Annotated in this window: 44 protein-coding genes; 27 read left to right on the forward strand and 17 right to left on the reverse strand. The window is 71.0% G+C overall.

Translation table 11 applies throughout. The annotated features are described in order from the left end of the window. Positions 1-73 precede the first annotated feature (73 nt). Complete coding sequence (typA, locus tag ACFUC1_RS05910) at positions 74-1,957, reverse strand: translational GTPase TypA (RefSeq protein ID WP_379117603.1); 1,884 nt, start codon at positions 1,955-1,957, stop codon at positions 74-76. Positions 1,958-2,021: 64 nt separating this feature from the next. Beyond that, entirely contained in the window at positions 2,022-2,468 is a 447-nt protein-coding gene (locus ACFUC1_RS05915) for a (deoxy)nucleoside triphosphate pyrophosphohydrolase (protein ID WP_379117605.1), read from the reverse strand. 236 nt (positions 2,469-2,704) lie between these two features. On the opposite strand from ACFUC1_RS05915, the gene ACFUC1_RS05920 reads away from it, so the two are divergent. From ACFUC1_RS05920 to ACFUC1_RS05975, 12 genes are all read left to right on the forward strand, one after another. Next, entirely contained in the window at positions 2,705-3,700 is a 996-nt protein-coding gene (locus tag ACFUC1_RS05920; protein WP_379117607.1) for an ABC transporter permease, read from the forward strand. Positions 3,701-3,747: 47 nt separating this feature from the next. Next, a complete protein-coding gene (locus ACFUC1_RS05925) occupies positions 3,748-5,514 on the forward strand; it encodes an ABC transporter substrate-binding protein (protein WP_379117609.1) in 1,767 nt (588 codons plus the stop codon). Positions 5,515-5,608: 94 nt separating this feature from the next. After that, a complete protein-coding gene (locus ACFUC1_RS05930; protein WP_379117611.1) occupies positions 5,609-6,619 on the forward strand; it encodes an ABC transporter permease in 1,011 nt (336 codons plus the stop codon). Beyond that, on the forward strand, positions 6,616-7,737 hold the full coding sequence (locus tag ACFUC1_RS05935) for an ABC transporter ATP-binding protein (protein WP_379117613.1): 1,122 nt from the start codon (positions 6,616-6,618) through the stop codon (positions 7,735-7,737). The genes ACFUC1_RS05930 and ACFUC1_RS05935 overlap by 4 nt, the downstream gene beginning before the upstream one ends. Before the next feature lie 5 nt (positions 7,738-7,742). Then, complete coding sequence (locus ACFUC1_RS05940) at positions 7,743-8,783, forward strand: ABC transporter ATP-binding protein (protein ID WP_379117615.1); 1,041 nt, start codon at positions 7,743-7,745, stop codon at positions 8,781-8,783. A 208-nt stretch (positions 8,784-8,991) separates the two neighbouring features. After that, complete coding sequence (locus ACFUC1_RS05945; protein ID WP_379117617.1) at positions 8,992-10,668, forward strand: ABC transporter substrate-binding protein; 1,677 nt, start codon at positions 8,992-8,994, stop codon at positions 10,666-10,668. A gap of 99 nt (positions 10,669-10,767) precedes the next feature. Continuing rightward, complete coding sequence (locus tag ACFUC1_RS05950) at positions 10,768-11,778, forward strand: ABC transporter permease (protein WP_379117619.1); 1,011 nt, start codon at positions 10,768-10,770, stop codon at positions 11,776-11,778. Beyond that, a complete protein-coding gene (locus ACFUC1_RS05955; protein ID WP_379117621.1) occupies positions 11,775-12,779 on the forward strand; it encodes an ABC transporter permease in 1,005 nt (334 codons plus the stop codon). The genes ACFUC1_RS05950 and ACFUC1_RS05955 overlap by 4 nt, the downstream gene beginning before the upstream one ends. A 108-nt stretch (positions 12,780-12,887) precedes the next feature. Further along, entirely contained in the window at positions 12,888-13,922 is a 1,035-nt protein-coding gene (locus tag ACFUC1_RS05960) for an ABC transporter ATP-binding protein (RefSeq protein WP_379117623.1), read from the forward strand. Next, positions 13,919-15,073, forward strand: a complete 1,155-nt coding sequence (locus ACFUC1_RS05965) for an ABC transporter ATP-binding protein (protein WP_379117625.1) — start codon at positions 13,919-13,921, stop codon at positions 15,071-15,073. The genes ACFUC1_RS05960 and ACFUC1_RS05965 overlap by 4 nt, the downstream gene beginning before the upstream one ends. 128 nt (positions 15,074-15,201) lie before the next feature. Then, positions 15,202-15,510, forward strand: a complete 309-nt coding sequence (locus tag ACFUC1_RS05970) for a 4a-hydroxytetrahydrobiopterin dehydratase (protein ID WP_379117626.1) — start codon at positions 15,202-15,204, stop codon at positions 15,508-15,510. A 10-nt stretch (positions 15,511-15,520) separates the two neighbouring features. Beyond that, entirely contained in the window at positions 15,521-16,231 is a 711-nt protein-coding gene (locus tag ACFUC1_RS05975; RefSeq protein WP_379117628.1) for a VIT family protein, read from the forward strand. Between the two features lie 4 nt (positions 16,232-16,235). On the opposite strand, the gene ACFUC1_RS05980 is transcribed toward ACFUC1_RS05975, so the two are convergent. Together ACFUC1_RS05980 and ACFUC1_RS05985 are read right to left on the reverse strand one after the other, a co-directional pair. Then, the gene (locus tag ACFUC1_RS05980) at positions 16,236-17,036 is read right to left on the reverse strand and encodes an ABC transporter permease subunit (protein WP_379117693.1); all 801 of its coding nucleotides are present in this window, start codon (positions 17,034-17,036) and stop codon (positions 16,236-16,238) included. Further along, positions 17,026-17,997: an ABC transporter ATP-binding protein gene (locus ACFUC1_RS05985; protein WP_379117630.1), complete on the reverse strand. Its 972-nt coding sequence runs from the start codon at positions 17,995-17,997 to the stop codon at positions 17,026-17,028. Before ACFUC1_RS05985 ends, ACFUC1_RS05980 begins: the two co-directional genes overlap by 11 nt. 196 nt (positions 17,998-18,193) lie before the next feature. On the opposite strand from ACFUC1_RS05985, the gene ACFUC1_RS05990 reads away from it, so the two are divergent. Further along, on the forward strand, positions 18,194-19,477 hold the full coding sequence (locus tag ACFUC1_RS05990) for a hemolysin family protein (protein WP_379117633.1): 1,284 nt from the start codon (positions 18,194-18,196) through the stop codon (positions 19,475-19,477). A 13-nt stretch (positions 19,478-19,490) separates the two neighbouring features. On the opposite strand, the gene ACFUC1_RS05995 is transcribed toward ACFUC1_RS05990, so the two are convergent. From ACFUC1_RS05995 to ACFUC1_RS06005, 3 genes are all read right to left on the reverse strand, one after another. Then, positions 19,491-19,667, reverse strand: coding sequence for a hypothetical protein (locus ACFUC1_RS05995; protein WP_379117635.1), 177 nt, complete (start codon positions 19,665-19,667; stop codon positions 19,491-19,493). 211 nt (positions 19,668-19,878) lie between these two features. Further along, positions 19,879-20,724 (reverse strand): alpha/beta hydrolase, encoded by an 846-nt coding sequence (locus tag ACFUC1_RS06000; protein ID WP_379117637.1) that lies wholly within the window; start codon positions 20,722-20,724, stop codon positions 19,879-19,881. Between the two features lie 148 nt (positions 20,725-20,872). After that, entirely contained in the window at positions 20,873-22,516 is a 1,644-nt protein-coding gene (locus ACFUC1_RS06005; protein WP_379117639.1) for a phospholipase C, read from the reverse strand. Between the two features lie 341 nt (positions 22,517-22,857). Here ACFUC1_RS06005 and ACFUC1_RS06010 point away from each other — a divergent pair, with 341 nt between their 5' ends. Further along, positions 22,858-23,637, forward strand: a complete 780-nt coding sequence (locus ACFUC1_RS06010; protein WP_379117641.1) for a hypothetical protein — start codon at positions 22,858-22,860, stop codon at positions 23,635-23,637. A gap of 237 nt (positions 23,638-23,874) precedes the next feature. Beyond that, the gene (locus ACFUC1_RS06015; protein ID WP_379117643.1) at positions 23,875-25,167 is read left to right on the forward strand and encodes a hypothetical protein; all 1,293 of its coding nucleotides are present in this window, start codon (positions 23,875-23,877) and stop codon (positions 25,165-25,167) included. A gap of 1,447 nt (positions 25,168-26,614) precedes the next feature. Here ACFUC1_RS06015 and ACFUC1_RS06020 read toward each other — a convergent pair. Beyond that, a complete protein-coding gene (locus ACFUC1_RS06020; protein WP_379117645.1) occupies positions 26,615-27,037 on the reverse strand; it encodes a transposase in 423 nt (140 codons plus the stop codon). A gap of 779 nt (positions 27,038-27,816) precedes the next feature. Here ACFUC1_RS06020 and ACFUC1_RS06025 point away from each other — a divergent pair. The 3 genes from ACFUC1_RS06025 to ACFUC1_RS06035 are packed head-to-tail and all read left to right on the forward strand — an operon-like array spanning position 27,817 to position 30,716. Continuing rightward, positions 27,817-29,373, forward strand: coding sequence for a replication initiator (locus tag ACFUC1_RS06025; protein WP_379117646.1), 1,557 nt, complete (start codon positions 27,817-27,819; stop codon positions 29,371-29,373). Between the two features lies 1 nt (position 29,374). Next, positions 29,375-29,605, forward strand: coding sequence for a helix-turn-helix transcriptional regulator (locus ACFUC1_RS06030; RefSeq protein ID WP_379117648.1), 231 nt, complete (start codon positions 29,375-29,377; stop codon positions 29,603-29,605). Next, positions 29,550-30,716 (forward strand): tyrosine-type recombinase/integrase, encoded by a 1,167-nt coding sequence (locus ACFUC1_RS06035; RefSeq protein ID WP_379117650.1) that lies wholly within the window; start codon positions 29,550-29,552, stop codon positions 30,714-30,716. Before ACFUC1_RS06030 ends, ACFUC1_RS06035 begins: the two co-directional genes overlap by 56 nt. Before the next feature lie 20 nt (positions 30,717-30,736). Here ACFUC1_RS06035 and ychF read toward each other — a convergent pair whose 3' ends face one another. The 3 genes from ychF to ACFUC1_RS06050 form a co-directional block, all read right to left on the reverse strand. Further along, on the reverse strand, positions 30,737-31,822 hold the full coding sequence (gene ychF, locus ACFUC1_RS06040; protein ID WP_379117652.1) for a redox-regulated ATPase YchF: 1,086 nt from the start codon (positions 31,820-31,822) through the stop codon (positions 30,737-30,739). A gap of 86 nt (positions 31,823-31,908) precedes the next feature. After that, complete coding sequence (locus ACFUC1_RS06045) at positions 31,909-32,760, reverse strand: thioesterase family protein (protein WP_379117654.1); 852 nt, start codon at positions 32,758-32,760, stop codon at positions 31,909-31,911. 52 nt (positions 32,761-32,812) lie between these two features. Further along, complete coding sequence (locus ACFUC1_RS06050; protein WP_379117656.1) at positions 32,813-33,736, reverse strand: GNAT family N-acetyltransferase; 924 nt, start codon at positions 33,734-33,736, stop codon at positions 32,813-32,815. A 53-nt stretch (positions 33,737-33,789) separates the two neighbouring features. Here ACFUC1_RS06050 and ACFUC1_RS06055 point away from each other — a divergent pair, with 53 nt between their 5' ends. Then, the gene (locus ACFUC1_RS06055; protein ID WP_379117658.1) at positions 33,790-34,986 is read left to right on the forward strand and encodes a DNA recombination protein RmuC; all 1,197 of its coding nucleotides are present in this window, start codon (positions 33,790-33,792) and stop codon (positions 34,984-34,986) included. Here the strand turns inward: ACFUC1_RS06055 and ACFUC1_RS06060 are convergent. The 3 genes from ACFUC1_RS06060 to ACFUC1_RS06070 form a co-directional block, all read right to left on the reverse strand. After that, complete coding sequence (locus ACFUC1_RS06060; protein WP_379117660.1) at positions 34,923-36,209, reverse strand: cytochrome P450; 1,287 nt, start codon at positions 36,207-36,209, stop codon at positions 34,923-34,925. The genes ACFUC1_RS06055 and ACFUC1_RS06060 overlap by 64 nt on opposite strands. A 122-nt stretch (positions 36,210-36,331) precedes the next feature. Beyond that, complete coding sequence (locus tag ACFUC1_RS06065; protein WP_379117663.1) at positions 36,332-37,345, reverse strand: 4-hydroxy-3-methylbut-2-enyl diphosphate reductase; 1,014 nt, start codon at positions 37,343-37,345, stop codon at positions 36,332-36,334. A gap of 86 nt (positions 37,346-37,431) precedes the next feature. Next, positions 37,432-37,803, reverse strand: a complete 372-nt coding sequence (locus tag ACFUC1_RS06070) for a DoxX family protein (protein ID WP_379117666.1) — start codon at positions 37,801-37,803, stop codon at positions 37,432-37,434. A gap of 94 nt (positions 37,804-37,897) precedes the next feature. On the opposite strand from ACFUC1_RS06070, the gene ACFUC1_RS06075 reads away from it, so the two are divergent. The 3 genes from ACFUC1_RS06075 (at position 37,898) to ACFUC1_RS06085 (ending at position 40,145) form a co-directional block, all read left to right on the forward strand. Further along, positions 37,898-38,461, forward strand: coding sequence for a TetR/AcrR family transcriptional regulator (locus ACFUC1_RS06075; RefSeq protein ID WP_379117667.1), 564 nt, complete (start codon positions 37,898-37,900; stop codon positions 38,459-38,461). 159 nt (positions 38,462-38,620) lie between these two features. Further along, the gene (gene xseA, locus ACFUC1_RS06080) at positions 38,621-39,871 is read left to right on the forward strand and encodes an exodeoxyribonuclease VII large subunit (protein WP_379117669.1); all 1,251 of its coding nucleotides are present in this window, start codon (positions 38,621-38,623) and stop codon (positions 39,869-39,871) included. Between the two features lie 10 nt (positions 39,872-39,881). Continuing rightward, positions 39,882-40,145, forward strand: a complete 264-nt coding sequence (locus ACFUC1_RS06085; protein ID WP_379117672.1) for an exodeoxyribonuclease VII small subunit — start codon at positions 39,882-39,884, stop codon at positions 40,143-40,145. Between the two features lie 20 nt (positions 40,146-40,165). On the opposite strand, the gene ACFUC1_RS06090 is transcribed toward ACFUC1_RS06085, so the two are convergent. Continuing rightward, positions 40,166-40,726 (reverse strand): DUF4245 domain-containing protein, encoded by a 561-nt coding sequence (locus ACFUC1_RS06090; protein ID WP_379117674.1) that lies wholly within the window; start codon positions 40,724-40,726, stop codon positions 40,166-40,168. Between the two features lie 98 nt (positions 40,727-40,824). On the opposite strand from ACFUC1_RS06090, the gene glpX reads away from it, so the two are divergent. The 4 genes from glpX to ACFUC1_RS06110 all read left to right on the forward strand — a co-directional run bounded on the left by glpX (position 40,825) and on the right by ACFUC1_RS06110 (position 45,176). Next, positions 40,825-41,868: a class II fructose-bisphosphatase gene (gene glpX, locus ACFUC1_RS06095; RefSeq protein WP_379117677.1), complete on the forward strand. Its 1,044-nt coding sequence runs from the start codon at positions 40,825-40,827 to the stop codon at positions 41,866-41,868. Next, complete coding sequence (locus ACFUC1_RS06100) at positions 41,865-42,782, forward strand: carbohydrate kinase (RefSeq protein ID WP_379117679.1); 918 nt, start codon at positions 41,865-41,867, stop codon at positions 42,780-42,782. Before glpX ends, ACFUC1_RS06100 begins: the two co-directional genes overlap by 4 nt. 49 nt (positions 42,783-42,831) lie before the next feature. Beyond that, positions 42,832-44,568 carry a fumarate hydratase gene (locus tag ACFUC1_RS06105; protein ID WP_379117681.1) on the forward strand — a complete coding sequence of 579 codons (1,737 nt, stop codon included), beginning with the start codon at positions 42,832-42,834 and terminating at the stop codon, positions 44,566-44,568. A 77-nt stretch (positions 44,569-44,645) separates the two neighbouring features. After that, the gene (locus tag ACFUC1_RS06110; RefSeq protein ID WP_379117684.1) at positions 44,646-45,176 is read left to right on the forward strand and encodes a beta-class carbonic anhydrase; all 531 of its coding nucleotides are present in this window, start codon (positions 44,646-44,648) and stop codon (positions 45,174-45,176) included. Between the two features lie 8 nt (positions 45,177-45,184). Here ACFUC1_RS06110 and ACFUC1_RS06115 read toward each other — a convergent pair whose 3' ends face one another. Further along, positions 45,185-45,775: an organic hydroperoxide resistance protein gene (locus ACFUC1_RS06115; RefSeq protein WP_379117687.1), complete on the reverse strand. Its 591-nt coding sequence runs from the start codon at positions 45,773-45,775 to the stop codon at positions 45,185-45,187. Here ACFUC1_RS06115 and lhgO point away from each other — a divergent pair. Next, on the forward strand, positions 45,750-46,943 hold the full coding sequence (gene lhgO / locus ACFUC1_RS06120) for an L-2-hydroxyglutarate oxidase (RefSeq protein ID WP_379117689.1): 1,194 nt from the start codon (positions 45,750-45,752) through the stop codon (positions 46,941-46,943). The two genes, ACFUC1_RS06115 and lhgO, sit on opposite strands and share 26 nt — an antisense overlap. A gap of 75 nt (positions 46,944-47,018) precedes the next feature. Here the strand turns inward: lhgO and glmM are convergent, their stop codons facing one another. Next, positions 47,019-48,365 carry a phosphoglucosamine mutase gene (gene glmM, locus ACFUC1_RS06125; protein ID WP_379117691.1) on the reverse strand — a complete coding sequence of 449 codons (1,347 nt, stop codon included), beginning with the start codon at positions 48,363-48,365 and terminating at the stop codon, positions 47,019-47,021. Between the last annotated feature and the right edge of the window lie 127 nt (positions 48,366-48,492).

Here is a 48,492-nt window from a genome sequence, read left to right on the forward strand (position 1 = left end):
ACCCCGAGCCCCCCCGCGACCAGCGCGCGCCCGAGGGGCAGACGAGCGTCCCTCACGCGCCGGCCTCCCCGGGTCAGGCGCTGCGCGCCCGGGCAGCCGCGCGGGCGCGCAGGGTCTGGTCGAGCTCGACCTTGCGGATGCGGACCGCGTCGGGGGTGACCTCGACGCACTCGTCCTCGCGGCAGAACTCCAGGCTCTGCTCGAGGCTGAGCTTGCGCGGCGGGACGATCTTCTCGAAGTTGTCCGAGGAGGAGGCGCGCACGTTGGTGAGCTTCTTCTCCTTGGTGATGTTGACGTCCATGTCGTCGGCGCGGGAGTTCTCGCCGACGATCATGCCCTCGTACACCTCGGTGCCCGGGTCGGTGAACAGCGTGCCGCGCTCCTGCAGGTTCACCATGGCGTATGCCGTGACGACACCCTGGCGGTCGGCGACCAGCGACCCGCTGACGCGGGTCGTGATGGTGCCGAACCACGGCTCGTAGTCCTCGAACACGTGGTGGGCGATGCCGGTGCCGCGGGTCTCGGTGAGGAACTCGGTGCGGAAGCCGATGAGGCCGCGGCTCGGCACGAGGAACTCCATCCGGATCCAGCCGGTGCCGTGGTTGACCATCTGCTCCATGCGGCCCTTGCGGGCGGCCAGGATCTGGGTGATGGCGCCGAGGAACTCCTCGGGGGTGTCGATGGTGAGGCGCTCGACGGGCTCGTGCAGCTTGCCGTCGACCTGCTTGGTGACCACCTGCGGCTTGCCGACGGTGAGCTCGTAGCCCTCGCGGCGCATCTGCTCGACGAGGATCGCGAGCGCGAGCTCGCCACGGCCCTGGACCTCCCAGGCATCGGGGCGCTCGGTCGGCAGGACCCGCAGCGAGACGTTGCCGACGAGCTCCTTGTCGAGGCGGTCCTTGACCATGCGGGCGGTGACCTTGGAGCCGCGGACCCGTCCCACCATGGGGCTGGTGTTGGTGCCGATGGTCATCGAGATGGCCGGCTCGTCGACGGTGATGACCGGCAGCGCCACGGGGTTCTCGGCGTCGGCCAGGGTCTCGCCGATCATGATGTCGGGGATGCCCGCGATGGCGATGATGTCGCCGGGGCCGGCCGACTCCGCGGGCTTGCGCTCGAGCGCCTCGGTCATGAGCAGCTCGGTGATCTTGACCCGCTCGGTGCTGCCGTCGGTCTTGATCCAGGCGACCTGCTGGCCCTTCCTGATCGTGCCGTTGTGCACGCGCAGCAGGGCGAGGCGGCCGAGGAAGTTGGACGCGTCGAGGTTGGTGACGTGGGCCTGCAGGGGCGCCTCGTCGTCGTAGGTCGGCGCGGGGATGGTGCCGAGGATGGTCTCGAACAGCGCCTCGAGGTTGTCGGCGTCCGGCAGGCCGCCGTTCTCGGGACGGTTCAGGGACGCGCGCCCGGCCTTGGCCGAGGCGTAGACGATGGGGAACTCGATCTGGTGCTCGTCGGCGTCGAGGTCCATGAACAGCTCGTAGACCTCGTCGACGACCTCGGCGATCCGGCTGTCGGGGCGGTCCACCTTGTTGATGCACAGGACGACCGGCATCTTCGCGGCCAGCGCCTTGCGCAGCACGAAGCGGGTCTGCGGCAGCGGGCCCTCGGAGGCGTCCACGAGGAGCACGACGCCGTCGACCATCGACAGGCCGCGCTCGACCTCGCCGCCGAAGTCGGCGTGGCCGGGGGTGTCGATGATGTTGATGGTGGCGCCGTCCGCGAGGCCGGCGTCCGCCGCGGCCTTGCCGCGGTAGTGGATCGCCGTGTTCTTCGCGAGGATGGTGATGCCCTTCTCGCGCTCGAGGTCGCCACTGTCCATCGCACGCTCGTCGACGTGCTGGTGCTCGCCGAACGCGCCGGCCTCCCAGAGCATCTTGTCGACGAGGGTGGTCTTTCCGTGGTCGACGTGGGCAACGATGGCGACGTTGCGGATGTCGTCGCGGGTCTTCATGGGCATGAAGACCATTGTCTCAGGGTTTCGGGGCCGCGATGACCACGGCCCCGGCCGGGCCCGCTCGTGCTCAGCGCAGGCGGGCCGCGACGGCGTCGACGATCGGGAGGTCCGCGGGGAGCCAGGGCACGGCATACAGCTCGTCAGCCCCGAGCCAGCGGAGCTCGTCGTGGTCCTCGATGGGGGCCGGCTCCCCCGAGGTGACGCGCGCCCAGTAGACGGTCATCGCGTAGGCACCGCCGAGGGGCCACCGCCCGTCGGGCAGCGGCCCGGGGAGCACCTCCCCCACCTCGACCTCCACACCCAGCTCCTCGAGGAGCTCGCGCCGAAGGGCCTCGACGACGCCCTCACCGGGGTCGACCTTGCCGCCGGGGAACTCCCACCCGCCGGCCAGCGCAGGGGGTTCGGTCCGGCGCGCGGCGAGCAGCCGGGTCGGTGCCACGAGGTCGTCGACGACCGCAGCCCCGGCGACCGGACGCAGGGAGGAACCACCTGCAAGCGCTGCGTCCTCGGTCATCTGCCCCCGTTTGCATGGATCGTCCTGAGGTGTCCCATCCTGCCGCAGGATCGAGGCAACGCGGCGTCCGCAACAGGAGAATCTCCACCACGTCACGATTCGGCATCACTGACCTGACGTCGCTTCACCCCGTGAACCGGAAGGACCACACTCAACTCGCCCACCACCGGCGAGCCCTGATCACCCGATCCCGGCAGTCCGACGGCGCGTCGACGCGACGGAGGTTTGTCCCACCCATGACGGTGCCCCTCGAGGTCAGCCCCACCGGCTCCGGACCCCAGCCCGAGGACGTCCTCCTCGGTGAGTCACGCATCGAGGGCCGGTCGCTCGGCCAGATCGCGTGGCGTCGCCTGCGCCGGGACAGGGTCGCCATGGCCGGCGGCGCCGTGCTGGTGTTCCTCATCCTCGTGGCGGTCTTCGCGCCCCTCATCGTCAAGGTCCTCGGACACCCGCCGAACGAGTTCCACCAGAACCTCGTGGACACCGAGAACGGCACGTTGGGTGCCAAGGGTCCCCTGGGCGGGATGTCGTGGAAGTTCCTCATGGGTGTCGAGCCGGTCAACGGACGCGACCTGTTCAGCCGGGTCGTGTACGGCTCCCGGATCTCCCTGCTCATCGCCTTCTTCGCCACCCTGCTGTCGGTCCTCATCGGCTCCACGCTCGGGATCGTCGCGGGCTACGTGGGCGGCTGGGTGGACGCGGCGATCAGTCGTCTCATGGACGTCTTCCTCGCGTTCCCGCTCCTGGTCTTCGCCATCGCCCTGGCCGGGGTCGTGCCTGACAAGGCCTTCGGCCTCTCCGGCGACGCGCTGCGCATCGTCATGCTGATCTTCATCATCGGGTTCTTCAACTGGCCCTACATCGGGCGCATCGTCCGCGGGCAGGCACTGTCCCTGCGCGAGCGCGAGTTCGTCGACGCAGCCAAGGGGCTCGGCGCACGCTCGCCGTACATCCTGGTGCGGGAGATGCTGCCGAACCTGCTCGCGCCCATCCTCGTCTACGCGACCCTGTTGATCCCCACGAACATCCTGTTCGAGGCCGCCCTGTCGTTCCTCGGCGTCGGCATCCAGCCCCCGACCGCCTCGTGGGGCGGCATGCTCTCCGACGCAGTGACGTACTACACGATGCCGCACTTCCTGCTCTGGCCCGGACTCGCGATCTTCGTGACCGTGCTCGCGTTCAACCTGTTCGGCGACGGACTGCGGGACGCCCTCGACCCCCGAGCCCGTTGACCCACGGCGCTCGGCCCTCTGAAACACCACGAAAGGGTGAACACACCATGAGATCTGGAAGAGCGGCAATCACGGCCATCACCGCGGTCGCGGCGCTGGGCCTGGCCGCCTGCGCGGGGGGCGGGGGCACCACGTCGTCGTCGGGCTCCGGGGGGTCCGGGGGATCCGCCACCCCCAGCTTCAACGCCGCGGTGAAGGCCGTCTACAACCCCTCCGACAAGAAGGGCGGCATCGTCAAGTTCGCCGACGAGGGCGAGCCGGACAGCACCGACCCGGGCGACACGTACTACGGCTACACGTGGGACTTCATCCGCCTCTACACGCGGTCGCTCACGATGTTCACCGTGGCGCCGGGTGACAAGAGCAACCAGCTGGTCGGCGACCTGGCCGAAGGCCTGGGCAAGGCGACCGACGGTGGCAAGACCTGGACGTACAAGCTGCGCTCCGGCCTGAAGTTCGAGGACGGCACGCCCATCACGTCCAAGGACGTCAAGTACGGCGTCGAGCGCTCGACCGACAAGACGACCTTCCCCGACGGCCCGACCTACTACGACTCGCTGCTCAACTGGCCCAAGGGCTGGGCGGGTCCGTACAAGTCCAAGGGCATGAACACCGACTCGGCGATCTCGACCCCGGACGACCTGACGATCGTCTTCCACCTCAAGGCCCCGTTCTCCAGCTTCGACTACCTGGCCATGACGCCGCAGACGGCCCCCGTGCCGCAGGCGAAGGACACGGGTGCGAAGTACAAGGAGCACGTGGTCTCCAGCGGCCCGTACATGTTCGACACCTACGCCTCGGGCAAGAGCTTCACGCTCAAGCGGAACCCGAACTGGAGCGCGAGCACGGACCCGAACCGCAAGGCCCTGCCTGACGGCTACGAGTACGACATGAACGTCAACAGCGACGACATCGACAACCGGATCGTCGCCGGCGACCTCGACATCGCCGCCGTGGGCACGGGTGTCACGCCCGCCACGCAGAGCCGGGTGCTGTCCGACCCGACCCTGAAGGCGCGGGCCGACAACGCCACGCTCGCCCGCCTCTGGTACACCTCGATCAACCCGACGGTGAAGCCGTTCGACAACATCAACTGCCGCATCGCGGTCGAGTACGCCATGGACCGCACGTCCTACCAGACGGCGTACGGCGGCCCGTTCGCCGGCGGCGACCAGGCCACGACGCTGCTGCCCCCCGTCATCCCGGGCTACCAGAAGTTCGACGACTACCCGACCCCGGGCGGCAAGGGTGACCTCGCCAAGGCGAAGGAGTACCTCGGCAAGTGCGGGCAGCCGAACGGCTTCTCCACCAACATCTCCTACCGCAACGAGCGGCCCAAGGAGAAGGCGGCCGCCGAGGCCTGGCAGCAGCAGCTGGCCAAGGTCGGGATCAAGGTGACCCCCAAGGGCTACGCCAAGAAGGACTACTTCTCGACCTACGCCGGCAACCCGCCGTTCGTGGTCAAGAACGACCTCGGCCTCGTGATCAACGGTTGGGGCGCGGACTGGAACGACGGGTACGGCTTCCTGTCCCAGATCACCGACAGCCGCGTGATCCGGGACACCGGCGGCTCCTCGAACACCAGCGTCCGGCTCCCGCAGGTCGACCAGCTCCTCGACCAGGCGGCGACCGAGCTCGACGTCACCAAGCGCAACGCCATCTGGGGCCAGGTCGACAAGGCGGTCATGGACCAGGCCGTGATCTACCCCGGCGTCTACGCCAAGAGCCTGCTGCTGCGCGGGAAGAACCTCACGAACGTCTTCGTCAACCCGCAGTTCGGCATGTACGACTACCTGTCCCTCGGCAAGCCGTGACCCGGTGACCGACAGTCCACTCTGAGCCAAGGCAGGTGAACGCCTCCGACGGCCGGTCCGGGCCCGACCCGGGCCGGCCGTCACGGCAACCAACGTGGTGACCTACATCCTCCGCAGACTGGTCGCGGCAGCGATCCTCCTGCTGATCGTCAGCATGGTCGTCTTCGCGATCTTCTACCTCTTCCCCCGGTGGGCCGGGGCCACGCCCGAGACCCTGGCGACGAGGTACGTCGGACGCAGCGCGACCGCCCAGACGGTCAAGGCGACGGCCCAGGCCCTCGGCTTCTACGACCCCGTGTGGTTGCAGTACTGGCACTGGCTCAAGGCGGTCTTCGTGGGCCAGGACTACAACATGGGGGCCGAGATCGAGCACTGCCCCGCGCCCTGCCTGGGCTTCTCGTTCCAGAGCAAGACCCCCGTCTGGCCGGACATCGTCGACCGCGCGCCCGTGACGTTCTCGCTGGCCGCCGGTGCCTCGATCCTGTGGCTCTTCGCAGGCGTGGCCACCGGTGTCGTGTCGGCCCTGCGCCGAGGCTCGTTCTTCGACCGTGCCGCCATGTCCGCGGCGCTCGGGGGCGTGTCGCTGCCCATCTTCTTCACCGGCCTGATCGGGCTGGCGTTCTTCAGCTACCAGATCCCCATCTTCGCGGCGGGCGGCTCCTACACGCCGATCACCCAGAACCCGCTCAGCTGGGCCTACGACCTGCTCCTCCCCTGGATCACCCTCGCCTTCCTGTTCTCCGCCCAGTACGCACGGCTCACGCGCGCCGGCATGCTCGAGACGATGAACGAGGACTACATCCGTACCGCCCGCGCGAAGGGCCTGTCCGAGCGCACCGTCGTGCTGCGCCACGGCCTGCGCGGTGCGCTCACCCCAATCCTGACCATCTTCGGGCTCGACCTCGGCCTGCTGCTCGGAGGCGCCGTGCTGACGGAAAAGACCTTCTCGCTCAACGGACTCGGCAAGTACACGGTGGACGCGATCGACAACCAGGACCTCCCGAGGATCCTGGGGGTCACCCTCGTCGCCGCGTTCTTCATCGTGATGTCCAACCTGGTGGTCGACCTGTTGTACGCCGTCGTCGACCCGAGGGTCCGTCGATGACCCGCGAGGAGCGGCGGGGTGCCGCACTCCCGGTCCCCGGCCCGTCGAACGACGACCACGGACTGGGCGGGCTGGGACCCGCACCCGAGGACGCGTTCCTGTCGGTGCGCAACCTGCAGGTCCACTTCCCCACCGACGACGGCGTGGTCAGGTCGGTCGACGGGCTGTCGTTCGACCTGGCGCGCGGGAAGACCCTCGGCATCGTCGGCGAGTCGGGGTCGGGCAAGAGCGTGACGAGCCTGTCGATCATGGGGTTGCACGACCCCGACTCCGTGCAGATGCACGGGTCGATCCTGCTCGGCGGCACCGAGCTGGTGGGCGCCTCGCGCGACCTGGTCCGCAGCCTGCGCGGCAAGCGGATGGCGATGATCTTCCAGGACCCGCTGTCGGCGATGCACCCCTTCTACACCGTCGGCCACCAGATCATCGAGGCGTACCGCGTGCACAACGACGTCTCCAAGGCGGTCGCGCGCAAGCACGCCATCGACATGCTGGACCGTGTGGGCATCCCGCAGCCGAGCCGGCGGGTGGACGACTACCCGCACCAGTTCTCCGGCGGCATGCGGCAGCGCGCCATGATCGCCATGGCGCTCTCGTGCGACCCCGACCTGCTCATCGCCGACGAGCCGACCACTGCCCTGGACGTGACGGTCCAGGCCCAGATCCTCGACCTCATCCGCGACCTGCAGGGCGAGTTCAACTCGGCGGTCATCATCATCACCCACGACCTGGGCGTCGTCGCCGAGCTGGCAGACGACATCCTCGTCATGTACGCCGGGCGATCGGTGGAGTACTCGGCCGCCGACGACGTGTTCAACCATCCCCAGCACCCCTACACCTGGGGGTTGCTCGGCTCGATGCCCCGCCTCGACCGCGAGACGACCGAGCGGCTGCTGCCGATCCCGGGAACGCCGCCGAGCCTCATCCGGGTGCCCCCGGGCTGCCCGTTCCACCCGCGGTGCCGGTTCCGCGACCGGGTCGGCTCACCCTGCACCACCGAGCGGCCCGAGTTCCGCGAGATCGCTCCCCACCACCACATCGCCTGCCACCTCGACGCCAAGGACCGGGAGGAGATCTGGTCCCAGGAGATCCAGCCCTCTCTCGGAGCACGGAGCTGACCACTGTGACGACGCCCGCCACGCCCGCCGACGGACCCCTGCTGCAGGTCCGCGAGCTCACCAAGCACTTCCCGATCCGCAAGGGCCTGCTGCAGCGCCAGGTCGGCGCCGTGCAGGCCGTGGACGGCCTGACCTTCGACGTGCACGTCGGCGAGACGCTCGCGCTGGTCGGGGAGTCGGGGTGCGGGAAGACGACGACCGGCCGAATGCTGACCCGGCTGATCGAGCCGAGCGGTGGCCAGATCCTCTTCGAGGGTCGGGACATCACGCACCTGTCCACCGCCCGCATGCGGCCACTGCGTCGTGACGTGCAGATGATCTTCCAGGACCCGTTCTCGTCGCTGAACCCGCGCCACACGGTGGGCACCATCGTCGGGGCGCCGTTCCGGCTCCAGGGCATCGAGACCCCCAACGGGGTCAAGCGGGCCGTGCAGGACCTCCTCGAGCTCGTCGGCCTCAACCCCGAGCACTACAACCGCTACCCGCACGAGTTCTCCGGCGGCCAGCGCCAACGAATCGGCATCGCGCGCTCCCTGGCGCTCAAGCCCAAGCTGATCGTGGCCGACGAACCGGTCTCGGCCCTCGACGTCTCGATCCAGGCCCAGGTCATCAACCTGCTCGAGGACCTGCAGGACGAGCTCGGCCTGACCTACGTCGTCATCGCCCACGACCTGTCCGTGGTCCGGCACATGTCCGACCGGGTCGCGGTGATGTACCTCGGGAAGATGGTCGAGATCGCCGACCGCGACTCCCTCTACGCGACCCCCATGCACCCGTACACCACGGCGCTGATGTCGGCCGTCCCCATCCCCGACACCCAGCGCCGTCGCCACCGCGAGCGCATCCGGCTCCAGGGCGACGTCCCGAGCCCGATCAACCCGCCGCCGGCCTGCCGCTTCCACACGCGGTGCTGGAAGGCGCAGGAGGTGTGCCGGACGGTCGAGCCCCAGCTCGTCGAGCTCGGTCCCGGGCACCGGGTGGCCTGTCACTTCCCTGAGAACGCCCCGTCGGGTCCCTCCGTCGAGGAGTCGGCCGCCACCGCCTGACCGGCGTTCACATGCCCGAAACGCGCGCCTTCGGGCCTGTGTCTCACTTTTGTTAATTTGCGCTGCGCCGCGGCTTTCGCACGGAACTTCTCGCTATGGTCGGCCACCAACCGTGAAGGGATCCGCTCCGGCGTGCCCGAACGGGGTACGACAGCACGCCCTGGCGCCCGACCGGGTCGACCAGAGTTCGCACACAAGCGAGGTATTCATGAAGTTCACGCGGAAGGCGGCCCCGGTCGCCTTGGCGACGACGCTGGCCCTCTCCCTTGCCGCCTGCGCCCAGTCCAACCGGGACAACGGCAGCGGCTCCTCGGGCAGCGCCGGCAACATCAAGGACACGCTCACGTTCGGCGCCGCGGGCGCCCCCGAGCTGTTCGACCCCTTCTACGCCACCGACGGGGAGACCTTCCGGGTCACGCGGCAGATGATGGAGGGCCTGGTCGGCATCAAGCCGGGCACCGCCGACATCCAGCCGGAGCTCGCCACCAAGTGGGAGTCGTCGTCGGACGGCAAGGAGTGGACGTTCACCCTCCGCCAGGGCGTCAAGTTCTGGGACGGCACGCCGTTCAACGCCGCAGCCGTCTGCTACAACTTCGAGCGCATGTTCGACCAGAACGAGGTCGCCGCCGGCGGTCCCGCCGGCTACTGGGCCGACGTGATGGGCTCGTTCAAGTCCGACGCGAAGAACGCGCTCTACCAGGGCTGCACCGCCAAGGACGACATGACGGCCGTCATCAAGATCAGCCGCCCGACCTCGAAGTTCCCGACCGCCCTGTCGCTGGACTCCTTCTCGATGCAGTCGCCGAAGGCGCTGAAGGCGGGCGACGCCAACAACGTCACCAAGCAGGGCGACGGCTTCGGCTACCCGGCATACTCCAAGAACCCGGTCGGCACCGGCCCGTACAAGCTGGAGAAGTTCGACGAGGCGAACAAGACCGTCACCCTCGTCGCCAACGACTCCTACTGGGGCGAGAAGCCGAAGACCAAGAAGATCATCTTCAAGATCATCCCCGACGAGTCGACCCGTCGTCAGGAGCTCGAGGCCGGCAGCATCGACGGCTACGACCTGCCGAACCCGGCCGACTGGAAGGGCCTCAAGGACGCGGGCAACAAGCTGCTCATCCGCCCGGCGTTCAACATCCTGTACGTCGGCCTGAACCCGCAGCACAACCCCAAGCTCAAGGACCTCAAGGTCCGCCAGGCCCTCTACTACGCCATGAACCGCGACCAGCTGGTCAAGACCCAGCTGCCCGAGGGCGCGACCGTCGCGACCCAGTTCATGCCGGAGACCGTCAGCGGCTACAACAAGTCGCTGCAGCCCTACCCGTACGACCCGGCCAAGGCCAAGCAGCTCCTCAAGGAGGCGGGCGCCGAGGGCATGACCCTCAACTTCGCCTACCCGTCGGACGTCTCGCGGCCGTACATGCCGAACCCGCAGAAGATCTACGAGGCCCTGCGCGGTGACCTCGAGAACGTCGGCATCAAGGTCAACGTCAGCACCAAGCCGTGGAACGGTGGCTACCTCGACACCGTCGACAACGGCGGCTACGACGCGTGGCTGCTCGGCTGGACCGGTGACTACAACTCGGCCGACAACTTCATCGGCACGTTCTTCTCCAACCTCAAGGCCAACGACTTCCACACCAGCGTGACCTCCTACGGCGCGCAGCTGTCGAAGGACCTCGACGCGGCGGACTCGATCGTCGACGAGTCGCAGCGCTCCGCGGCCTACGAGAAGATCAACCAGCAGATCCAGGAGGACTACCTGCCGGGCCTGGCGATCAGCCACTCCCCGCCGGCACTCGTCGTGAGCAGCAAGGTGAAGGGCCTCGTCCCCAGCCCCCTCACCGCGGAGACCTTCTCGACGGTGACCGTCAGCAAGTGACCCGAGGGCTGACCTCGGTCAGCACTCCCTCAAGGCTGTGGCCGTCCCAGCGCAGTCGCTGGGACGGCCACAGCCGCGACTGAAGGAGATCGTCCCCCCGTGCTCAGATTCATCCTCAGACGGCTGCTCCAGATGGTGGGCGTGGTCATCGTGCTCTCGATGCTCGTCTTCCTCTGGCTGCGGTCCCTGCCCGGCGGCACCGTGTCCGCCATGCTCGGCGAGCGGGCCACCCCAGCGCGCCGGGCCGCGCTGGAGAAGGCCCTCGGTCTCGACCAACCCATCTACGTCCAGTACTGGGAGTTCCTCAACCGCGCCCTCCACGGACAGTTCGGCGCCAGCACGGGGGTCCAGGCCGGCACCGACGCGTTCGACATCTTCCTGCAGCGGCTCCCCGCGACGATCGAGCTCTCCGTCTTCGCCATCGTCCTGGCGGTGGCCGTGGGCATCCCGCTGGGCTACCTCGCCGCGCGTCGCCGCGCCTCGTGGTTCGACAACCTGTCGGTGGTCGGGTCGCTGATCGGCGTCGCGGTGCCGGTGTTCTTCCTGGCCTTCCTGCTCAAGTACTTCTTCGCGATCCAGCTGCACTGGCTGCCCGTCTCCGGCCGCCAGGACTCCAGCATCGACGCCACCCGGGTCACCGGCTTCTTCGTCCTCGACGGCCTGCTCACGCGGGAGTGGGACTCGGCATGGAACGCGATCGAGCACCTGATCCTGCCGGGGCTCGCGCTCGCCACGATCCCGTTCGCCGTGATCTTCCGCATCACCCGCGCGGCGGTGCTCGAGGTCATGGACGAGGACTACGTGCGCACGGCCGAGTCCAAGGGCCTGACCAGCCGCGTCATCCGCGGCCGGCACATCCTGCGCAACGCGCTGCTGCCCGTCGTCACCACCATCGGCCTGCAGACCGGTGGCCTGCTCGTCGGCGCGGTCCTGACCGAGCGGGTGTTCAGCTGGGGCGGCCTCGGCGAGGCGACGGCGCTGTCCTTCGAGCGCCGCGACTACGCCGTGCTGCAGGTGCTGCTGCTGATGTTCGCCATCACCTTCGTCGTCATCAACCTCCTGGTCGACATCGCGTATGCCGTGATCGACCCCCGAATCCGGACGAGGTGAAGCCGGTGCCCAACCCCCTCAACCCCAGTACGAAGAAACAGCGCATCGACGACCTCGCCGCCACCGCCGGCGGTGGCGTGGCGCTGGCCGACCGATCCGTCGGCGACGCAGGGCACGTCGAGGAGTCGGCTGGTGTCTCACTCATCGCGAGCGCCTGGCGGCGGCTGCGTGGCAACCCCGTGTTCCTGCTCGGGGCGACGATCAGCGCGCTGTTCATCCTGCTCGCGATCTTCGCCCCGCTGCTGGCACCGCACGACCCGACCGCCCACCTGCTGCTCAACCAGGTGCGCCCGCAGACCAACCCGATCCCGGGAGCCCAGCCGGGCTACCCGCTCGGCGCGGACTCGGTCGGCCGCGACATCCTGTCGCGCCTGATCGTCGGCAGCCGGCAGACCCTCATCGTCGGCGTCCTGGCGACCGTCTTCGGCTTCGTCGGCGGACTCACCCTCGGCACCCTCGCGGGCGCCTTCGGCGGCTGGGTCGACTCGCTCGTGATGCGCGTCGTCGACGTGATGCTGTCGATCCCGTCGCTGCTGCTCGCCGTGTCGATCGCGGCGCTGGCCTCCAAGCCGAGCCAGTGGACCGTGATCATCGCCATCGCTGTGGTCGAGGTCCCGATCTTCGCCCGCCTGCTGCGGGGCTCGATGCTCGCGCAACGGGCCAGCGACCACGTGCTCGCGGCGAGGGCCCTCGGCGTGAAGCGGTCCGCCATCGTCTTCCGGCACATGCTGCCGAACGCGCTGGGCCCCGTCATCGTCCAGGCGACCCTCGTGCTCGCCGGTGCGATCATCGACGCTGCCGCGCTGTCCTTCCTGGGTGTCGGCAACCCCGATGACCGCCAGCCCGAGTGGGGCCAGATGCTCGGCGCCGCCCAGGAGTACATCTACGACAACCCGGCCCTCGCCGTGTGGCCCGCGCTGTGCATCATCGTGGTGGCCCTGGGCTTCACCCTCATGGGTGAGTCGCTGCGCGAGGCCCTCGACCCCAAGAGCCGGAGGTAACGGCCGCATGACCGAACGCAACTGGCCGCGCTCCTCACCCTTGCGGGCCGCCCACGCAGAGCGTGGGACCCAGCTCCTCCGTCGCTCGTGTCCTCAGGGAGCCGTCGCATGACCGAGACCATCGAGAACGTCCGCACCTCGCGCACCGACGGCAGCGAGCCGCTGCTGTCGGTCCGCGACCTGCGCGTCACGTTCCGCCGTTCCGGGGACGAGCCCTTCGTGGCAGTCGACGGTGTCAGCTTCGACGTCCGCCCCGGCCAGACCGTCGGCCTCGTCGGCGAGTCCGGCTGCGGCAAGTCGGTGACGTCGCTGGCGATCATGGGCCTGCTCCCCACCCGGGGGGTGACCGTCGAGGGCGAGGTGCTGTTCAACGGCGCCGACCTGCTCAAGGAGTCCCGCGACCAGATGCGCGACCGGCGTGGCCGCGACCTGGGCATGATCTTCCAGGACCCGCTGTCGTCGCTGAACCCCGTCGTCCCGATCGGGCTGCAGGTGACCGAAGTGCTCGAGCGGCACCGCGGCCTGTCCCGCAAGGCCGCCCGGCCCATCGCCCGCGAGATGCTCGACAAGGTCGGCATCCCGGACCCGGACCGCCGGCTCAGGGACTACCCGCACCAGCTCTCCGGCGGCATGCGCCAGCGTGCCCTCATCGCGATGGCCCTGGCCTGCGAGCCGCGGCTGCTCATCGCCGACGAGCCGACGACCGCCCTGGACGTGACCATCCAGGCGCAGATCCTGGCGCTGCTCAAGGAGCTCGTCGAGGACACCGGGACCGCGCTGATCATGATCACGCACGACCTCGGCGTCGTCGCCGGCCTCGTGGACCGCGTCAACGTCCTCTACGGCGGCAAGATCGTCGAGCGCGGCGACCGGCACCCGCTGTTCGCCGAGCCGCGGCACCCGTACACCACCGGGCTGCTCGGCTCGATCCCCCGGCTCGACGGCTCCCGCGGCGAGCGCCTGCACCCGATCCCCGGGTCGGTCGCCGACAACCTGCCGTGGACGTCGGCCTGCGCGTTCGCGCCCCGGTGCCCGAACACGGTCGACGAGTGCGTGCACCACATGCCCGAGCTCGTCGAGGAGGGCTCGCGGGCCCTGCGCTGCTTCAACCCCGTGCGCCCCGGCCAGGAGGAGACCCGATGACCGCCACCGCCGAGACCCGCTCGACGGGCAGCGCCGACGACCGCGAGGTCCTCGTCGACGTCAAGGGCGTGAAGGTCCACTTCCCCATCAAGAAGGGCGTCATCGTCGACCGCACCGTAGGCCACGTCTACGCCGTCGACGGGGTGGACCTGCAGATCCGCAAGGGCGAGACCTACGGCCTGGTCGGCGAGTCGGGCTGCGGCAAGTCCACCCTCGGCCGAGCCATCCTCAACCTCGAGCCGCCCACCGCGGGCAGCGTCGAGTTCGACGGGGTCGACATCGCCTCCCTCAAGGGCGAGGAGCTGCGGCGCAAGCGCCAGGACATCCAGATGGTCTTCCAGGACCCCATGGGCAGCCTCGACCCCCGCCAGTCGGTCGAGTCGCTGCTGCTCGAGGGGATGAAGGCGCACGGCCTGGCCAAGGACGAGAAGCAGGCCTCGGCCCGGCTGCGCGAGCTGCTCGAGGCCGTCGGCCTGCCCCCGGCCGCGCTGCGCAAGTACCCGCACGAGTTCTCCGGCGGCCAGCGCCAGCGCATCGGGATCGCCCGGGCGCTGTCGGTCAACCCCAAGGTGATCGTCGCGGACGAGCCGGTCTCGGCGCTCGACGTCTCGGTGCAGGCACAGGTCATCAACCTGCTCGAGGAGCTCCAGGACGAGTACGGCCTGACCTACCTGGTCATCGCCCACGACCTGGCCGTGGTCCGGCACATCAGCGACCGGATCGGCGTCATGTACCTCGGCTCCCTGGTCGAGGAGGGCGAGGCGGAGGACCTGTACGACCGCCCGCTCCACCCGTACACGCGGGCGCTCATGTCGGCGGTGCCCGTGCCGGACCCGCTCGTCGAGGACCGCCGCGAGCGCATCCTGCTGACCGGCGACCTCCCCTCGCCCGCCAACCCGCCGAACGGCTGCCGGTTCCACACCCGGTGCCCGTGGCGGCAGGAGACGAAGTGCGACACCGACCGGCCGCAGCTGCGCGTCGTCGAGGTCGCCGGCGTCCCCGGCAGCAACCGCGTGGCGTGCCACTGGGCGGAGCAGATCGCCTCGGGCGAGCTGCAGCAGCACGAGGTCAAGGCCGTGGCCACCGAGCAGCACGAGGAGGGCGGCGACGCCGACTTCATGGGCCCGGCCTCGGTGCAGGAAGCCCTCTGAGCGCCGAGACCACCACCCAGCGGTATGCCACGTGCGCGCCTGCGCACGCGGCATACCGCTGTCCGGTGGCTGGGCAGGTGAGGCTCGCCTTCCATGACAGGCGGCACGGTCCTTGCCAGAGTGTGACCATGCCCAGGTTGCTGAACGACGAGGAGATCGGTCGCCAGCTGCGCGACCTGCCCGGGTGGGGGCGCGACGGGAACGCGATCCGCGCCACCTACGAGGCGCCGGACTTCCCCACCGCGATCCGCCTCGTCGACGACGTGGCCCAGGACGCCGAGCAGATGGACCACCACCCCGACATCGACATCCGGTGGCGCAGGGTCCGGTTCACCTGTGCCACCCACTCCGAGGGCGGCCTCACCCAGCTCGACGTCGAGCTGGCGCACCGCATCCGCGAGGCAGCCGCCCGTCGGGGGGCGACGTCCGGTGAGTGAGGAGACCGAGGTGAGCAGGATCCCGCACACGGGCGAGGCCCACGCCCAGGGCATCGGGCAGCGGCTCAACTGGCTGCGGGCGGGGGTGCTCGGCGCCAACGACGGCATCGTGTCGACCGCCGGCATCGTCATCGGTGTCGCAGCCGCGACCACCGACCGCGGCGCGATCCTCACCGCGGGCGTCGCCGGCCTGGCCGCCGGTGCGATGAGCATGGCGGCCGGCGAGTACGTCTCGGTGAGCACCCAGCGCGACACCGAGAAGGCGCTGCTGGCCAAGGAGGAGCGCGAGCTGCGCGAGATGCCGGAGGAGGAGCTCGCGGAGCTCACCGAGATCTACCGGGCCAAGGGGCTCAGCCCCGAGCTCGCCCGCGAGGTCGCCGTGCAGCTCACCGAGCACGACGCCCTCGGGGCGCACGCCGAGGCCGAGCTGGGCATCGACCCCAACGAGCTGACCAACCCGTGGCACGCGGCCTGGGCCTCGATGCTGGCCTTCACCGTCGGCGCCCTGCTCCCCCTCGTCGCCATCCTCGTCGTCCCCGTGTCGGCGCGGGTGTGGGTCACGGCGGTCGCCGTGGCCATCGCCCTCGCAGTCACCGGCTGGGCCAGCGCACGGCTCGGCGGTGCCCGGGTGCGGCCGGCCGTGCTGCGCAACGTCGGCGGGGGCGTGCTGGCCATGGCCGTCACGTACGGCATCGGCGCACTGGTGGGCACCCAGCTCTGACCGGCTACCCGCGGACGTCGCGCCTGCGGAAGCCCCAGACGGCCACGGCGACGAGGACCACGAAGGTGGCCAGGGCCACCGCCAGCGCCGGGTAGGACATGCCGGTCCGCAGCGGGTCGTGCGCCGCGTACTGGTAGAAGGGCGAGTACCGCTGGAGGGGTTCGAGCCAGTCCACCATCGACCCCAGCCCGTTCACGAGGTACGCCACGACGACCAGTCCCGCCGCAGCGCCTCGGGCGAGCCCCGCGTGGCCGGTGCCCGCACCGACCGCGAGCGCGACGCCGCCGAAGACGAGGGCGAGGGCCGCGAGGTGCGCCATCGCCGCGACGACCCCCGAGACGGGCAGGTGCAGGTCGAACGCCGCCCCCTCCAGCACCAGGGCCACCCCCGTCACGACGACGAGCAGGACGGTGCCGATGACCAGGGCCAGCGCCTTGTCGAGCAGGACGCGCGTCCGGCTCACCGGGGCGCCCAGCAGCAGGTCGATGCTGTGCCGGTCCTCCTCGCCGGCGACCGCGGAAGAGCCCTGGCCGACCGCGTAGATGATGAGCAGCGCGGGAGCCATGAAGGACATGAGCTCGATCTGGATGTAGCCCGTCGGCGTCGACATGTCCGCCCCGGCGGTGGCGAAGAGGGAGCGGAACGCCTCGGGCATCTGGTCGAGGAAGTCGCTCATCGACGGCTGGTCGCGCAGGCTCGGCCAGATCGCGGCATACAGCAGGACGACGAGCACGATCGAGCTGACCCAGCCCACCAGCGCCCGCCGCTGGTCGAAGAGGGTCTTGCGCCAGACGTCAGCCAGCATCGTCACCACCCCCGGTGTAGTACCCGAGGAAGGCCTCCTCGAGCTCGGCCTCCGTGCAGGTCAGGTCGCGCAGCCGGTGGCGGCTCAGCGCCTTGACCACGCCGTCCAGCGACGCCTCGGGCGCCTTGCAGACGAGGTCGTGCCCCTGCACGGAGAGGTCGCGCACCCCCTCCACGGCCGCGAACTCCGCGGCGTCGACCGGTGTCGCGAGCGTGGCCCTGACGTGGTGGAGCGACCGGGCGCGGAGCGCCTCGAGGCCCTCGACGGCGACGAGCCGGCCCTGCCGGAGCACAGCCACCCGGTCCGCCACCCGCTGCACCTCGGCCAGCACGTGCGAGCTCAGCAGCACCGCGCCGCCTTCCTGCGCCTGCTCGCGCACGGACCGCTTGAACTCCTGCTGCGCCATCGGGTCCAGGCCGTTGGTCGGCTCGTCCAGGACGAGGAGGTCGACCGGCGCCATCATCGCCAGGACGAGGGCGAGCTTCTGCCGGTTGCCGCGGGACAGCTCCCCACCGCGGCGTGAGAGGTCGAGGTCGAAGCGCTCGGCGAGCTCGCGGGCGCGTCCGTGGTGGCGCAGCCCCCGCAGGGAGGCGAGGAACTCCACGTGCTGCTCCCCCGTGAGCCGGGGGTAGATGCCGCCCTCACCGGACAGGTAGCCGACGCGGCGGCGCACGGCCACCGAGTCGGCCCAGGCGTCGTGGCCGCACACCGTCGCGGACCCAGTAGTGGGACGCAGCAGGCCCATCAGCAGGCGCAGCGTGGTGGTCTTGCCCGCGCCGTTGGGACCCAGGTACCCGAACACCTCCCCCGGCTCGATCCGCAGGTCGAGGTCGCGCAGCGCCCAGAACGAGCCGAAGCGCTTCCCCAGCCCGGACGTCTGCACGACGGGTTCCTGGGCGCGCGTCGCGACCTCTGGTGCGGTGGCGGGCGTGCGGACGGTGGGCGGGCTCCCTGTGCTCATGGCGGCCTCCTCCACCACACCCGCCCCAGCGCGGCGGCGGCGGCACAGGGACGAAGGGCCCGGCGGCGGACCCGGCCGGCCGGAACCCGCCCGCCCGGCCGGAACCCGCCCGCCCGGCCGGAACCCGCCCGCCCGGCCGGTCGTTGGACGCGACTCAGGCCCTCTCCCCTACCAGGACCGGTGATCCCACCCAGCCATGTCCGGCTACTGGCTCGACATCGCCCTCGTCGCCCTGCTCGTCCTCCTCAACGCCGTCTTCGCCGGCAGCGAGATGGCCCTCGTCTCGCTCCGCGAGGGCCAGCTGCGCCAGCTGGAACGTGACGGCTCCGCCCGCTCCCAGCGGCTCGTGCGCCTGGCCCGCGACCCCAACCGGTTCCTCGCGACCATCCAGATCGGCATCACCCTGGCCGGCTTCCTCGCGTCCGCGACGGCCGCCGTGTCGCTGGCCGAGCCTCTCGTGCCGCACCTGGGCTTCCTCGGCTCCGCCGCCGAGGCACTGTCCGTGGCGGTCGTGACGCTGGTCCTGTCCTTCCTCACCCTCGTGCTCGGCGAGCTCGCCCCGAAGCGGCTGGCGATGCAGTGGGCGCTCCCGTGGGCCTCGACGGTCGCCCGGCCGCTGGACCTGCTGTCGACCGTGGCGCGGCCCGCCGTCGCCCTGCTCAGCGCCTCGACCAACGTCGTGGTCCGGCTGTTCGGCGGGCGTCCCGACGCCGAGAGCGAGGAGCTGTCGGCGGCCGAGCTGCGTGACCTCGTCACGAGCAACCCCCAGCTCGGCCACGACCAGCGCGAGATCATCAGCGGCGCCCTCGAGCTGCACGAACGCATCCTGCGCCAGGTGCTCGTACCCCGCGGTGCGGTCCTCGCGCTGCCCGCCGACACCCCCGTGGCCGAGGCGCGCGAGCAGATGGCACGCGCCGGGCACTCCCGCGTGCCGATCACCCGCGGCAACCACCTCGACCGCGTCCTGGGCATCGTGCACTGGGGCTCCGTGGTCCACGGCGACGCCGAGCCCGTCGGGTCACGCGTCCAGTCGGCCCTCATGCTCCCGGACACCGTCCGGGTGTCGGAGGCCCTGCGGCGGTTCAGGGAGGAGCGCCAGCAGATGGCCATCGTCGTCGACGAGCACGGCTCGGTCGACGGCATCGTCACCCTGGAGGACCTGCTCGAGGAGCTCGTCGGCGAGATCTGGGACGAGACCGACCGCGACGTGCTCGCCGCCCACCGGCACGACGACGGCTCGGTCACGTTGCCGGGGACCTTCCCGGTCCACGACCTCACCGACGTCGGGGTGGAGCTCGCGCTCACCCCCTCGACCGACTACGCCACCGTGGCGGGCCTGGTCCTCAAGGAGCTCGGCCGCGTGCCGGAGCGGCCCGGGGACGTCGTCGCCGTCGGCGACTGGACCATCGAGGTGACCCGCGTCGCCCACCACGCCGTCACGCAGGTCCGGGTGCGTCGTCCGGCGGCGGACCCGGTCTGAGCCGGAGCCCGCGTCACTCGCAGAGCTGGGTGCCCGCAGGCAGGAAGCGCGGGGGGACGGCCGAGATCGGGCGCGGGTCCAGGCGGAACGTCGCGCAGACCGTCTTGGTCAGCTCGTAGTTGTAGACGCCGACCACGACGGCCGACGCCGACAGGAGGATCAGGACCCCCACGGCCACGCTCTTGATCACGAGACGCAGTGTGCGGCCGTCAGCGGCCGGCCGGGCGCCGATCGGGCCGTCCTCGACCATTTGGATGAGGACGCTTGTCAGGGTTGTACCGGTTCGTCGTCCTTCCGGCTGTCGCGCGTGGCCCGCGCCCGGGGCCCGCGAGGCCCGCGCCCGGGGCCCGCGAGGCCCGCGCCCGGGGCCCGCGAGGCCCGCGCCTGGGGCCCGCGACGGGTCAGGCGCCGGAGGCCGAGCCCGCGACGACACCCGGCTGGCCGACGGCGATCCTCGCCATCGCCGCGAGCGAGGCCGTGCCGGGGGCGAGGTAGTCGTTGTGACCGTAGGCGCCGTCCACCGGGAGCGGCAGCGCGCCGAAGGCCGGTGCGGTGGGGTCCGCGCCGTGGCCGAGGTCGCCGAAGCGGGTGTACGGCACCAGCCCGATGGGGTCGCCCTCCGCGCGCCCCGCCCAGACCCGGGCCGTCGTGCCGAGGTCGGCCCGGTGCTCGACGTCCATCCCCGGCGAGCCGATCGCGACGATGTCGCTGACGCGGTGCAGGTCGGGGGCCGCGTGTCCGCACACGACCGAGCCGTAGCTGTGGCACACGAGGGTGACGCCCGCCGTGCGGGGCAGCGTGGCCACGAACCGGGCCAGCCGGGGCGCGCCCGCCACCGCGCGGTCCGAGCGGGCGGCGGCCACGCCGAGGTCCTGGGGCGGGTCGTAGTCGAGCCACACCACGACGGCCGACCCGTGGGCCGGGTCGTCCTGCTGCATCCGCGCCAGCAGCGCCCTGGCCTGGACCGCCGGGTGCCTGCGGGTGGCCGCGGTCTCGTCGGCGATGAGGGGGCCCGTCCACGACACCCCGGGGACGAGCACGGCGACGTGGCGGGCGGTCGCGAGGTCGCCGAAGACCTCCACGATGCGACCGGCGCCGAGGGAGTCCGAGGAGAGCACGCGCGCGACGACGGCACCGGGGGCGGTGCGGACGACCGCGTTGTCGGCGATCTCCTGCGCCGCTGCGGGGCTGACCCAGACGCCGCCGACGAGGGCAGCGGAGAGCAGCAGGGGGTAACGCTTCTTCACAGGTGGGGCGGCCTGGTCGGGTCTGCCGGCCGTGGCAGGGGGAATCGTGAGCCACCCAACCACAGGAGTCTGTGAGTTCTCTCGGCGTTGGGAGCGCGCACGGCAGCGGGCCCGGCCATGGTGACCGAGCCCGCTGCCGTTGAGGTGATCAGCCTCGGCCGCTCCCCTGGTTGCCGCCGAACCGGCCCTGGCTGCCCGGACGGTCGACCGCCTGGGCCGACGGAGACCCGTCCGCGTCGAGCAGCAATGGGTTGTCCACGGCCTTCGTGAAGTGGAACATCCCGTCGAGCGAGCCGGCGAGGTGGTCGTACGACCCGTCGATGCGCTGCCCGCTGAGCCAGTTGTCCTCGACGAAGCGCAGGATCGAGCTCTGGTCGGTGACGGCGTGGTCGACGTAGTTGCTCTTGGCGTACGGCGACATCACCAGCAGTGGCAGGCGCGGGCCGTAGCCGCACCGGTCCTGGAAGCCGTCCAGCATGCTCGTGGTACCTCCGGCCGGAGTGTGGGTGCACTGGGCCGGGCCGTTCAGGGCGTCGTCTGCGTACTTCGAGGCGTTGACGATCGGCGAGGGCTGGTGGTCGTACCAGCCGTCGCTGTCGTCGTAGGCCAGAACAACGGCCGTGGACTTCCATTCCGGCGACTTCTGCAGCCGGTTCATCACGTCGACGACGAAGTGCTGCTCGTCGACCGGATCGGAGTATGCCGCGTGGCCGTCCTGGTACCCAGGGGCCTTGAGGAAGCTGACCGCGGGCAGGGAGTGCGCCCCGAGCGCGTCGTACCAGTCGCTCATGTCGTACTGGTGGTTGGCCTGGCCGGCATGTCCGATCTCGGCGACCGACGCCGGCGGGAGGTGCTGCGGGTTGGCGGTGCTCGCGTAGTACTGGAACGGCTCGTGGTGCGCGATGTAGTCGCTGCTGGTCACCCCGGCCACGTTGGCGTGCTTGGCGGAGCAGTCGCGGAAGCCGCCCTCGAACCAGCCCCAGCTCACGTGCTGGCCGTTGAGCAGGTCACCGACGTTCTTGCCCTTCATCTCGACCGTGTCGTACTTCGCGTTGGAGCACTTGTCGAAGTACGGGTCGGGGTCGTTGATGACGGTGCCCACCCCGGTGCCCGGGTCGGCTGCTCGGACGCCGTACGTGTCGGTGGTCGTGACGTGGCCGTCGCCACCGTTGGCCGTGACGTGGTTCACCGCGTTGCCGGTCTGGCCCGAGATGAGGTTCAGCGCTCCGGGTGTGGACGGCCCGAAGGTCGTGTTGTACGAGTTGTCACTCATCGCGAATCGCTGCGCGTAGCCCCACAGCGCGCTCACGGTGTTGCCGTCGTAGTAGTCCATGACCAGGCCGGGCGACGTGTACATCCGCGAGTCGCACGCCTCCTTGTCGGTGTAGGGGATGAACTTGTCCATCGCCCCAGCGTCGTAGGCCTGCTGCTCGGCCTTGTAGCCGTGGTCCTGGTCGCAGGTGACCGCCTGGGACGGGCCGAGTCGTTGCGGGTTGGCCCCGTTGGGGTTGCTGGTCAGCAGTCCGTCCTGCTCGAGCCCGTTGACCCGGGGCGTCCCCGGACGGGCGTGGAACGCGGTGCCGTCGGTGTTGGCCGCGTGGGGGTAGGTGCCGAAGTAGTGGTCGAAGGAGACGTTCTCCCCGAAGATCACCACGAGGTGCTTGATCGGGGTCGCCGTGTTCGTGGCCGCACCGGCACCCGGGCTGGCCTGTGCCGGCATCATCCCGGTCGTGGCCGCGCTCACGGCGGCCGCGGCGACCACTGTTGCGGTCCAAGCAACTCCACGTCTCATCTGGGTTCCTCCCGTACGGCTTCCGGACGGAGTCTCCGACCGGCAGGCAGGAGGCTGGCACGGGGTGACGACGTCGTCGCGGCAAGAACGTGAACCGTCGGCGAACGCTCGACCACGCGACGGGGCGCAGGTCGCGCGACACCGGTCCAACCGTTCGCCGCCGAGGACCCCGCCCGGTTCGACGAGGCCGGCCGCATCCTCGGTGAGGTCGTCGCCGTGTCCCCCTGAGCCGCCCCACACGGCACCGCCCCTGACGGGTCCCGGTAGGAGGATCGCCGGAACCGGCCACGTCCTGCACGCAGGGTCCCTACCCTGTCCTCATTCGTGCGAGGGGGGCCCAGATGCCGATGTCCAGCGGGAGATACCCGACCGTGACCTGGTACGTCGGACCGTGGGCGCAGCGCGACCGCGGCCCGGCGCCCTCCGAGGTGACCGGGTCGGACCCGTCTGCCCTCACGTTCCCCAACCCGCGCGTCTCCCTCCCCGTGCTCGTCGTCGTCGGCGTTGCGCTCGTCGCCATGTTCGCGCTGCTGGTCGACGAGGGGCTCGGCGGAGTCCTGGCCTTCGGCTTCATGGCCCTCGTCGTCGGGCTCCTGGGCGCGGACCGCCTGCTGAGGAGCCGCCGCCCGGCCGTGGTCGTGGGGCCCGGAGGTGTGTGGTTCGGACCCGAGGGCAGCTCGACGTCCGCGAACGTCGTCGCCTGGGCCGACGTCAGCGAGCTCGTCCTCTTCACCGCCGTCCACGACGGACCCAAGGTCGACTCCGACAGCTCCGTCCGGTCCGGGACGGCCCTGGGCGCCCGACGGCTGGTGCCGCCGCCGCTGCCGCCGGACGCGCAGCAGGACTGGGAGCAGTTCATGCGGTTCGTGGGTCAGGCACCGCACACCGCGTCGGCGCTGCAGGCCAACCTGCAGCAGGCAGCGCTCCTGCCCCACCGCTTCGTCCGGACCTCGGCACTGCGGCGGCGCGAGGAGCTCGCGGCGGCTGTCCAGAAGTGGGCACCGCACGTCCGGGTGACCGTGGGCGACCGCGTCGACTTCCGCATCCGCCACCCGCTGCTCCCGGTGGCCCGCGACGCCATCGACGGCATCCGCGACTCGCTGCGGCGACCCGCCGACTGACGCGCAGGAAGGATCAGACCAGCGCAGCCACGGCCTCGAGTCACGACACCGTCTGCCCTGCTCCCCGCTCGCGCTCGGTCCCTCATGCGTTCGACGTATCCAGGGGTCGTCGGTTCACGCATGGACCCGCTGACGTGGACGCCATACCGTGGGCGGGATTCGGGCAAACGGCCCGAGTCGCTCGCAGCGCTCTCGCCGGCTGTGTGCCCTCGAGGGTGCCGTCATTCGGAGGGTCTCATGAAGATCAGATCACGGGCGACGTTGGTTGCTGCGATGGCAGTGGGCGCGATGGCGGCCGCTCCGCTCGCCTCGGCCTCCGCCGGGTACCAGTCCGCAGGGGCATCGCCCGGGCCGTCCAACGACGCCCGCTTCGCCACCGCTGGCAGCGTCACGCCGACCTACGGTGCGCGGACGATTCCGCACTGGTCGTTCACCTACACCGACCCGACCAACAGCCAGACCTACACGGCCACCATGGTGGGCTCCGACCCACGGCAGGGCGGATCGACGACGGTCAGGACCGAGATCATCCCGCTGGAGTTCACCTTCGTGGCCGCCGGCCAGGACATGTCCGCCGTGAGCCAGCTCTACGGGTACGACGCCAAGGCCCAGAACTGGGACGCCGACCCGACCACGGGCACCCCGAGCGACGTCGACAAGACGCTCGCCTCCCCGATCTTCCACAGCAACGCCTACGACCCGGACCTGGGCGGTGACACGGGCCAGTACGGCGACGTGTTCATGCGCGCGCAGTTCAACAAGATCGGCTCGTCGTACCACGTGAGGCTCAGCAACGACTCCGTGCTTCCGAAGCAGACCTTCGCCGTGCCCGCGAGCCAGGGTGTGGCGTACCAGCGCGTGTCCGGCGCGGTGGCCGGCATCGTCGACTACGGATGGTTCTCGACGAAGATCCAGCAGCTCATGGGCTCCCTGGGCATCGACGCCACCACAGTGCCGATCTTCCTGACCCACAACGTCCTGCTCTTCCAGGGCCACGACAACTACACAAACTGCTGCGTACTGGGCTACCACGGTGCGGCAAAGGCGGTGGGAAACGGCACGGGCCCGGCCAACGGCCAGGGCAACAACCCGGTGCAGACCTTCATGTACGCGGCGTACACGACTCCGAACACGTACACCGGGTTCTCGCCGACCACCTCGCCGCGGCGGGGCATCGCCGACATCCACGCCCTGTCCCACGAGGTCGCCGAGTGGCTGGACGACCCGTTCGTCAACAACGCGGTCCAACCGTGGCAGACACCGACGGCTCCGCAGTACGGCTGCACCCCCGTCCTCGAGACCGGTGACCCCGTCGTCGGCGTGTGGTTCCCGATGGCCGGCAACCCCGACCCGGCGGCGAACAACGTGTGGCACCCCGAGGACGAGGTGAACGCCAACTGGTTCACCCGTGACGGGACGACCCCACTCGGTCTGCAGTCCTGGGATGGGCGCTACACCTTCATGGGTCCCCGCACGACCGCGATCCCGGGGGGGTATGCCGGGTTCGGTCACGTCGCCACCGGTTGCTGACGGCAGCGACCGAGCAGCACCCGCAGGACGCGCAGCACAGGCCGGTGCCCAGGGACCTTCCTGGGCACCGGCCTGGTGCTCAGAGCCCCGCTCACCGACTGGCCTGGGGAATGCCCCGCCGCTAGACGTTGAAGCGGAACTGCGACCTCGGCTTCTGGGCCTGCTTGCTGAGCGCGTTTGTGCTGGTGAGGGGTCCAAAGCGCTTCAGTTGTCTGCCGCTGTCTGCCGCAGGGACTCATTCTCGTGTGCCCCAAATGTGCCCCAACCGGGGTGGGCAGAGAGAGCCACCGACCCGACAGCGGAGCAGTGGAGGCCGGCCCGCGGCCCGGTCAAGGTCGCCATGACTATGCAGGGTGATTGGGCGGTACACGGAGTGTGCACCTGGACCGGCTCCTAGCTGCGACCTTGACGGGGTCGTGGACGTCGGCCGCAGGCTGCGGAGTCGGGTCGGCGGCTCGGCGGTGAGAGTGCCTCGGACAGGTTCCGGGGCACTTTCGCGTGGGCGTGGGGTGCGGTGGGGTGCGCGAGGACGGCGCGCCAGCGCCGCCCGCAGCGCGGGGCCCCATCGCGGGGTCCCGCGCCGCCGCGGCGCAGCCGCGGCCTTGAACCAGTAAAGAAACTCCTCACCGAAGCACCGCAGGTCGGGCCCTGCTGTGCCGGGCGCGGACGACCAGAACGGGAAAGTCACGGCGCGTCCTGACGTCGTCGAGCTTGAGGATCATGAATTTCCGCTGGCTGGTTGGTGATCCGCGTGATCCGCGTGATGGTGCTGTCAGGACTCGGACAATGTCAGACGATAGGCAGCCGGAACGACCCGTGGTTAGCGCGTCGGGTGAGATCCCCGCCGCGGGCAATGAACCACGGTCTGACGTGAGGCGTCGAAGAAGCCACAGAACGGGCGTTCGACAGTGGCCACCGTTGAACTAACGAAGCCATTGAATCTCAAGGCTGACGGCCGCCCTGTGACTTCACCTTGTCCGACTGATTTCCAGCCAGCCATCACCTAAGCCCCGAGCCGACGTAAAGCAGACAAACGACAAATACGGCTAGGTAACCGCAGCCCTTCCAGAAAGAACCGTCGCCGAAGGACGCAGCGGCGAGGGGCGGCGCGCCGAATAGGAATCCAATGCCCAAGAACTTGATGCGCCAATTGTCCTCTGCCCGCAAGGCCTCTCCTCCTAGTTCATGCCGAGATGGTAGGTCGGCCGGAAGGGCTTACTTTGGGTAACAGTGTTCCAGAGGAATTGGCCCGGTTTCCACACTGGGCGACTGTGAGCGTAGTCAAGGCCGGTCGCGACAACCGATACCGGCCAGCTCAACACGCGTCCCGCCAATTTGACTCCGCGGCCGGCCAGACCACGGACCCAGGTCCCTGGACACTGTGGTGTCGTACACGTCCTCCAGAGCCACGATTTCGCCTGTAGTCAACGCTTGGCGCACAACGAGATCACGTTTCTCGTCGAACCCCGGTAGCCGGCGCTGGGTGCTTGGGCACGATCACCGGCTCGAACGTGCCATGCCGGTCTCGCGGGACGGCGACCGTGACGTCGCCGATTTCGGTGCGCACCGTCTTGGGGGTCGACCCGTTGCGAGAGTTGCCTCGGTTGCGCCCGACCGGGTCGTGCTTGTCGTACCCCAGGTGCGAGCTCAGCTCGGCTTCCAAGGCGGACTGAAGCAACTGCCTGCTCAGCGCCGTCAACAGACCGTCGGTGCCGGTCAGCGCAATCCCACGCACCGTCGCTGACGCGACCAGTTCCTCAGCTAGAACGCTCATCTCCGGCCCTTCAGGGCCCGAGGCAACCAGCTCACCTCTCGACCGCGGCCGCGGGGTCAGTCCGCCCTCGTTGACGTCATCCTCGTGCTCGGGCATGGCGTGATCTTCCTTCCGCCCCCACCCGCAAACAGGGACCTCACGCCGAGCCACTTACACAAGTTCCTGACAGACCCAAACGAGAACCACGAATCCGCCAACCGGAGAACGCGGACATAGCAGAACGACGCATCGACACGGCAGAACTGCCCCTTCAACCCGATGCGTCGCAACCCTGTTCGAGACGCCCACCCGAACTTTCCACCCGCTCGAGTCGTGCCACTCCCCGAATGCTGCGTCCCTTAGCAACTCTTCACCTCCGGCGCCTCTCAACCCAGCCCCCGTTAGCAGCATTCGGATTGGACTGCGACGTGCGTCCCCACAGAGGAGGACCAACTCCCCGGTAGACCCGCAGTCGAAACCGCTCCGGGTAAAGGTCTGGTCAAGGATCGACGGTTGGGGTGACGAAAAGTGGACTGGGCCCGATTCGGGGGGGACGGTGAGTGGTGTCGCTCCAGAAGGGGTGACCGGGTCGCCAAAGATCCGAATCGTGTTGCGTCACAATGCTTTACGGTTGCCACGGTTAGTACGGTTGTTGCGACTGGTGCTGGTTGTTGGTGGTTGGTTGTGGCGTGTTCCGGCCCACCCGCAGAGCCTGCCTGAATAGGGCTTGGTGGGGGCGGCCAACCGTTCAACCCAGTGCCGGTGCGGCTGCCGACCTCGCACCGCCCGGCTTCCTCCAACACGCAGAGTGGGGCCGCCTTGGACTGGGTGTGCCGTGTGGCGAGGTCAGCACGGTGGCCGCACGGCACACCCTCACAAGGGAGGGGGTGGCCGCCATGTCGCTTCAGACAGTGAACGCGTTGTGGGCTGCGCTGCCCCGCCCCAGGTTCGACGACCAGAACGTGCTGCACCTGCCCGGGTACGAGGCTCACGAGTCGAAGGCGATCGTGGCTCGGTTGGTGTCGGACGACCTCGACGCCTGGTCGGTCGCAGCGTCCCGGGTGGGGTACTGCTCGAACCCGGTCCACCTGGTCGGGTCCTCGACCACGATCGACACCACCACCGGTGAAGTCGTCTCGTCGTACTCCTCGGCCGAGGAGCCGTTGGGGTCGACGGTGGTGCGTTGCGGCAACCGGCGCGAATCCGTCTGCCCGCCCTGCTCCCGGCTGTACGCGGCGGACATGTTCCAGCTGATCCGGGCCGGGGTTCGGGGCGGCAAGACCGTCCCCGAGCAGGTGGCGGACAACCCGCTGGTGTTCGCCACCCTCACCGCCCCGTCCATGGGGCAGGTGCACGGCACCCGCGACAACGGCCGCCGCTGCCGGCCGCACGCCACCGGGCAACCCCGTTGCGCCCACGGGCGGTCGACGACGTGCATGGCCGTCCACGCCGACGGCGACGAAGCGTTGGGGAAGCCGGTGTGCGCCGACTGCTACGACTACGCCTCCCATGTGGTGTGGCAGTGGTGGGCGCCGGAGCTGTGGCGCCGGTTCACCATCACCCTGCGCCGCATCCTCGCCCAGCATCTCGGAGTTCCGGCCACGCGCCAGCACGAGGTGGTGACGGTGCAGTACGCCAAGGTGGCCGAGTACCAACGCCGCGGCCTGGTCCACTTCCACGCCCTGATCCGCCTGGACGGCCCGCGAGAGGCTGAGGGTGGGTTCGCCCCCGCACCACGGCAGATCACCGCGACCATCCTGGCCCGCCTCGTCCGGGACGCCGTGGCCGCGGTCCGCTTCACTGCGCCACCCGTCCACGACCACGACGACGTGCCCCGGGTGCTCGGGTTCGGGAGCCAGGTCGACGCACGCCCCGTCACCACCGCACGGCGGACGGACGACCCTGGGGCGGCGTTGTCGCCGGAGCAGGTGGCCGGGTACCTGGCCAAGTACGCCACCAAGGCCGCCGCCGACACCACCGACCACACCAACCCCCACCTGCGCCGCATCCAACGCACCGCCGACCAGCTGGGACGGCGGGTTGAGGACGACTGGGTCGCCACCGGCCGCCAAGGACCCCTCACCGACCGGCCGTACGGACTGCTCGGCAAGTGGGCGCACGAGCTGGGGTTCCGCGGCCACTTCGCCACCAAGTCCCGCCGCTACTCCATCACCCTCGGCCAACTCCGGCGAGCCCGCCGACGCGCCCAACAGCTCGTCGCCGACGCCAACCGCCGCGGCGAGACCATCGACCTGGCCGCGATGGAAGCCCAGCTGCTGGCTGTAGACGACGACCACACCACCACCCTGGTCATCGGATCGTGGACCTACACCCACACCGGCTGGGACACCCCCGGCGACGCAGCCCTCGCCAAAGCCGCCGCCGCAGCCGCCCGCGAACACGACCAGGAGCGAGCAGCCCAGCGAAAGGCAGAGACCACCAAGGAGAAGTGAGATGAGAAGCAAGGAGAGCCGCGAGGAGCCACCTCGACTCGAACCATCGCCCGTGATGCGGATCGAGCGCCTGTGGACCATCCAGGACGTTTCAGCGTTCCTCTGCGTCCCCGTGGCCACGATCTATCAGTGGCGCGTGCGTGGAGAGGGTCCACCTGCGTTCAAGCTGGGCCGCCATGTCCGCTTCGACCCGGAACGGGTCAAGGCATGGCTGGCGGAGTCGGCGGCCTGAGATGGCCAGTATCGACAAGCGGGACCGTGGCGGCACCGTGACCTGGCTGGCCCGGTGGCGCGATGACACGGGGCGACAGCGGAAACGGTCGTTCGGTCGAAAGATCGACGCGCAACGGTTCGTCACCCAGCTCGAGGCGGACTTATTGCGGGGCCAGTACGTCGACCCCTTCGACACCACGACGGTGCTGGAGTATGCGCGACGCTGGGCCGGCGGACGCATCCATCGGCCGACCACGGCTCGCCGGGTCCAGAGCATGATCGACACGCACATTGCCGGCACCAGCCTCGGGGCCAGGCGACTTGCGGCCGTCACGCCCTCCGAGGTTCAGGCATGGGCGTCGGACCGCGCACAGATTTTGGCCCCGACGACGCTGAGGAACCTCGTGAGCCTGCTGCGGTCGGTCTACGCCTCGGCCGTGCTGGATCGACTGGTCTCCTCGTCGCCGGTGGTCCGGCTGTCATTGCCACCCACGCATCGGGAGCGAGTCGTCCCCTTGTCAGTGGAACAGGTCCTCGCCCTGGCGGAGGCCATGCCGCGCCGGAACCGCAGCATGGTCCTGACTCAGGCCGGACTGGGGCTCCGGATCGGCGAGTTGTTGAGCCTGCGCGTGCAGGACGTGGACTTCATGCGCAGGTCGGTGCGCATCGAGTGGCAGCTCGCCCCCGGCCAGAAGGTCCGCAGCGCACCAAAGACCCGGCGCTCGACCAGGACCGTGCCGCTCCCCCGTGTCGTGGCAGAGGCGCTTTCGGTGCACCTCGAGGAGTTCGCGCCAGGAGCTGACGGCACGCTGTTCACGACCCGGTTCGGCACGCCCTACCGGCATGACTACTACGGGACGCGGATCTTCTCCGTGGCGGTCGCCAAGGCCGGCCTACCCACCTCCACGACCACCCACGACCTGCGCCACCACTACGCCTCTGTTCTGCTCGCGCAGGGTGAGTCCGTCATCGCCGTGGCCGAGCGGCTGGGACACCACAATGCCGCATTGGTGCTGTCGACGTACGGCCACCTGATGCCGGATTCGGAGGACCGGACGCGACGAGCGGTCGACACTGCCTGGGCGGCGTGTGCCCCACTGGCGCCCCACGCGGAGGTCGCAGGTCGCTGACCTGCGGTGATGACCGTGTTTCAGACGTTGAATCGGAACTCCACGACGTCGCCGTCGGCCATGACGTAGTCCTTGCCCTCCATGCGGACCTTCCCGGCAGCCTTCGCCGCCGCCATCGACCCGGCCTCGACGAGGTCGTCGTAGGACACGATCTCGGCCTTGATGAAGCCGCGCTGGAAGTCGGTGTGGATGACGCCGGCGGCCTGCGGGGCGGTCCAGCCCTGCTTGATCGTCCAGGCGCGCGACTCCTTGGGGCCGGCGGTCAGGTAGGTCTGCAGGCCGAGCGTGTGGAACCCGGTGCGGGCCAGCTGGTCCAGCCCCGACTCGGTCGCGCCGAACGACTCCAGCAGCTCCATCGCCTCGTCGGGCTCCATGTCCATGAGGTCCATCTCGAGCTTGGCGTTGAGGAACACCGCGTCCGCCGGCGCGACCAGCTCGCGCAGCGACGCCTGCAGGTCGGCGTCGCCGAGCTGCTCCTCGTCGAGGTTGAACACGTAGATGAACGGCTTGGTGGTGAGCAGCCCCAGCTGCTTGGCCTCGGCGAGGTCGACCCCCGCAGCGGCACCCGCGGCATACAGGGTGTGGCCCTCCTCGAGCACCTTCTGGGCGGCCACGGCGTTGTCGAGGAGCGGCTTGCTCTCCTTCTTGATCCGCGCCTCCTTCTCCAGGCGCGGCACGGCCTTCTCGAGGGTCTGCAGGTCGGCGAGGATCAGCTCGGTGTGGATGGTCTCGATGTCGGAGGCGGGCGAGACCTTGCCGTCGACGTGGACGACGTCGCCGTCCTCGAACGCGCGCACGACCTGGCAGATCGCGTCGGCCTCACGGATGTTGGCGAGGAACTTGTTGCCCAGCCCCTCCCCCTCGGACGCCCCGCGCACGATTCCGGCGATGTCGACGAAGGACACCGTCGCCGGCAGGATCTTCTCCGACCCGAAAATCTCGGCGAGCTTGCCCAGACGCGCGTCCGGCAGCGGGACGACCCCGACGTTCGGCTCGATCGTCGCGAACGGATAGTTCGCCGCGAGCACGTTGTTCTTGGTCAGGGCGTTGAACATCGTGGACTTGCCGACGTTGGGCAGACCGACGATTCCGATAGTGAGGGCCACGGGGTCAGGAGTCTACCGGCGCCTCCCGAGCCTCCCGACCACGGCGAGGAGCCGGTGTGCCGGTCGGGCGGCGGGGTCGCGCCGGGTCAGGCCTGCTTCGGGGACGTGGCGCGGGCGAGCTGGCGAGAGAGGGCGACGAGCCGCCCGGCGCTGTCCCAGACCTCGGCGTCCTCCTCGAGGTAGCCACCCGACATGGTGCGGCTGGTGAGGACGACCCGCAGCCAGCCCGGGGCGGGACGGGCCCGCACGTGGGCGGTGAGCTCGAGCGTCGGCGTCCAGCCGGGCAGTCCGAGCTCGAACGCCACCGGCGGCAGCGCGTCGACCGCGAGCAGGAGCAGCAGCGGGTCGGGCTCGCGGCCGTCGGCCATGCGCAGCCAGCCGCGGATGACCCCCGTCCCCGACGGGCGCCCGACGGCCCAGCCGGTCGTGGCGGGGTCGAGCCGCAGGTCGAGACGCTCGAGCAGGGACGCGTGCTTGAGGAAGTCCGGCGGCGCCTGGGCCGCACTGACGCACTGCTCGGGCGGCGGCAGCACCGGCGGGGTGGCGGTCGTGCTGGCGTCGCCGTCGAGCCCGGCGAGGTCGCCGTACGTCGCCAGCACCCGCACCCGCTCGACCTCGCCGCCGTCGGGTCCGGGCTGCAGGAGCGAGGCCTGCGCGGTGGAGACAGCCCGTCCGCGCCGGACCACCTCGGCGCGCACGGTGGCCGGCCCCGGCACGCCGGGCGTCAGGTAGTACGCGCTGATCGCGAGCGGGTCCGGGTGGGCCGCCCGCTGATCGGTCGCCTCGAGCTCCTCACCCAGCGCCCGGCCGACCAGCGCCAGCAGCAGGCCGCCGTTGACGCCACCACCGATCCGCCAGCCCTCACCGAGCTCGGTGTCCCAGGCACCCGGCTCATCGGGTCGCGCCACCACGGAGGTTCCTGCGTCGAACTCGCTCACGCGCACAGTCCTACCGCACGCGGTCCGGGATCCGCGGCATACGTGCCCGACCTCACCCGCCCAGGGCGGGGAGCCCGTCCTCGAGGTATGCCGTGGGGCCGGTGTGGGTCGCGAGGAAGGCGAGCAGGCGCTGGTTGTAGGCCGCGACCTTGCCCTCCCACTCCTCCTCGTCGGCGAAGTGCAGGGCGCGGATCTCCCTGCGTTGCAACGTCGCCCGGTCCGCGATGCCATCGGCGTCGTCGAGCGCCAGCTCGAAGACGAAGACCGTGGCATCGGTCCACCCGCGCCACGGCGGCAGCCAGTTGACCGCGAGCAGGCTGCGCACCTCGACGTCGAGGCCGAGCTCCTCGCGGACCTCGCGGACGACACAGTGCGCCGGCGACTCCGACGGGTCGACGACGCCACCGGGCAGGTCCCACTCGTCCTTGTAGGTGAGCTCGCACAGCAGCACCCGGCCGTTCCTGTCGCGCAGCACCCCCTGGGCGATGGCGCGCTTGGTGGGCAGGGTGGCATTGAGGATGCCGATGAAGCCCTCCCGCGAGTCCGGGGGCGGGTCCGTGGCGACCCGCGCCAGGACCACCACGTCCCCCCTGTCCTCGGCACCCACCCGCGCCGCGCGCGCGATGCCCTCGCGCCGCATACCGGAGCGGATGGCGGCGCGAACCGAGTCGCGGTCGGCGTCGGGGACCCGTGCCTCGACCCGGGCGACCCCGAGCTCCTCGACCGCCCAGTCGAGCGCCAGGCGCAGCGCGCGCTCGGCGATGCCCACCGCGCGGTACTCGGGGACCACCACCCACAGCACGTCGGCGTCGTCCTCGTCCACCAGCAGCTCGATCCGACCGACCTGCGCCCCCTCCCAGACGAGCTCGAACGCGTAGCTGCCGACCTCCGACTCGGCGGGGAGGAGTGCCAGGTCGCCGTCGACGAGGGGCGCCGGTGCACTGGAGCGGGGCGGACCGGAGGGAGGTGTCGGCATGTCCCGACGCTATCGGTGGGTCCGTGTCGGTGGCAGGTGGCATGGTCGCCGGCATGGAACTCGTGCTCACCCTCGTGGTCGGTCTGGTCCTGGGCGGCGGGCTCGGGGCGTGGCTCGCCCGGTCGGCAGCGGCCGCCCGGGTGGCGTCCGCGCGCACCGAGGCCGACCTGCTCCGCGAGCGCGTGGTCGACCTCGAGGCGACCGTCGCCGACGACGCCCAGACGGCCGCCGCCCTGGCCCCGTTGCGCGACGCCCTCCGCCGGGTGGAGCAGCAGGTCGGAGTGCTGGAGCGCGACCGCACGAGCCAGTTCGCCGCCCTCGAGCAGACCATCGCACAGGTCCAGGCGTCGACCAGCTCCCTCGACCGGCAGACCCAGAGCCTGGCGGGTTCGCTCAACGCGTCCACCGTGCGGGGGGCATGGGGTGAGGTGCAGCTGCGCCGGGTGCTCGAGCACGCAGGGCTCCTCGCCCGCTGCGACTTCGAGGAGCAGGTGAGCCGGGTCAGCCGGCACGCCCGCCAGGTGCGACCCGACGTCGTCGTCCGGCTGCCCGGGGACAAGTTCCTCGTCGTCGACTCCAAGGCGCCGATGGTGGCGTTCCTCAAGGCCCAGGCCGACGACCTCGACGCGCAGGAGCGCACCCGGCTGCTGCGCGAGCACGCCACCCACCTCGGCTCGCACGTGCGCGGCCTCGCCGAGAAGGACTACTGGTCGGCGTTCGAGACCTCCCCGGAGATGGTGGTCTGCTTCGTCCCGAGCGAGGCGATGCTCTCCGCTGCCCTGGCAGCGGACCCGAGCCTGCACGAGACCGCGATGGCCCGACGGGTCGTGCTGGTCGGCCCCGGGTCGCTGCTGGCCCTGCTGCGCACGGTGGCGTTCACCTGGCAGCAGGACGCACTCACCGCGGGAGCGCGCGAGCTGATGGCCGTGGGGCGCGAGCTCTACGACCGGCTGGGCACGCTCGGCAGCCACGTCTCCCGCATGGGCGGGTCGCTGCAGCGCTCGGTGGAGGCCTACAACCAGATGGTGGGGGCGTTGGAGTCGCGGGTGCTGGTTTCTGCGCGTCGGATGCACACGCTCGGAGTGGTCGAGGACCGGCTGCCGGTCACCTCGCCGGTCGAGGCCGGCCCGCGGGTGCTCACCGCGATGGAGCTCATCGAGGCCGCGACGGCCGAGGACGACCGCCCTCAGCTGACCCTCGACGTGCCCGACGAAGGGCCGAGCTGGACCGGCAGGGAGTCGACCGCGTAGACGATCGACTGGTCGCGGAAGCGCAGGTCCGAGGGCTCGACCGCGAGCGCCATCTCGGGGAACCGCCGCACGAGGCGGGGGAAGGCCGTGCGCAGCTCCAGGCGCGCCAGCTCCGCACCGACGCAGCGGTGGAACCCGTGCCCGAACGCCAGGTGCGGGGACGGCGGCCGGTCCGGGTCGAAGGTGTCGAGGTCGGGACCGACCCGCGAGTCTCGGTCGGCCCGGCTGAGGGCTGCGATGACGACGTCGCCCTTGGCGATCCTCTGGCCGAAGAGGTCGACGTCGGTCTTCGCGAACCGGGGGAAGGCGATCTGCACGACCGTGAGGTAGCGCAGCATCTCCTCCACGACGCGGTCGGTCGAGCTCTCGTCGTCGCGGACGAGGTCGAAGTGCCGGCGGTCGCGCAGCAGCACGAGCGAGCCGAGGGCCAGCATGCTGGCGGTCGTCTCGTACCCGCCCGTGAAGACGCCGTCGGCGAGACCCGCGATCTCCTCGTCCGACACGTCGTCACCGAGCGCGGCGATGACCCGGCCGAGCAGGCCGTCACCCGGCTCCCGGCGCTGGCGACGGGTGGCCTCCAGCAGGAACTCCTGGCTCTCGGAGATGGCACCGAACGCGCCCGAGCCGCCGGAGGTCACGTCGAAGCGGGCGTGGCTCAGCGCGCGGAAGCGTTCGCGGTCCTCCACGGGCAGGCCGAGCAGCTCGCAGATGACGAGGAAGGGCACCGGGAAGGCGAAGTGCTCGACGAGGTCGACGACCGGGCCGTCGGCGGCCATCGCGTCGAGCTGGGCGTCGACGATCGACGCCACCCGCGGCGCCAGCCGCTCGATGCGGCGCATGGTGAACTCCGGGGTGAGCAGCGCGCGCAGCCGCGTGTGCTCGGGCGGGTCGGTGAACCCCAGGCCCCCGACGCGGGAGCCCGCCATCCCGACGTAGGGCCTGATGTCGTTGCTGAAGCTCGCCTGGTCGGCCAGGACGGCCTTGGCCTCGGCGTGGCCGGAGACGAGCCAGATGTTCATCCCGAACATGTGCGCGAGGCGGTGCACCGGCTCCGGTGCGGTGCGCCCGAGCCGGGGCACGGGGTCGAGGCCGGTGCGCCGCAGCGGGCGCAGCAGGCGGCGCGGGACGGCCTCGAGCGTGCTCAGGTCCACCGGACCCCCACCGGTCGCCCGCGCGACGAGCCGCCTCGTCATCCTGGTTCGCGCGTCAGCCAACCCGATCATGGGACGACGGTACCGGCGCGGGCCGCGTCTCCTCCGGCACTTCGCGACGAGTCGCCGGACGGGTCGCGCAGCGGGTTCTGGGCTCACGAGCTGCGACGGACGCCGGAGGGCGCCCCGCCGGCTCAGTGCAGCGAGCCGGACTCCTCGAACGCACCGTCGTGGCGCATCTTGTCACTCATGCCGTTGGCCTTGAGGTCGCGCCGGATCTCGTTGGGCAGCGCGAAGAGCAGGCTCTCCTCCGCCGCGACGACCGGCTGCACGTCGGCGTAGCCACGCTCGGCCAGGAAGGTGAGCACGTCCCGGACGAGGACCTCCGGCACCGAGGCACCCGACGTGACGCCCACCGTGGTGACCCCGTCGAGCCATGCCTCGTCGATCTCGTCGGCGTAGTCGACCAGGTGTCCTGCACGGGACCCGTGCTCGAGCGCCACCTCGACGAGGCGCACCGAGTTGGACGAGTTGCGCGAGCCGACCACGAGCATGAGGTCGCAGTCGGGCGCCATCTGCTTCACGGCGAGCTGGCGGTTCTGCGTGGCGTAGCAGATGTCGTCGCTGGGCGGGTCCTGCAGCGCCGGGAACCGCTCCCGCAGGCGGCGGACGGTCTCCATGGTCTCGTCCACGGACAGCGTGGTCTGGGACAGCCAGACCACCTTCTCCGGGTCGCGCACGCTGACGTTCGCGACGTCGTCCGGCCCGTCCACGAGCGTGATGTGCTCCGGGGCCTCACCCGACGTCCCGACGACCTCCTCGTGCCCCTCGTGGCCGATGAGCAGGATGTCGAAGTCCGCGTCGGCGAACCGGACGGCCTCGCGGTGCACCTTGGTGACCAGCGGGCAGGTCGCGTCGATCGTGCGCAGGCTGAGCGCCTTGGCCTCCTCGTGGACGACCGGCGCCACGCCGTGCGCGGAGAAGATGACCGTGGCGCCCTCGGGCACCTCGTCGGTCTCCTCCACGAACACCGCTCCCCGCTTCTCCAGCGTCGAGACCACGTGCTTGTTGTGCACGATCTGCTTGCGGACGTAGACGGGCGGCCCGTACAGCTCGAGCGCCTTCTCGACCGTGACGACGGCCCTGTCGACGCCCGCGCAGTATCCCCGCGGGGCGGCCAGCAGCACTCGCTTGGTCGGTTCGCTCATGGCTCCATCGTAGGTTGGGCGTCCGCACCGGGGAGAACCGCCCGTCAGGGCGCCGCCACCGCACGTGTCGGGCGCGTCGGGGCGCGTCAGAGCGGGTGTGGGCCGAACCGCTGCCAGGCGACGAAGGCCGCGAGGAGCAGGAGCACGACGTTCACCGGCAGTACCTGCGGCTCGCGCCGTCGCAGGTGGGTGGCGATGGCGCCGAGCATGACCACGACGAGGCCGAGGGCCGCGGTAGGCGTGAGCCAGGTGGCGACCCCGGTGGCCGCCGGCAGCACCAGTCCCAGCGCGCCCAGCACCTCCGCGGCCCCGATGAGGCGGACGGTCCCCTGGGAGAAGTCGTCGACCCAGGCCATCCGCTGGCGCAGCTCTTCCTTGCGACGCGACAGCTTGACCAGGCCCGCGGCTGCGAAGAACAGGGCCAGGACCACCTGCACGACCCACACCACGACGTTCACGGCGTCCTCCTCTCGGACAAGTGGACACGGCCCTCCACTCGGCTGACCTCGACAACGCGACAGGCGGAGTGTGTATTCCACTTAGACTCGGGGCATGTCGTCGTCCGGGCCGGCCTGTGGGGACCGGCGGCTGCGTGCGGACGCGGCCGGGAACCGAGCCAGGCTCGTGTCGGCCGCCCAGCAGGTGTTCGGCGAGGAGGGGGTGGCAGCGCCGCTCACCCGCGTGGCCGAGCAGGCCGGGGTGGGCATCGCAACGCTCTACCGCCGGTTCCCGGACCGGGACAGCCTCATCGCGGCGGCCTTCGACGACGTGCTCGAACGCTACCGGCGCAACGCGGAGCAGGCCCTCGCCGAACCAGACCCCTGGGAGGGCTTCGCCGCGCTCGTGCTGGGCGTCGGTGGGCTCGCCGCGGAGAACCTCGGCTTCGCCCACCTCGTGCAGGCCTCGACGCCGGTGCGGCACTGCAGCGGCGACGCCGTGCCGCCCAGCTTCGAGACCGTCCTCGCGGTGCTCGAACGGGCGAAGGAGGCGGGGGCCTGCGCCCCGACTTCAGCGTGGACGACCTGCCGGTGCTGTCCTTCGCCCTGGCCGGGATCATCGCGGCCACCCGTGACGACGCCCCGGACGCCTGGCGGCGGCACGCCCTGCTCTTCCTAGACGGGTGCCGGCCCCACGGCGCGACCACCCTGCCGCCCCCCGTGGACCCGGCGCGGCTCCAGCGGGCGATGATCCGCGCCCGCCGCCGGCGCCAGACCCGCTGACGAGGCCCCGGCGTGCTGCCGACCGGCGTCCCCGCCACCTCCTAGAGTTGGCGCCGTGAGCAGCCCCGCCCAGCGCGCCCCGCTGCCGGACCGTGCCGCCGACACCTCCCCCGAGCAGCCCTGGCCGGTGCGCCTGCTCAGCATGAAGATCGCCGAGTACGTCGAGAAGATGTCGGTGCTGTGGGTCGAGGGACAGGTCGTCCAGCTCACCCGCCGCCCCGGCGCTCGCACGGCATACCTCACCCTGCGCGACCCGGACGTCGACATGTCCCTGTCGGTCGCGATCCAGGTGAACGCGCTCGACGCCATGCCGACCCCGCTCAGCCAGGGCGCGCGCGTCGTGCTGCAGGCCAAGCCGGTGTTCTGGACCCAGCGCGGCTCGCTCATGCTCGACGCCCGGCAGATCCGGCCCGTCGGCGTCGGCGAGCTGCTCGCCCGGGTCGAGCACCTCAAGCAGCTGCTGGCGTCCGAGGGCGTCTTCGACGCCGACCGCAAGAAGCCGCTGCCCTTCCTGCCGCGGACGGTCGGCCTCGTGTGCGGGCGGGCGAGCGCGGCCGAGAAGGACGTCGTCGAGAACGCCCGGCGCCGCTGGCCCTCGGTCCGGTTCGCCATCCGCGAGGTCGCGGTCCAGGGCCCCACAGCCGTCCAGGAGGTCACCGCGGCCCTGGCCGAGCTCGACGCCGACCCCGACGTCGACGTCGTCGTCATCGCCCGCGGCGGCGGGTCGGTCGAGGACCTCCTGCCGTTCAGCAACGAGGCACTCGTCCGCGCCGTCGCCGCGGCGCGGACCCCGGTCGTCTCCGCGATCGGCCACGACGTCGACACCCCGTTGCTCGACCACGTCGCCGACTGGCGGGCCTCGACGCCCACCGATGCCGGCAAGCGGGTCGTCCCCGACGCCCATGCCGAGCGCGAGGGCGTCAGGCAGGCGGCCGAGCGCGCCCGTGGCGCCCTGCGCCGTCGCGTCGAGGCCGAGCGACGCCACCTCGTCGCGGTCCGCTCCCGGCCGGTGATGGCCGACCCGTCCGCCATGCTCGAGGTCCGCCGCCGCGAGCTCGACGCGCTGCGCGACCGTGCGCGCCACAGAGTGCTCGCGGCGGTGCACCGTGCGAGCGACCAGGTGGGCCACCTCCGGGCACAGGTGCGCGCCCTCTCGCCCCAGTCCACCCTCGAGCGCGGGTATGCCGTGGTGCAGCACCGCGACGGCCGCGTCGTGCTCGACCAGGCCGAGCTCGAGGTCGACGAGCTGCTGCGGGTGCGGGTCGCACGTGGGGACTTCGGCGTCCGCGTCGCCGGGCTGTCCTAGGGTTGCCGCCATGGCCAGGAACGAGAAGGCAGCAGCACCGGCGGACGACACCTCGGCGCAGGCGGAGTTCCCCGACGTCGCCGTGCTGTCCTACGAGGACGCCCGCGACGAGCTGATCTCGATCGTCGCCCAGCTCGAGGGCGGCCAGAGCGGGCTCGAGGAGAGCATGCGGCTGTGGCGGCGGGGCGAGGCCCTGGCCGCGCACTGCAGCACCTGGCTCGACGGCGCCGAGTCCGCCCTCGCGGAGGTCGACGAGGCGCGCCCCGGCGACTGACCCGTGGCCGCGACGGCGGGTCAGCTCGTGCCGGAGACCGGCTTCAGGGCCTCGGCGAAGGTCGAGAGCTCGGCGAAGGTGCCCGTGCCGGTCACGATCGTCGTGAGCTGACCGGGGGACCCGGCCTTGTGCACCAGGCTGTTCTGCACCTTGCCGCTGCGCACGTAGGTGCCCCAGGTGAGGCCGCCGACCTGGGTCTGCCCGGTCTCCCGGGCACGGTTGGTCTGTGCCGCCAGCCAACCCGCGGTGGCGTCCTTGGTCTGCTCGACGGCGACGTAGTTGCCGGTGGGCGACTGGTACCCGGCGTGCCACGTCATCAGGCCGTCGGTCGAGCGGACGTAGCGGGCACTCGTCGCCTTCCAGCCATCGGGCAGCCCCTGCGGCACCTCGATGGGCCACTTGGTGTCGGCGGCGACCTGCGTGGCCACCGAGGACACGTCGACCGGGGGCTGGCTGACCTGGTTGACCCGCGGCACGACCGCGATGAGCACCGCGACGATCGCGCCCACGACGAGCATCGACCGGATCATGTTGGCCACGGACCCGTTGGCGTAGGAACTGCGGGGGGCGGGGGTGCTCACGGCACCATCGTCCCTGACGGTGGCTGCCGGGCGCCAACCGCCCCCGCGCCCCGATAGGCTCGGTGCCACTTCCCCGACGCCGCGTGAAGGATCGATGCATGTCCGAGCAGCACCTGCCCTCGTCCCTCCGTGTGGGTGGGGAGGCGCCGGACCGGAACCTCGCCCTCGAGCTGGTCCGGGTCACCGAGGCCGCCGCCATGGCCGCCGGACGGTGGGTCGGCAGGGGTGACAAGAACGGCGCCGACGGCGCGGCCGTGGAGGCCATGCGCACCCTGATCTCGACCGTCTCGATGAAGGGCGTCGTCGTCATCGGCGAGGGCGAGAAGGACGACGCGCCGATGCTGTTCAACGGCGAGGAGGTCGGCGACGGCAACGGCCCCGAGTGCGACGTCGCGGTCGACCCCATCGACGGCACGACGCTCACCGCCAAGGGCCAGTCGAACGCCGTCTCCGTGCTCGCGGTCGCCGAGCGGGGCGCGATGTACGACCCCAGCGCCGTCTTCTACATGGACAAGCTCGTCACGGGTCCCGAGGCTGCCGACGTCGTCGACATCCGGCTGCCCGTCGCCGAGAACGTCAAGCGCATCGCCCGCGCCAAGAAGGAGGGCGTCGAGGACGTCACGGTCGTCATGCTCGACCGGCCCCGCCACGAGAAGCTCGCCCAGGAGGTGCGCGAGGCCGGCGCCCGCCTGCGGTTCATCTCCGACGGCGACGTCGCCGGCGCGATCATGGCGGCCCGCGACGACACCGGCATCGACCTCCTGCTGGGCGTCGGCGGCACGCCGGAGGGCATCATCACCGCCTGCGCCATCAAGTGCCTCGGTGGCGTCATCCAGGGTCGGCTGTGGCCCACGGACGACGAGGAGCGCCAGCGGGCGGTCGACGCGGGGCACGACCTCGACCGCGTGCTGTCGACCGACGACCTCGTCCGTGGGGAGAACTGCTTCTTCGTCGCCACCGGCATCACCGACGGCGAGCTTCTGCGAGGTGTCCGCTACCGCGCGGGCGGCATGACCACCCACTCGCTGGTCATGCGGTCGAAGTCCGGGACGATCCGCATCATCGAGAGCCACCACCAGCTCGCCAAGCTGCGCGCCTACTCCGCCATCGACTTCGAGCGCGCCGCGGCAGGTCGGGCATGAACCCGCGGCTGCTGGTCGTCGGGGAGGCCCTGGTCGACATCGTGGTCGACGGCAGCGGCGAGCCGGTCGAGCACGTCGGGGGCAGCCCCGCCAACGTGGCCGTCGGCCTGGCCCGGCTCGACCACCCCGTCGACTTCGCCTGCTGGCTCGGCCACGACGAGCGCGGCGAGCGCATCGCAGCACACCTGCGCCGCCACGGTGTCACGCTCCTGGCCGAGAGCTTCGGCGAGGACCGCACGTCCACGGCGGTGGCGACGCTCGACGCGTCGGGCGCGGCGACCTACGAGTTCGACCTGCACTGGGACCTCCCGTCCATCCCCCTCCCGCAGGGCACGGGCCACCTGCACACCGGCTCGATCGGCACCGTCCTCGAGCCGGGCGCGGCCTCGGTGACCGAGCTCATGCGCGCGGTCCGCGAGGTCGGCACGACCTCCTACGACCCGAACATCCGGCCCAGCATCATGGGTGACCTGGACGCGGTCCGGGCGCGGGTCGAGGAGCTGGTCGCCCTCAGCGACGTCGTCAAGGCGAGCGAGGACGACCTCGAGCTGCTCTACCCCGGGCGCACGCCGGAGCAGGTCATGGCGCACTGGGTCTCGCTCGGCGCCCTGCTCGCCCTGGTGACGCTGGGGGCCGACGGCGTGGCCTACCGCGTGGCGGCCGGCGAGGGTGTGGAGCGCGTGCCCGCAGTGGCCGAGCGCGTCGTCGACACCGTGGGCGCCGGCGACTCCTTCATGGCCGGGCTGGTGTCCGGCCTGGTGGTCGCCGGGCTGCTCGGGGACCCCGGTGCCCGCGACCGGCTGCGGCACGCGACACTGGAGGACGTGCGGCCCGCCGTGGAGCGCGGCGAGGCCACCAGCGGTGTGACGGTCGGACGGGCCGGGGCGTACGCGCCCAGCCTCGACGAGCTGTGACCCGCGCGGCCACGGCCGCACGCGACGACGAAGGAGCACCGAGCAGACCATGGCCCAGACCGACACCGACGCAGCACCCGTGACCGCCGGGACCGAGCCGAAGGACCCCACGCCCGGCCTCGAGTACGTCGACCTGCTGCCGATCGGCAAGGACCGCACCGAGTACCGCCTGCTCACCACCGAGGGCGTCAGCACGGTCGAGGGCCCGGGCGGCCGCACCTTCCTCCAGGTCGAGCCCGAGGCGCTGCGCCTGCTCACCGAGACGGCCATGCACGACATCGCGCACTACCTTCGCCCCGCCCACCTGGCCCAGCTGCGCCGGATCGTCGACGACCCCGACGCGAGCAACAACGACAAGTTCGTCGCGCTCGACCTGCTCAAGAACGCCAACATCGCCGCCGGCGGGGTCCTCCCCATGTGCCAGGACACCGGCACCGCGATCGTCATGGGCAAGCGCGGGCAGCACGTGCTCACCGAGGGCACCGACGAGCGGGCCATCAGCCAGGGCGTCCTCGACGCCTACACCCGCCTCAACCTGCGCTACTCCCAGATGGCGCCGATCACGACCTGGGAGGAGAAGAACACCGGCTCCAACCTCCCCGCGCAGATCGAGCTCTACGCCGACACCGCGCCCGGGCACGAGACGGCATACAAGTTCCTGTTCATGGCCAAGGGCGGCGGCTCGGCGAACAAGTCGTTCCTCTACCAGGAGACCAAGGCGATCCTGAACCCCGAGCGCATGCTCGCCTTCCTCGACGAGAAGCTGCGCTCCCTCGGCACCGCCGCCTGCCCGCCGTACCACCTGGCCATCGTCATCGGCGGGACCAGCGCCGAGTTCGCGCTCAAGACGGCCAAGTACGCCTCTGCGAAGTACCTCGACGACCTCCCGACCTCGGGGTCCATGGCGGCCCACGGGTTCCGCGACACCGAGCTCGAGGAGCAGGTCCTGGAGCTGACCCGCAACTTCGGCATCGGTGCCCAGTTCGGCGGCAAGTACTTCTGCCACGACGTCCGCGTCGTGCGCCTCCCCCGCCACGGCGCCTCGCTGCCCGTCGCGATCGCGGTGTCCTGCTCGGCCGACCGCCAGGCCCTGGGCAAGATCACCCCCGAGGGCGTGTTCATCGAGGTGCTCGAGAAGGACCCCGCGCGGTTCCTCCCCGAGACGACGGAGGAGCACCTCGAGGGCGAGGACGACGTCGTCCGCATCGACCTCAACCGGCCCATGGACGAGATCCTCGCCGAGCTCACGAAGTACCCGGTCAAGACGCGGCTGTCCCTCACCGGCCCGCTCGTCGTCGCCCGCGACATCGCACACGCGAAGATCAAGGAGCGCCTCGACGCGAGCGAGGGCATGCCCCAGTACCTCAAGGACCACGCGGTGTACTACGCGGGCCCGGCCAAGACACCCGAGGGGTATGCCAGTGGCTCCTTCGGTCCCACCACCGCCGGCCGGATGGACTCCTACGTGGAGCAGTTCCAGGCCGCCGGCGGCTCGATGGTGATGCTGGCCAAGGGCAACCGCAGCAAGCAGGTCACCGACGCATGCGCCACCCACGGCGGGTTCTACCTCGGCTCGATCGGCGGCCCCGCCGCGCGCCTGGCCCAGGACTGCATCAAGAGTGTCGAGGTGCTCGAGTACCCCGAGCTCGGCATGGAGGCCGTCTGGAAGATCGAGGTCGAGGACTTCCCCGCCTTCATCGTCGTCGACGACAAGGGCAACGACTTCTTCGCCACGACGACGAAGCCGATGGCCATGTCCATCCCGAAGCGCCCCGGCCTGCTCTGACGCCCGCCGGGCCGGCCCCGACGACCGACCACGACCCTCACCACCACCCCACCCCGACGACCAAGGAGAGTGCTGCTGTGACCGACGCTGGAACCGGATCGCCTACTGTCGCACCGGGCTTCGACGACCTCCTCGAGGCGAACCGGACGTACGCCGAGACCGAGTTCGCCACGGGCGGCTTCGACGGCATCGCCCACGCGGGTGTCGCCATCGTGACGTGCATGGACTCGCGGATCGACCCGCTGCGGCTCGTCGGCCTCAAGCCGGGCGACGCCAAGATCTTCCGCAACCCCGGTGGCCGCGTCACCGCGGCTGCCCTCGAGGCGATCGTCCTCGGGGTGCACCTGCTGAACGTCAAGCGCGTCCTCGTCGTCCCGCACACCCGGTGCGCCATGGCCTCCAACAGCGAGGCCGAGCTCCGCGAGCGGGTGGGCGCCTCCGCCGGGCAGGACGCCTCGTGGCAGCAGTTCAACGTGGTGACCGACCAGCGGGCCGCCCTGCTCCAGGACGTGCGCGCCGTGCGGACCCACCCGCTCGTCCCCGAGTCGGTCGCGGTGGGCGGCTTCCTCTACGACGTCGACAGCGGACTGCTCCAGCAGCTGGCCTGACGCCGGCGTCAGCCGACGCTGACGGTGACGTCGATGTTGCCGCGGGTCGCCTTGGAGTACGGGCACCGCTCGTGGGCCGCCTCGACGACCTTCTGCGCCACCTGCTGGTCCAGCCCCGGCAGGTGCGCGGTGATGGCCACGGCGAGCCCGACTCCCGTCTCCGTGTTGCCCAGGCTGACCTCGGCGGTGACGGTGGACTCCGAGACGTCGAGGCCCTGCGCCTGCCCGATCGACAGGATCGCGTTGCCGAAGCACGCCGCGTACCCGGCTGCGAACAGGGTCTCGGGGTTCGCCTTGGGGTTCGCCTTGGAGCCCGGCTTGCCGAGCTCGAGGTCGAGCACCCCGTCCTCGCTGCGCACGTGGCCCCCGCGGCCGCCCTTGGCGGTGGCCGCAGTCGTGTAGAGGGTCGAGGTCAGGGCTTCGTACGGCATGGGCGTCCTCCGTCTCGGGTGGGTGGTCGAGCCCATCCCACCACGGGCCCGTCGGAGCCGTGGGCGCGGGGCCACCGAGGCGCGCGCCGGATCCACCACCTGCCGGACCTCGCGCACCCGCACCCCGGCATACGCTGCCTCCATGTCCGCACGCAGGGTCGTCGTCATCGGTGGTGGGATCGTCGGGCTCGCGGTCGCCGAGCGGCTGTCACGCGAGCCGGGCACCGAGGTCACCGTCGTGGAGAAGGAGCCGACGTGGGCCGCCCACCAGACCGGGCGCAACAGCGGCGTCATCCACTCGGGGCTCTACTACGCCCCGGGGTCGCAGAAGGCGATCATGTGCCGGGCCGGGTCGCAGTCGATGATCGAGCTCGCCCGGGAGGAGGGCATCCCCCACGAGGTCTGCGGCAAGCTCGTCGTCGCGACCGAGGGCCGCGAGCTGGCCGGGCTGGCCCGCCTGCGGGACCGCGGCCGGGCGAACGGCCTCGTCGTCGAGGAGCTGTCGCCCGAGCAGGCCCGCGAGGTCGAGCCGCACGTGCAGTGCGTCGCCGCCCTGCGGATCCCTGCGACGGGGATCATCGACTACGGCGCCGTGTGCCAGGCCCTCGTCCGCCGGCTCGAGTCGCGGGGCGCCACCCTCGTGCTCGGGGCCGAGGTGCTGTCCTCGGTCCAGCGCGGCGCCGTCACCGTCGTGCGCACCACCCGGGGCGACCTCGAGGCCGAGGCCGTCGTGGCCTGCGCGGGGCTGCACTGCGACGTGGTCGCCCGGCGCCTGGGGCACCACCCGTCGGCCCAGGTCATCCCGTTCCGCGGCGAGTACTACGAGCTGTCCCCGGGGGCCGCCCACCTCGTGCGCAACCTCATCTACCCGGTGCCGGACCCGTCGTTCCCGTTCCTCGGCGTGCACCTGACCCGCGGGGTGGACGGCCACGTCCACGCCGGGCCCAACGCCGTGCTCGCGTTCGCGCGCGAGGGGTACACGTGGGGGACCGTCGTCCCGGCCGAGCTGCGCCAGACCCTCTCCTACCCCGGCTTCTGGCGGCTGGCGCGGCGCTACTACCGGGAGGGCGCCCGCGAGATGCTGCGCTCGGCCTCACGGCACCAGTTCGGCGAGAGCCTGCGCCGCCTCGTGCCGGAGGTCCGCGACGAGGACCTGGTGCCCACGGCTGCCGGGGTGCGCGCCCAGGCGATGAAGCCGGACGGCACGCTGGTCGACGACTTCCTCATCGAGCGCTCGGGCAACGTCGTGCACGTCCTCAACGCCCCGTCGCCCGCGGCCACCAGCGCGCTGGAGATCGCCCGCCACGTCGCGGGCCTGGTCCCCGCCGACGCCTGAGCTCCCGACGGGACGCGGCCGAGCCCCCGCAGGCCTGCCCGGCCACGGCCGTCCCTCACGACCCCCTGGGGGCCGTCAGAGCGAGAGGCGCTCCCGGACGACCGCGACGAGGCGGTCGGCGACGGCCGCCGCCTGGTCGTGCTCGGCGGCCTCGACCATGACGCGGACCACCGGCTCGGTGCCGGACTTGCGCAGCAGCACGCGACCGGAGCCGGCGAGCGCCTCCTCCTCGGCCTTGACCGCCTGCTGGAGCTCCTCGTCGGACTCCACCCGTGACTTGTCGACGCCCTTGACGTTGACGAGCACCTGGGGCAGCCGGTGCATGACGGTGGCGAGCTCGGCGAGGCTCTTGCCGGTCTCAGCGACCCGGGCGGCAAGCATCAGGCCGGTGAGGACGCCGTCGCCGGTGGTGCCGTGGTCGAGGAAGATGACGTGGCCGCTCTGCTCGCCACCGAGGGTGTACTCGCCGGCCCGCATGTCCTCGAGCACGTAGCGGTCACCGACCCCGGTCTGGCGCACGGTGACGCCCTCGCGCTCCATCGCCTGGAGCAGGCCGAGGTTGCTCATGACCGTGGCGACGAGGGTGTCCTTGGCGAGGGCACCCCGGGACTTCAGGGAGACGGCCAGGATCGCCATGATCTGGTCACCGTCGACCTCGGTGCCGGTGGCGTCGACGGCCAGGCAGCGATCGGCGTCGCCGTCGTGCGCGATGCCGAGGTCGGCCCCCTTGGCGACGACGGCCGCCTTGAGGTGGTCCAGGTCGGTCGAGCCGTAGCCGTCGTTGATGTTGAGGCCGTCGGGCTCGGTGCCGATCTCGACGACCTCGGCGCCCGCGAGACGGAACACCTCCGGCGAGACGGCGGACGCCGCGCCGTGCGCGCCGTCGATGACGACCTTGAGCCCGTCGAGCCGGTGCGGAAGCGCCTCCAGCAGGTGTGCGACGTAGCGCGCCTGGCCCGCGCGGTTCTGGTGCACGCGACCGACGGAGGCACCCGTGGGACGCTCCCCGTCACGGTCCATGCTCGCCGCGATCTCGTCCTCGACGGCGTCGGGCAGCTTGTGGCCGCCCGCGGCGAAGAACTTGATGCCGTTGTCGGGCATGGGGTTGTGCGAGGCCGAGAGCATGACGCCGAAGTGCGCGTCCATGTCGGCGGTGAGGAAGGCGACGGCCGGCGTCGGCAGCACCCCCACGTCGTGCACGTCGACGCCGGCGGAGGCGAGCCCGGCAACCACGGCCGAGCTCAGGAACTCGCCCGAGGCACGCGGGTCGCGGCCGACCACGGCCTTGGGGCGGCGACCAGCCTCGCGCGCCTCGCGGCCGAGCACGTGCGCCGCGGCGACGCTGAGCCCCAGGGCCAGCTCGGCCGTGATGTCGACATTGGCCAGCCCTCGGACCCCGTCGGTCCCGAACAGTCGTGCCATGGAGAGGAAACCTTTCGACGAACGTGCGCCCGCGGCATACGCGTGCGCGAGGGTCCCGCCGGCGGCGGGAGGCGCCTAGCGAAACTACCCCCAACGCGTCGGAGGCGGCACCCGGGTGGAACCGGGT

This window comes from Pedococcus sp. NPDC057267 (assembly GCF_042668795.1).
In the GTDB taxonomy this organism is placed as follows: Bacteria; Actinomycetota; Actinomycetes; order Actinomycetales; family Dermatophilaceae; genus Pedococcus.

What these genes read in the sequence shown, in the direction of transcription:
- ACFUC1_RS06025 (WP_379117646.1), top strand. Translation starts at nt 27,817, where the DNA reads ATGTCGCTTCAGACAGTGAACGCGTTGTGGGCTGCGCTGCCCCGCCCC.
- ACFUC1_RS06105 (WP_379117681.1), top strand. Translation starts at nt 42,832, where the DNA reads ATGGCCCAGACCGACACCGACGCAGCACCCGTGACCGCCGGGACCGAG.
- glmM (WP_379117691.1), bottom strand. Translation starts at nt 48,365, where the DNA reads ATGGCACGACTGTTCGGGACCGACGGGGTCCGAGGGCTGGCCAATGTC.
- ACFUC1_RS06100 (WP_379117679.1), top strand. Translation starts at nt 41,865, where the DNA reads ATGAACCCGCGGCTGCTGGTCGTCGGGGAGGCCCTGGTCGACATCGTG.
- ACFUC1_RS06035 (WP_379117650.1), top strand. Translation starts at nt 29,550, where the DNA reads ATGTCCGCTTCGACCCGGAACGGGTCAAGGCATGGCTGGCGGAGTCGG.
- ACFUC1_RS06065 (WP_379117663.1), bottom strand. Translation starts at nt 37,345, where the DNA reads ATGAGCGAACCGACCAAGCGAGTGCTGCTGGCCGCCCCGCGGGGATAC.
- ACFUC1_RS05925 (WP_379117609.1), top strand. Translation starts at nt 3,748, where the DNA reads ATGAGATCTGGAAGAGCGGCAATCACGGCCATCACCGCGGTCGCGGCG.
- ACFUC1_RS06030 (WP_379117648.1), top strand. Translation starts at nt 29,375, where the DNA reads ATGAGAAGCAAGGAGAGCCGCGAGGAGCCACCTCGACTCGAACCATCG.
- ACFUC1_RS06060 (WP_379117660.1), bottom strand. Translation starts at nt 36,209, where the DNA reads ATGATCGGGTTGGCTGACGCGCGAACCAGGATGACGAGGCGGCTCGTC.
- ACFUC1_RS05965 (WP_379117625.1), top strand. Translation starts at nt 13,919, where the DNA reads ATGACCGCCACCGCCGAGACCCGCTCGACGGGCAGCGCCGACGACCGC.
- ACFUC1_RS06075 (WP_379117667.1), top strand. Translation starts at nt 37,898, where the DNA reads ATGTCGTCGTCCGGGCCGGCCTGTGGGGACCGGCGGCTGCGTGCGGAC.
- ACFUC1_RS05915 (WP_379117605.1), bottom strand. Translation starts at nt 2,468, where the DNA reads ATGACCGAGGACGCAGCGCTTGCAGGTGGTTCCTCCCTGCGTCCGGTC.
- lhgO (WP_379117689.1), top strand. Translation starts at nt 45,750, where the DNA reads ATGTCCGCACGCAGGGTCGTCGTCATCGGTGGTGGGATCGTCGGGCTC.
- ACFUC1_RS05945 (WP_379117617.1), top strand. Translation starts at nt 8,992, where the DNA reads ATGAAGTTCACGCGGAAGGCGGCCCCGGTCGCCTTGGCGACGACGCTG.
- ACFUC1_RS05970 (WP_379117626.1), top strand. Translation starts at nt 15,202, where the DNA reads ATGCCCAGGTTGCTGAACGACGAGGAGATCGGTCGCCAGCTGCGCGAC.
- typA (WP_379117603.1), bottom strand. Translation starts at nt 1,957, where the DNA reads ATGCCCATGAAGACCCGCGACGACATCCGCAACGTCGCCATCGTTGCC.
- ACFUC1_RS05985 (WP_379117630.1), bottom strand. Translation starts at nt 17,997, where the DNA reads ATGAGCACAGGGAGCCCGCCCACCGTCCGCACGCCCGCCACCGCACCA.
- ACFUC1_RS05980 (WP_379117693.1), bottom strand. Translation starts at nt 17,036, where the DNA reads ATGCTGGCTGACGTCTGGCGCAAGACCCTCTTCGACCAGCGGCGGGCG.
- ACFUC1_RS06020 (WP_379117645.1), bottom strand. Translation starts at nt 27,037, where the DNA reads ATGCCCGAGCACGAGGATGACGTCAACGAGGGCGGACTGACCCCGCGG.
- ACFUC1_RS06055 (WP_379117658.1), top strand. Translation starts at nt 33,790, where the DNA reads ATGGAACTCGTGCTCACCCTCGTGGTCGGTCTGGTCCTGGGCGGCGGG.
- glpX (WP_379117677.1), top strand. Translation starts at nt 40,825, where the DNA reads ATGTCCGAGCAGCACCTGCCCTCGTCCCTCCGTGTGGGTGGGGAGGCG.
- ACFUC1_RS05920 (WP_379117607.1), top strand. Translation starts at nt 2,705, where the DNA reads ATGACGGTGCCCCTCGAGGTCAGCCCCACCGGCTCCGGACCCCAGCCC.
- ACFUC1_RS05990 (WP_379117633.1), top strand. Translation starts at nt 18,194, where the DNA reads ATGTCCGGCTACTGGCTCGACATCGCCCTCGTCGCCCTGCTCGTCCTC.
- ACFUC1_RS06015 (WP_379117643.1), top strand. Translation starts at nt 23,875, where the DNA reads ATGAAGATCAGATCACGGGCGACGTTGGTTGCTGCGATGGCAGTGGGC.
- ACFUC1_RS06085 (WP_379117672.1), top strand. Translation starts at nt 39,882, where the DNA reads ATGGCCAGGAACGAGAAGGCAGCAGCACCGGCGGACGACACCTCGGCG.
- ACFUC1_RS06115 (WP_379117687.1), bottom strand. Translation starts at nt 45,775, where the DNA reads ATGACGACGACCCTGCGTGCGGACATGGAGGCAGCGTATGCCGGGGTG.
- ACFUC1_RS06050 (WP_379117656.1), bottom strand. Translation starts at nt 33,736, where the DNA reads ATGCCGACACCTCCCTCCGGTCCGCCCCGCTCCAGTGCACCGGCGCCC.
- ACFUC1_RS06010 (WP_379117641.1), top strand. Translation starts at nt 22,858, where the DNA reads ATGCCGATGTCCAGCGGGAGATACCCGACCGTGACCTGGTACGTCGGA.
- ACFUC1_RS05960 (WP_379117623.1), top strand. Translation starts at nt 12,888, where the DNA reads ATGACCGAGACCATCGAGAACGTCCGCACCTCGCGCACCGACGGCAGC.
- ACFUC1_RS05935 (WP_379117613.1), top strand. Translation starts at nt 6,616, where the DNA reads ATGACCCGCGAGGAGCGGCGGGGTGCCGCACTCCCGGTCCCCGGCCCG.
- ACFUC1_RS06005 (WP_379117639.1), bottom strand. Translation starts at nt 22,516, where the DNA reads ATGAGACGTGGAGTTGCTTGGACCGCAACAGTGGTCGCCGCGGCCGCC.